Annotated in this window: 45 protein-coding genes; 15 read left to right on the top strand and 30 right to left on the bottom strand. The window is 73.5% G+C overall.

Going from position 1 to position 46,207, the window contains the following annotated elements; genetic code table 11:
• Window positions 1–47: 47 nt before the first annotated feature.
• The 6 genes from ACI78T_RS19625 to ACI78T_RS19600 all read right to left on the bottom strand — a co-directional run bounded on the left by ACI78T_RS19625 (window position 48) and on the right by ACI78T_RS19600 (window position 6,406).
• Window positions 48–1,709, bottom strand: a complete 1,662-nt coding sequence (locus ACI78T_RS19625) for a catalase (protein WP_456559810.1) — start codon at window positions 1,707–1,709, stop codon at window positions 48–50.
• On the bottom strand, window positions 1,706–2,146 hold the full coding sequence (locus ACI78T_RS19620) for a Fur family transcriptional regulator (RefSeq protein ID WP_456559809.1): 441 nt from the start codon (window positions 2,144–2,146) through the stop codon (window positions 1,706–1,708). Before ACI78T_RS19620 ends, ACI78T_RS19625 begins: the two co-directional genes overlap by 4 nt.
• A gap of 148 nt (window positions 2,147–2,294) precedes the next feature.
• Complete coding sequence (gene ligD / locus ACI78T_RS19615) at window positions 2,295–3,227, bottom strand: non-homologous end-joining DNA ligase (RefSeq protein WP_456559808.1); 933 nt, start codon at window positions 3,225–3,227, stop codon at window positions 2,295–2,297.
• Window positions 3,224–4,693 carry a non-homologous end-joining DNA ligase gene (gene ligD, locus ACI78T_RS19610; protein ID WP_456559807.1) on the bottom strand — a complete coding sequence of 490 codons (1,470 nt, stop codon included), beginning with the start codon at window positions 4,691–4,693 and terminating at the stop codon, window positions 3,224–3,226. Before ligD (ACI78T_RS19610) ends, ligD (ACI78T_RS19615) begins: the two co-directional genes overlap by 4 nt.
• Window position 4,694: 1 nt before the next feature.
• Window positions 4,695–5,663: a non-homologous end joining protein Ku gene (gene ku, locus ACI78T_RS19605; RefSeq protein ID WP_456559806.1), complete on the bottom strand. Its 969-nt coding sequence runs from the start codon at window positions 5,661–5,663 to the stop codon at window positions 4,695–4,697.
• 134 nt (window positions 5,664–5,797) lie between these two features.
• Window positions 5,798–6,406: a DUF1360 domain-containing protein gene (locus tag ACI78T_RS19600; protein WP_456559805.1), complete on the bottom strand. Its 609-nt coding sequence runs from the start codon at window positions 6,404–6,406 to the stop codon at window positions 5,798–5,800.
• A 168-nt stretch (window positions 6,407–6,574) separates the two neighbouring features.
• Between ACI78T_RS19600 and ACI78T_RS19595 the strand changes: the two genes are divergently transcribed.
• Window positions 6,575–6,988, top strand: coding sequence for a hypothetical protein (locus ACI78T_RS19595; protein ID WP_456559804.1), 414 nt, complete (start codon window positions 6,575–6,577; stop codon window positions 6,986–6,988).
• Window positions 6,989–7,239: 251 nt separating this feature from the next.
• Entirely contained in the window at window positions 7,240–7,638 is a 399-nt protein-coding gene (locus ACI78T_RS19590; protein ID WP_116450477.1) for an STAS domain-containing protein, read from the top strand.
• A gap of 52 nt (window positions 7,639–7,690) precedes the next feature.
• Here the strand turns inward: ACI78T_RS19590 and ACI78T_RS19585 are convergent, their stop codons facing one another.
• Both ACI78T_RS19585 and ACI78T_RS19580 read right to left on the bottom strand, forming a co-directional pair.
• The gene (locus tag ACI78T_RS19585) at window positions 7,691–8,680 is read right to left on the bottom strand and encodes a DNA topoisomerase IB (RefSeq protein ID WP_456559803.1); all 990 of its coding nucleotides are present in this window, start codon (window positions 8,678–8,680) and stop codon (window positions 7,691–7,693) included.
• Between the two features lie 85 nt (window positions 8,681–8,765).
• Window positions 8,766–10,625: a SpoIIE family protein phosphatase gene (locus tag ACI78T_RS19580; protein WP_456559802.1), complete on the bottom strand. Its 1,860-nt coding sequence runs from the start codon at window positions 10,623–10,625 to the stop codon at window positions 8,766–8,768.
• A 229-nt stretch (window positions 10,626–10,854) separates the two neighbouring features.
• Between ACI78T_RS19580 and ACI78T_RS19575 the strand changes: the two genes are divergently transcribed.
• Together ACI78T_RS19575 and ACI78T_RS19570 are read left to right on the top strand one after the other, a co-directional pair.
• Complete coding sequence (locus ACI78T_RS19575; RefSeq protein ID WP_456559801.1) at window positions 10,855–11,352, top strand: ATP-binding protein; 498 nt, start codon at window positions 10,855–10,857, stop codon at window positions 11,350–11,352.
• Window positions 11,349–12,326 (top strand): RNA polymerase sigma factor SigF, encoded by a 978-nt coding sequence (locus tag ACI78T_RS19570; protein WP_456559800.1) that lies wholly within the window; start codon window positions 11,349–11,351, stop codon window positions 12,324–12,326. Before ACI78T_RS19575 ends, ACI78T_RS19570 begins: the two co-directional genes overlap by 4 nt.
• A 38-nt stretch (window positions 12,327–12,364) precedes the next feature.
• Here ACI78T_RS19570 and ACI78T_RS19565 read toward each other — a convergent pair whose 3' ends face one another.
• Window positions 12,365–13,549, bottom strand: coding sequence for an SPFH domain-containing protein (locus ACI78T_RS19565; RefSeq protein ID WP_456559799.1), 1,185 nt, complete (start codon window positions 13,547–13,549; stop codon window positions 12,365–12,367).
• 77 nt (window positions 13,550–13,626) lie between these two features.
• The gene (locus ACI78T_RS19560; RefSeq protein ID WP_456559798.1) at window positions 13,627–14,064 is read right to left on the bottom strand and encodes an NfeD family protein; all 438 of its coding nucleotides are present in this window, start codon (window positions 14,062–14,064) and stop codon (window positions 13,627–13,629) included.
• A gap of 97 nt (window positions 14,065–14,161) precedes the next feature.
• On the opposite strand from ACI78T_RS19560, the gene ACI78T_RS19555 reads away from it, so the two are divergent.
• Both ACI78T_RS19555 and ACI78T_RS19550 read left to right on the top strand, forming a co-directional pair.
• A complete protein-coding gene (locus ACI78T_RS19555; protein ID WP_456559797.1) occupies window positions 14,162–14,899 on the top strand; it encodes a hypothetical protein in 738 nt (245 codons plus the stop codon).
• Between the two features lie 57 nt (window positions 14,900–14,956).
• The gene (locus tag ACI78T_RS19550) at window positions 14,957–15,607 is read left to right on the top strand and encodes a hemerythrin domain-containing protein (RefSeq protein WP_456559796.1); all 651 of its coding nucleotides are present in this window, start codon (window positions 14,957–14,959) and stop codon (window positions 15,605–15,607) included.
• A gap of 64 nt (window positions 15,608–15,671) precedes the next feature.
• Here the strand turns inward: ACI78T_RS19550 and ACI78T_RS19545 are convergent, their stop codons facing one another.
• From ACI78T_RS19545 to ACI78T_RS19530, 4 genes are all read right to left on the bottom strand, one after another.
• Complete coding sequence (locus ACI78T_RS19545; protein WP_456559795.1) at window positions 15,672–16,820, bottom strand: ferrochelatase; 1,149 nt, start codon at window positions 16,818–16,820, stop codon at window positions 15,672–15,674.
• 37 nt (window positions 16,821–16,857) lie between these two features.
• Window positions 16,858–17,631: an enoyl-ACP reductase FabI gene (gene fabI, locus ACI78T_RS19540; RefSeq protein ID WP_456559794.1), complete on the bottom strand. Its 774-nt coding sequence runs from the start codon at window positions 17,629–17,631 to the stop codon at window positions 16,858–16,860.
• A complete protein-coding gene (gene fabG / locus ACI78T_RS19535) occupies window positions 17,631–18,335 on the bottom strand; it encodes a 3-oxoacyl-[acyl-carrier-protein] reductase (RefSeq protein WP_456559793.1) in 705 nt (234 codons plus the stop codon). The genes fabI and fabG overlap by 1 nt, the downstream gene beginning before the upstream one ends.
• Window positions 18,336–18,440: 105 nt before the next feature.
• A complete protein-coding gene (locus ACI78T_RS19530) occupies window positions 18,441–19,478 on the bottom strand; it encodes a transglycosylase family protein (RefSeq protein WP_456559792.1) in 1,038 nt (345 codons plus the stop codon).
• 146 nt (window positions 19,479–19,624) lie between these two features.
• Between ACI78T_RS19530 and ACI78T_RS19525 the strand changes: the two genes are divergently transcribed.
• From ACI78T_RS19525 to ACI78T_RS19515, 3 genes are all read left to right on the top strand, one after another.
• On the top strand, window positions 19,625–20,437 hold the full coding sequence (locus ACI78T_RS19525; protein ID WP_456559791.1) for an ArsR/SmtB family transcription factor: 813 nt from the start codon (window positions 19,625–19,627) through the stop codon (window positions 20,435–20,437).
• 44 nt (window positions 20,438–20,481) lie between these two features.
• Entirely contained in the window at window positions 20,482–21,900 is a 1,419-nt protein-coding gene (locus ACI78T_RS19520) for an MFS transporter (RefSeq protein ID WP_456559790.1), read from the top strand.
• A gap of 203 nt (window positions 21,901–22,103) precedes the next feature.
• Window positions 22,104–22,490 (top strand): helix-turn-helix domain-containing protein, encoded by a 387-nt coding sequence (locus tag ACI78T_RS19515; RefSeq protein ID WP_456559789.1) that lies wholly within the window; start codon window positions 22,104–22,106, stop codon window positions 22,488–22,490.
• An 11-nt stretch (window positions 22,491–22,501) separates the two neighbouring features.
• On the opposite strand, the gene ACI78T_RS19510 is transcribed toward ACI78T_RS19515, so the two are convergent.
• On the bottom strand, window positions 22,502–24,571 hold the full coding sequence (locus ACI78T_RS19510; RefSeq protein WP_456559788.1) for an LLM class flavin-dependent oxidoreductase: 2,070 nt from the start codon (window positions 24,569–24,571) through the stop codon (window positions 22,502–22,504).
• Window positions 24,572–24,748 (bottom strand): hypothetical protein, encoded by a 177-nt coding sequence (locus ACI78T_RS19505; protein WP_456559787.1) that lies wholly within the window; start codon window positions 24,746–24,748, stop codon window positions 24,572–24,574.
• 65 nt (window positions 24,749–24,813) lie between these two features.
• Here ACI78T_RS19505 and ACI78T_RS19500 point away from each other — a divergent pair, with 65 nt between their 5' ends.
• Window positions 24,814–25,170, top strand: coding sequence for a winged helix-turn-helix transcriptional regulator (locus tag ACI78T_RS19500; protein WP_456559786.1), 357 nt, complete (start codon window positions 24,814–24,816; stop codon window positions 25,168–25,170).
• A gap of 59 nt (window positions 25,171–25,229) precedes the next feature.
• On the opposite strand, the gene ACI78T_RS19495 is transcribed toward ACI78T_RS19500, so the two are convergent.
• Entirely contained in the window at window positions 25,230–26,054 is an 825-nt protein-coding gene (locus ACI78T_RS19495; RefSeq protein ID WP_456559785.1) for an alpha/beta fold hydrolase, read from the bottom strand.
• Between the two features lie 207 nt (window positions 26,055–26,261).
• Between ACI78T_RS19495 and ACI78T_RS19490 the strand changes: the two genes are divergently transcribed.
• Both ACI78T_RS19490 and ACI78T_RS19485 read left to right on the top strand, forming a co-directional pair.
• On the top strand, window positions 26,262–27,275 hold the full coding sequence (locus tag ACI78T_RS19490; protein ID WP_456559784.1) for a helix-turn-helix domain-containing protein: 1,014 nt from the start codon (window positions 26,262–26,264) through the stop codon (window positions 27,273–27,275).
• Between the two features lie 105 nt (window positions 27,276–27,380).
• On the top strand, window positions 27,381–28,352 hold the full coding sequence (locus ACI78T_RS19485; RefSeq protein ID WP_456559783.1) for a quinone oxidoreductase family protein: 972 nt from the start codon (window positions 27,381–27,383) through the stop codon (window positions 28,350–28,352).
• 25 nt (window positions 28,353–28,377) lie between these two features.
• Here ACI78T_RS19485 and ACI78T_RS19480 read toward each other — a convergent pair whose 3' ends face one another.
• From ACI78T_RS19480 to ACI78T_RS19450, 7 genes are all read right to left on the bottom strand, one after another.
• Window positions 28,378–29,334 (bottom strand): VWA domain-containing protein, encoded by a 957-nt coding sequence (locus ACI78T_RS19480; protein WP_456559782.1) that lies wholly within the window; start codon window positions 29,332–29,334, stop codon window positions 28,378–28,380.
• Window positions 29,331–30,365 carry a DUF58 domain-containing protein gene (locus tag ACI78T_RS19475; protein ID WP_456559781.1) on the bottom strand — a complete coding sequence of 345 codons (1,035 nt, stop codon included), beginning with the start codon at window positions 30,363–30,365 and terminating at the stop codon, window positions 29,331–29,333. The genes ACI78T_RS19480 and ACI78T_RS19475 overlap by 4 nt, the downstream gene beginning before the upstream one ends.
• Window positions 30,362–31,525 (bottom strand): AAA family ATPase, encoded by a 1,164-nt coding sequence (locus tag ACI78T_RS19470; protein ID WP_456559780.1) that lies wholly within the window; start codon window positions 31,523–31,525, stop codon window positions 30,362–30,364. The genes ACI78T_RS19475 and ACI78T_RS19470 overlap by 4 nt, the downstream gene beginning before the upstream one ends.
• A gap of 253 nt (window positions 31,526–31,778) precedes the next feature.
• Window positions 31,779–33,050, bottom strand: a complete 1,272-nt coding sequence (locus ACI78T_RS19465) for an NlpC/P60 family protein (protein ID WP_456559779.1) — start codon at window positions 33,048–33,050, stop codon at window positions 31,779–31,781.
• A gap of 286 nt (window positions 33,051–33,336) precedes the next feature.
• Entirely contained in the window at window positions 33,337–34,872 is a 1,536-nt protein-coding gene (locus ACI78T_RS19460; protein WP_456559778.1) for an AMP-binding protein, read from the bottom strand.
• A 49-nt stretch (window positions 34,873–34,921) separates the two neighbouring features.
• Window positions 34,922–35,680: an SIR2 family NAD-dependent protein deacylase gene (locus ACI78T_RS19455; RefSeq protein WP_456559777.1), complete on the bottom strand. Its 759-nt coding sequence runs from the start codon at window positions 35,678–35,680 to the stop codon at window positions 34,922–34,924.
• The gene (locus ACI78T_RS19450; protein WP_456559776.1) at window positions 35,677–36,699 is read right to left on the bottom strand and encodes a phosphatase PAP2 family protein; all 1,023 of its coding nucleotides are present in this window, start codon (window positions 36,697–36,699) and stop codon (window positions 35,677–35,679) included. The genes ACI78T_RS19455 and ACI78T_RS19450 overlap by 4 nt, the downstream gene beginning before the upstream one ends.
• A 259-nt stretch (window positions 36,700–36,958) precedes the next feature.
• Between ACI78T_RS19450 and ACI78T_RS19445 the strand changes: the two genes are divergently transcribed.
• Genes ACI78T_RS19445 through ACI78T_RS19435 form a run of 3 tightly spaced genes read left to right on the top strand, consistent with a single transcriptional unit; the run spans window position 36,959 to window position 41,271 of the window.
• Complete coding sequence (locus ACI78T_RS19445) at window positions 36,959–39,796, top strand: aconitate hydratase (RefSeq protein WP_456559775.1); 2,838 nt, start codon at window positions 36,959–36,961, stop codon at window positions 39,794–39,796.
• A 24-nt stretch (window positions 39,797–39,820) separates the two neighbouring features.
• Window positions 39,821–40,582, top strand: coding sequence for an SDR family oxidoreductase (locus tag ACI78T_RS19440; RefSeq protein WP_456559774.1), 762 nt, complete (start codon window positions 39,821–39,823; stop codon window positions 40,580–40,582).
• Window positions 40,579–41,271: a sirohydrochlorin chelatase gene (locus tag ACI78T_RS19435; RefSeq protein ID WP_456559773.1), complete on the top strand. Its 693-nt coding sequence runs from the start codon at window positions 40,579–40,581 to the stop codon at window positions 41,269–41,271. The genes ACI78T_RS19440 and ACI78T_RS19435 overlap by 4 nt, the downstream gene beginning before the upstream one ends.
• A gap of 1 nt (window position 41,272) precedes the next feature.
• On the opposite strand, the gene ACI78T_RS19430 is transcribed toward ACI78T_RS19435, so the two are convergent.
• The 6 genes from ACI78T_RS19430 to ACI78T_RS19405 all read right to left on the bottom strand — a co-directional run bounded on the left by ACI78T_RS19430 (window position 41,273) and on the right by ACI78T_RS19405 (window position 45,972).
• Window positions 41,273–41,551 (bottom strand): hypothetical protein, encoded by a 279-nt coding sequence (locus ACI78T_RS19430; RefSeq protein ID WP_456559772.1) that lies wholly within the window; start codon window positions 41,549–41,551, stop codon window positions 41,273–41,275.
• A 29-nt stretch (window positions 41,552–41,580) separates the two neighbouring features.
• Window positions 41,581–42,393, bottom strand: a complete 813-nt coding sequence (locus ACI78T_RS19425) for a sulfurtransferase (RefSeq protein WP_456559771.1) — start codon at window positions 42,391–42,393, stop codon at window positions 41,581–41,583.
• A 74-nt stretch (window positions 42,394–42,467) separates the two neighbouring features.
• On the bottom strand, window positions 42,468–42,932 hold the full coding sequence (locus tag ACI78T_RS19420) for an SgcJ/EcaC family oxidoreductase (protein ID WP_456559770.1): 465 nt from the start codon (window positions 42,930–42,932) through the stop codon (window positions 42,468–42,470).
• Between the two features lie 49 nt (window positions 42,933–42,981).
• On the bottom strand, window positions 42,982–44,874 hold the full coding sequence (locus ACI78T_RS19415) for an ABC transporter ATP-binding protein (protein WP_456559769.1): 1,893 nt from the start codon (window positions 44,872–44,874) through the stop codon (window positions 42,982–42,984).
• A 91-nt stretch (window positions 44,875–44,965) separates the two neighbouring features.
• Entirely contained in the window at window positions 44,966–45,748 is a 783-nt protein-coding gene (locus ACI78T_RS19410; protein WP_456559768.1) for an enoyl-CoA hydratase/isomerase family protein, read from the bottom strand.
• On the bottom strand, window positions 45,745–45,972 hold the full coding sequence (locus tag ACI78T_RS19405; RefSeq protein ID WP_246985096.1) for a helix-turn-helix domain-containing protein: 228 nt from the start codon (window positions 45,970–45,972) through the stop codon (window positions 45,745–45,747). Before ACI78T_RS19405 ends, ACI78T_RS19410 begins: the two co-directional genes overlap by 4 nt.
• Window positions 45,973–46,207: the final 235 nt, after the last annotated feature.

Raw genomic sequence — 46,207 nt, 5'->3', positions numbered from 1 at the left:
GCCGCGACCGGAGCTCCGGTCGCGGCCCGCCGGCCGTGCGGGTGCCGCTACGCGACGGTGACGTGCTCGTTCGGCACGCAGTGCGTCATGTCCTTGCCGGTGACGTCCCGCGGGCCGTTCTTGCCGAGGTTGGCGGCGCGCTGCAGCTCCTCCTCGGAGAGGGTCTGGGTCTGCAGCGGCTCCAGGCCGCGGACGTCGTCCGCGGTGATGCCCAGGGCGTCGCCGACCCGCTGACCCCACTCGTCGTCGCACATGAAGAAGTGCCAGACCATCCGCTCCTGGATGTCGCGGCGGCACTGCTCGAGGGCACCGACGAGGTTGGCGACCAGCTCGTCCTTCTCCCACTGCTCGGAGAGCTGGTAGCGCTCGCCGGCCTGCTCGTAGTCGTTCGTCCGCGGGATGCGCTTGCGGGTGAGCCGGCCGGTGATGACCGGACCCTGCTCGTCGTGCGTCGGGTACGCCGCCTCGCGCAGACCGCCCAGCACCGACGGCTCGTAGTTCACGTGCGGGTTGGTGCCGTCGGCGCGGTCGACGCCGTAGGCCATCTGGCCGTCGCGCTGGTTGGTGGCCACCCGCGCCTTCGGCTGGTTCACCGGCAGCTGCAGGTAGTTCGGGCCCACCCGGTAGCGCTGGGTGTCGGAGTAGGAGAACGTCCGGCCGACCAGCATCTTGTCGTCGGAGAAGTCCAGGCCGTCGACCAGCACACCGGTGCCGAACGCGATCTGCTCGTTCTCGGTGAAGTTGTCGACCGGCATCCGGTTGAGGGTCATCGTGCCGACCTTGCGGACCGGGAAGATCTCCTGCGGCCAGGTCTTCGTGTCGTCCAGCGGGTCGAAGTCGAGCTCGGGGTGCTCGTCGTCGCTCATGATCTGGACGTAGAGGTCCCACTGCGGGAAGTTCCCGGCGGCGATCGAGTCGTGGAGGTCCTTGGTGTGCGTGCCCAGGCTCTTCGCCTGCGCTGCCGACGCGTCGGCAGCGCCCCAGGACTTGACGCCCTCACGCGGGTACCAGTGGTACTTGACCAGCACGGTGTCGCCCTGCGCGTTGACCCACTTGTAGGTGTTCACGCCGAAGCCCTGCATGTTCCGGTAGTTCGCCGGCGTGCCGCGGGGGCTGAAGACCAGCGAGATCATGTGCATGGCCTCGGGGGTCTGGCTGAAGAAGTCGAACGCGCGCTCGGCGACGTTGGCCTCGAAGGTGACCGGGTCCGGCTTCTGCGAGTGGATGAAGTCGGGGAACTTGATCGCGTCGCGGATGAAGAAGACGCCCAGGTTGTTGCCGACGAGGTCCCAGTTGCCGTCCTCGGTGTAGAACTTCACGGCGAAACCGCGGGGGTCGCGGGCCGACTCCGAGGAGTCCCGGCCGCCGGCGACGGTGGAGAACCGCACGGCGACGTCGGTGCGCTTGCCCTTCTCCTGGAACAGCTTGGCGCGGGTGTACTTCGCGATCGGCTCGTCGCCGACGGTGCCGTCGGCCTCGAAGTACCCGAACGCGGTGATGCCGCGGGCGTGCACGACGCGCTCCGGGATCCGCTCCCGGTCGAAGTGGCTGATCTTCTCGAGGAACTGGTAGTTCTCCAGGGTGGCGGGGCCACGGGCGCCCACCGTCCGCTGGTTCTGGTTGTCGTAGATCGGGTGACCCTGACGGTTGGTCAGGACCGGGCGATCGGCCTCGCTCGGGGCCGCGTCCTGCGATGCGACGTCGGTCATGCTGGGTGTTCCTCCTCGTGTTTCCTGCTCAGACAGGTCGAGCAGAGCCCCCAGAACACGACCTCGGCCTCGTCGACGACGAAGCCGGCCGTGTCCGAGGGGCTCAGGCAGGGAGCAGCCCCCACGGCGCAGTCGACATCGGCGACGGCGCCGCACGAGCGGCAGACCAGGTGGTGGTGGTTGTCGCCGACCCGCAGCTCGAACAGCGCGGGGGCGCCGGCGGGCTCGATCCGGCGGGCGAGCCCTCCGGAGACGAGGGCGTCGAGCACGCCGTAGACCGTCTGCGGCGACAGCGTGGGGTGGTGCGCCCGGGCACCGGTGACGATGGTGTCCGCGTCGGCGTGGGGGTGGTCGGCGAGGACGTCGAGCACCGAGAGCCGGGGGCGGGTGACCCGCAGTCCGGCGGCCCGGAGTCGGGGCGCCCATGTCGTCTCCATCGCGATCCACTCAACCCCGTTGTTTTGAATGAGTCAAATCAACGAGTCGGATGTCCCGCCCCCTGGGATGGCGTCGGACCACCGGGGGCGCGCGGACGGTGGCCATCGCACCCCGGTTGACCACCGTCCGCGCACGAACGGTGGCCGGTCAGGCGTCCGGGAGGGGGGCGCGGCGGGCGTTGGCGACGTCGAACAGGTCGCCGTACTCCTCCACCCGCGCCAGGACGTCGTCGGTCGTGAACCGCAGCTCCGCCGGGTCCAGCGATCCGTCCCGGACGGCGTCGACCTCGTCCCACCCGATCGGCGTGGAGACCGTCGCGCCCGCCCGCGCCCGGAGCGAGTAGGGCGCCACCGTCGTCTTGGCCGGGTTGTTCTGGCTCCAGTCGATGAGCACCTTGCCCGGCCGGAGCACCTTCTCCATCCGCCAGACGACGTCGTCGGGCGTCTCCGCCGAGAGCTCCTGCGCCAGCTGCTTGGCGTAGCGGCTGGGGTGCTCGCGGTCGGCCGGTGTGTCGATCGGCGCGTACACCTGCATGCCCTTGGAGCCCGACGTCTTCACGACCGGGTCCAGGCCGTCGGCCTCCAGCCGCTCCCCCAGCCGCTCGGCGACCAGGCAGCACTCGTGGATGCCGGTGTCCGGGCCAGGATCGAGGTCGAGCACGAGCAGGTCCGGCAGTGCCGGCTGCCCGTCGTCGTCCACCCGCCACTGCGGGACGTGCACCTCGAGCGCCGCGAGGTTGGCCGCCCAGGCCAGGTCCGCGACGGACTCGAGGATCACCATGTCGAGGGTCTCGCGGCCGCGGGAGCTGCCGGGGCTGGGGATCGTGACCCGCCGGACCCACTCCGGCGCGTGCCGGGCGCTGTTCTTCTCGAAGAACGTCTGCCCCTCGATGCCGTCGGGCCAGCGGGTGAACGTCACCGGCCGCCCGGCGACGTGCGGCAGCAGCACCGGCGCAATCCGGACGTAGTAGTCGATGACCTGCGCCTTGGTGAACCCAACCTCGGGGAAGAGCACCTTGTCCAGGTTGGAGATCTGCAGGGTCCGGCCGCCGACCTCGACCCGCTGCTTCGCGGGGCTCACGGCTCCACCACGACGTCATCGGGCTCCAGGTCGTCCCGCACGCCCCGCCACGCCGGGTGCCGCAGCCGGTTGTCCGCCGTCCACACCGCGTAGGCGACCTCCCCGACGAGGTCGGGCTCGACCCACTGGGCGTCGCGGGTGATGTCCCGGGGCAGCGTGCCGTCGAAGGGCGACGTCGCCCGCGCGGTCAGCACCCGCTGCAGGTCGCGCAGGTCCTGGTCGCTGAACCCGGTCCCGACGTGGCCGACGTAGACCAGCCTGCCCTCGTCGTCCGGGACGCCGACCAGCAGCGAGCCGATGGTGCCCGACCGCCGCCCCTGTCCCGGCCGCCAGCCGCCGACGACGACGGCCTGCGTGCGGAAGTTCTTGATCTTGCGCCAGTCCGGGCTGCGGGCACCCGACCGGTACGTCGACGCCAGCCGCTTGGCCACCACGCCCTCCAGCCCGTTCTCCAGGCTGGCGGCCAGCACGTCCTCACCGCCGCCCTCGAACCACGGCGTGGCCACCCAGCGGTTCCCGGCGATCGCGAGCTCGTCGAGGCGGCGCCGCCGCTCGGCGTAGGGCCGCTCCAGCAGCTCCTCGCCGTCCCAGGAGAGCAGGTCGAACACCAGGAAGGTGACCGGCTTCTCGGCGGCCATCCGGGGCACCTCCGGCCCGGTCCGGTGCATCCGGCTCTGCAGCGCCCCGAAGTCCGGGCGCCCGGCGCCGTCCATCATCACGATCTCGCCGTCGACGACGGCGTCGTGGCCGGCCAGCGCTGCCGGCAGCCGGGCCACCTCGGGGTACCGGACGGTGATGTCGGTGCCCTTGCGGGAGGTCAGCCCCAGGACGCCATCGCGCACGGAGGCGATCGCCCGGACGCCGTCCCACTTGAACTCGTAGCCCCAGCGGTCGTCCTCGTCCGCCGCGGGCAGCTCCCCGGCGGAGGCCAGCATCGGCAGGGGCACCGCGGTGCCGGCCGGCTGCGTCGCGTCCAGCTTGCGGATGTTCCAAGCGCCGTCGTCCACGGGGAAGAGCGCGTAGCGGCCGGCGAGCTTCCGCCCGTCGAAGGTCACGATGACGTGCCGGTCGTCCCACTTCTCCGTGGCGTACCGGCCCGCGTCCCAGATGGTGACGTGCCCGCCGCCGTACTCGCCGGCCGCGATCTCGCCGCTGAACGACGCGTACTCGAGCGGGTGGTCCTCGGTCGGCACGGCGAGCCGGTTCGGGCCCTGCTCCGTCGGCGGACCCTTGGGCACCGCCCAGCTCTTCAGGACGCCGTCCCGCTCCAGGCGCAGGTCCCAGTGGACCCGCTCCCCCGTGCGGCCGCGCGGGGTGTGGTGCTCCTGCACGACGAACGTGTCGTCGTTCCCCCGGGGCAGCGCGCTGCCCGCCGGCGGGACGGGTTCGGCCGTGCGCGCCGGGTCCCGCTTCGCGCGGTACTCGGCGAGCGGGTCCTGCTCCCGACCGCCGGGGCGGGCGGGCACGTCAGGCGCTGCGGCGGGCGCGCTTGGCCGGCGGCTTGTCCGCGGTCTTCTTGGCGGCGCCGGACTTGGCGGCCGCCGTCTTCTTCGCGGCCGGCTTCTCGGCAGACGCCTTCTTGGCCGGCGCCTTCTTCGCGGGGGCGGCCTTCTTGGCCGGCGCCTTCGCGGCCGGCGCCTCGTCCGCCTCGTCGTCCGCCGCACCGCCGCGGGCCCGCTCGACGCTGCGGCGCAGCGCGCTCATGAGGTCGACGACGGCGCCGCCGGTGTCCTCCACCTCGGGGACCTGCTGCACCTCGCCGCCGCTCTGCTTGGCCTCCAGCAGCGCGGTCATGGCCTCGCGGTAGTCGTCGGTGAACTCGCCGGGGTCGAACTCCCCCGTCATCGAGCTGATCAGCGCCTCGGCCATCTTCAGCTCCTGCGGGCGGACGCTGATGTCCTCGTCCAGGAAGCCGAAGTCGGGACGCCGGATCTCGTCGGGCCACCGCATCGTGTGCAGCACGAGCACGCCGTCGCGCACCCGCAGCGCCGCCAGCGACTCGCGCTGGCGGATGGCGATCTTGGTGATCGCGACCTGGCCGGCGTTCTCCAGCGCGTCGCGCAGCAGCACGTACGGGCGCGCCGCGGGGCCGTCGGGCTCGAGGTAGTAGGTCTTCTCGAACATGATCGGGTCGATCTCGTCCTGGGCGACGAACTCGAGGACCTCGATCTCCCGGCGGGTGCTCAGCGGCAGCTCGTCGAAGTCCTCGTCGGTCAGGATGACGACCTGGCCGTCGGGCAGCTCGTAGCCCTTGGCGATGTCGCTGTACTCGACCTCTTCACCGTCGATCGAGCAGACCCGCTTGTACTTGACCCGCCCGCCGTCGGCCGCGTGGACCTGGTGGAAGCGGATGTCCTTGTCCTCGGTCGCCGAGTACAGCTTCACGCCGATGCTGACGAGGCCGAAGGACACGGCCCCGCGCCAGATCGATCGCATGCGTGCCCCTCATCCGTCCGGGCCCGACCTGCCGCGGACCCCGTGAGGACCCGGAACCGGGTCAAGATCACAGGATATGTGCGGGGGGCTCGCTGCGGCAGCTCGGCGGACGCGCCTCCTCCCCCGCACGGGGGTCACCCGTCCGTGGGGCCGGCTCGGTCCGCGTCGTCGACGCCTTCGGTCTGCGGGGCGACACCACCGTTGAGGCCGCCGTTCTGGATGGCGTCGTACACGAACTGCAGGACGTCGGAGCCGGCGACCATCGTCATCGTCAGGGCCGCCAGGCGGGTCGCCCTGGGCGCGGTCACGTAGCCGAACACGAACCCGGTCCCGACCCACTGGGCGAGGCAGAACGGGCAGGTGACCAACTCCCCGACCGCGTGCTTGACGCCGCCGTGCTCGCGCACCTCCTCGGCCACCTCCGCGTGCCCGGAGGGCCCCTCGAAGCGCACGAACGGGGCGCGGACCGGGGCGGTCACCGGGTCCTTCGCGATGCGCCTGGCCAGCCGGAAGGTGGCCACCGTCAGCAGCGCCGCGTCGCCGAGCGGGATGCGTTCGGGGAGCTCCCGGCCCGAGGCGCGCACGGCGGCCGCCGCGGCGGACACGAGACCCAGGTACACGCCCATCGCGCCGAGGTCGCCGGCCAGCGGGCGCTCCTCGCCGTTGGTGTACTCCCGCTTCTGCGTGCGGGCCCACCGGCGGACCGGTGCCCCGATCCGCTGGATCTCGTCTGCGATCGCCATGCAGGCCGCGCTACCCCCGCCACCGCCGGCGCATGCCCCGGTGGGGCGGCGCACAGCCACGCATGCCGGGACAGGTGACGGGTAGGGCCGGGTCAGACGCCGGTCGCCGACCGGCTCCCCGTCCCGCCGGCCGGCCCGGCGCGGACCCCCGACAGAGGAGGCACAGGAATGACGCAGCCCGAGGGCCAGACCGCCCGCGACGTCTTCCCCGAGGACGACGGCATCCCCGAGGTCTCGCAGGACGACTCGCCCACCCAGGAGCGGGCCGAGGACCCCCAGTTCGAGCCCATGCCCGGCGAGCGGGCCAACGCCTCCGTCGACTTCGGCACCACCGCCTTCGAGCAGTCGCAGGGCGAGTCGCTCACCGGCCGGCTGGAGCGGGAGCTGCCCGACGACGCCGCCGACCTCCGCCCGGCCGAGGACCCCGACCGCTCCGTGGGCCAGCTGGAGCAGGACACCTCGACCTCGCCCGTGAGCGACTCGGGCACCAACCGCACGTCCGACGACGTCGAGGCGACGTCCGACCCGTCCGTCGGGGGTGAGGGGCCCGAGGAGGGCGCCGTGCACCTCACCGGGGACTGACCTCCCGCAGCTGATCCACGCCGGCCCCGCCCCCACGTCGGGGGGCGGGGTTGGCGCGTGCGCGCCGGTGTGTCTACGTTGTAATCGCGGTTCAGCAGGCAGCCGCACGTGCCGGCCGGGAAGACCACCGGCACACGACACGTTCACCACCCGCGGGAGCCGGGCGCGACGAGCGCCCGGACCGCAGAGCGGTAGATTGTCCGGGCGGTGATCGCCGCCCCGGGGAATGCCGCCGAGAGGAGCCACTGTCCGTGACCACTTCCGACCTGCCCGCCGAGGGGCAGCCCGACGTGTCGACCGAGGGCACCGAGGCACCCTTCGACGACGTGATCACGCTCTCCACCTCCACCAGCGAGGACGGCGTGGTGACGGTGACGGTCGTCGGTGAGGTGGACACGTTCACCGCACCGGTGCTCCGTTCCACCCTGGACAGCCAGCTCGAGCAGCAGCCACGCGAGCTCGTCATCGACCTGTCCGGCGTCCAGTTCCTCGGCTCGGCCGGCTTGGCCGTCCTCGTGGAGACGCAGAAGTCCTCCCGCGCCCGCGACGTGGCCCTGCGGCTGATCGCCACCACCCGCGCCGTCACCCGCCCGCTCGAGGTGACCGGCCTGATCGACCTCTTCACGATCGCCGACAGCACCGCGCGCTGACGACCTCGACGACGAGAGGGCCCCGCCGATCCGGCGGGGCCCTCTCGCGTTCTCAGGCGGACAGGAGCTGGCAGACGGCGGCCTCGAGGACCTTCTGGGTGTCCCGGTCGGCCTCGGCCTCGTCGGCCTCCCGCAGCGCGTGCGCGACCGTCTCGCCGTGCTCGAACCGGTCCACCACCCGCGGGTCGACGTAGCTGGCCTTGCACACCGCCGGGGTGTTGCCCAGCTGCTCGCTGACCTGCTTGTAGGCCGCGCTGACCACCTTCTTGCGCGCGGTCCTGCTGCTCGGCGGCGAGACCTCCGCGAGCGCCGCGGCCATGAGCACGGTGGCGGTCCACGTACGGAAGTCCTTGGCCGTGATCTCGGCGCCGCTGATCTCCTTGAGGTAGGAGTTGATCTCGGCGCTGGTCACGTCGCGCCACTCGCCGTCCTCGGTCTGGTAGGCCAGCAGGTCCTCGCCGGCATCGGCCGGCCGCTCGAGGAGCTGGCGGACGACGGTGGCCGTCGGCCGGTCGGTGATCTCCACCTCCCGCTCGATGCCGCCCTTCGCCGTGTAGCTGTAGAAGGTCCGCTCACCGCGCACCGAGACGTGGGCGCGCTTGAGCGTGGCCAGCCCGTAGGTGCCGTTCTCCTCCTCGTACTGCTCGCTGCCGATGCGGAACGCTCCGAGGTCCAGCATGCGGATGGCGCAGGCCAGGACGCGGTCGCGGTTGAGCCCGCGGGTGCGCAGGCCCGCCTTGACGGCGTCCCGGACGTCGGGCAGCTCGCGGGCGATCTCGAGCACGCGCTCGTGCTTCTCCGCGTCCCGCCGGGCCCGCCACTGGTCGTGGTAGCGGTACTGCCGCCGGCCCGCGGCGTCGACGCCGGTGGCCTGGATGTGCCCGTTGGGCCACGGGCAGATCCAGACGTCCTTCCACGCGGGCGGGATCGTCAGGCCGCGGATCCGGTCGAGCAGCTCGTCGTCCCGGATCAGCGCGCCGTCGAGGTCGTAGTAGGCGAAGCCCTTACCGGCCCGGCGACGCCGGTATCCGGGACCGTTCACGTCGCTGCGCCGAAGTCTCACGTCCCCGTGTTGCGCACCGGGGCCGTTCCCCAAACGGATCGGCCCGTTCGGTCCCCCGCCGGGGTCAGCGCAGGTCGACCAGTCCGCCCAGCCCGCTGATCTCGAGGACGTGCCGGGTGATCCCCCCGTCCGGGGCGTGGACGACCAGCCGCCACCCCTCGTCGCGCCCGATCCGGGCGATCGCCAGCACCACCCGCACCGCCGCACTGCTGAACAGCGACACCCCCGTGAGGTCGAGCTCGACCCGGCCGGTGCCGCCGTGGCTGGCCTCCAGCAGCCGGATCCGCATCTGCTCGGCGCCGAACTCGTCGACCGCGCCGCTGACCCGCACGACCGGGCGCGGGCCCTCCCGGTCGACGGTCACGGTGGCGGCGCTCGAGGCCGGCGGGCGGTCGTCGTCGACCTCGGGGCTGCGCCGCAGCCGCAGCGTCAGGACGACCGTGGTGCCCTTCTCCTCCTCCTCGAGGACCACGCCGTCGACGAGCTGGCGCATGATCAGCAGCCCCCGGCCGCGGTCGCCCGGATCCCGGTTGGGCGGGCGCCAGGTGCCCTCGTCGCGGACGGTCACGGTGAGCACGCCGTCGACGTCCACGCGGGCCGACACGGACATGGGCCCCGGTTCGGTCCCGCGGTAGGCGTGCTCGGCGGCGTTCGCGCAGGCCTCACCCACGGCGACCATGACGCCGACCCGGTCCTGCTCCCCCATCCCGAGGCCGGCCAGCCAGCTGCCGAGCCGACGGCGGACGCCCGGGAGCGCGGCGGGGTCGGCGACCAGGTCCAGCTGCAGGGGCTCCTGGGCGTCCTCGCGCCGGTGCGCGACCAGCACGGCGACGTCGTCCAGCCAGCCGTCGGGGCTGCGCACGCCCTCGGCGATCGCGGTGGCCAGCTCGTCGGACCGGTCGGTCTCCAGCGCGCCCGGGGCGGTGAGCACCGCCGTCGCGATCGCCGACAGCCGGTCGAGCGCGTCGGCCGCCTCCGGGGCAGGGCCGGCCACGGCCCCGTTCGAGAACAGCACGAGGGTCGCGCCCTGCTCGAGCACGTGCCGGGACACCGGCGTGGGGGTGTCCGGAAGGCTGCCCAGCGGCGCCCGCGGCGGCACCCGCAGGAAGCTCGTGGCGCCGTCCGAGCCGACCACCAGCGGCGGCGGGTGCCCCGCGGCGGCGTAGGTGAGGTCGCCGGTGCCCGCGTCCAGGACGCCGTAGAACACCGAGGCGCCCTCGACGTCCTCCATCTGGCTCGCGAACGCGTCCAGGGCGGCCAGGACGGCGGCCGGCGACGGGTCGCGCAGCGCGGACGAGCGCATGGCGCCGCGCAGCCGGCTCATCGCACCGGCCGCGGGCACCCCGTGCCCGACGGCGTCGCCGACGACCAGGGCCACCCGGCCGGCACCGAGCGCCACGGTGTCGTACCAGTCGCCGCCGGCGGCCTCCACGGCCGACGCGCGGTGGTAGCTCCCGGACAGGTGCAGGTCGGGCAGCAGCGGCAGGGACGGCGGCAGCAGCGACAGCTGCGCCTGCTCCACGCTGTCGGGCACCTTGGGCCACAGCGACGTGTCGGTCGCCGCGTCGTCGGACTCCAGGATCACCAGAGCCCCCGGACCGCCGTGGACCCGCATCGGCCGCACCATGAGCGTGGCCGCCGGCCCTCCGGCGTCGCCGAGCGGGCCGCAGACGGTCTCCGGGCGGCCGGTGCGCAACGCCGTGTCCAGCACCTCGACGGCGGGTCTCCCGTCGACCAGCGGCATGTCCTCGCGCGCCGTGCCGAGCTCCCGGGCCCGGGCGTTGGCCCAGACCGGCGAGGCGGACGCGGCGCTCACCACGTAGATCGCCGCAGGGGCGGTCTCCATGGCCGCGGCCAGCGCGTTCGCCCCCTCGGACCCGGCGAGGCCAGGGAGGGGGGGCGGGCTGCCAGGGTCGAGGCTCATCTCGGGCCAGCCAATACCAGGCTGAGGGGTCCGGCAACCGCGGTGCGACCAACCGTGGGGCGGTGGCCACCACCACGTTTCGGCCGCTCCGGGACGCGGGTAAACGGGTGCGGTTGGGCGGCGTCCGAAACCACCGGGACACCGCCCGTCGGGTCCCGGTGGGACCCTTGGATGATGGACGGCCGCGACCCGATGCACGGGGCGCCGGCGACGAAGGAGCGGACGACGGATGGTCGACTCGAGGGGTGCCCTCGCGCAGGACGGGCGACGTGCGGAGCGGCTGGAGCTGCGCGTGCCCACCACCGCGACCCAGCTGCCCGCGGTGCGGGCCATGGCCGGTGACCTCGCGATCCGGATGGACTACGACCTCGACGCGGTCGAGGACCTGCGCCTGGCGGTCGACGAGGCCTGCGCGACGCTGAGCCAGATCGCGGCCGGCGACTCCCCGCTCACGGTCATCTTCGAGACGACCCGGGCCGGGCTGCACATCGAGGCGTGGGTGCCCACCGCCGAGGGCGTCGAGGTACCCCGCGACGGCTTCGGCTGGGCGATCCTCGCCACCCTCGTCGACAACGTCGACGCGCGGCGCTCCACGCAGGACGCCGTCCCGGGTGGCGACGGCAGCCCGACGCCCGTCGGGCTGATCGCCATGGACAAGTACCTCCCCGGCCAGCACCCGAACGACCTCGGGAGCGGAGCCGACCGGAACCTCTCGGTCGCCCAGTGAGCCGGTCGCCGTCGACCGACGAGATCCCCGTCGTGGACGTACCGGTGCCCGACCAGAGGTCCGAGGGCCCGCGTCCCGCGGCCGACCCCGCTCCCGCGGAGGACGACATCGCTGCTACCGATCCGGTCGACCCGGAGCCGGTGCCCGACCCGCGGGCCGAGGACGGCGACGTCCCCGCCGCGGAGAGCACGCCGGACGCCGCTCCCGTGTCGGACAACCGGCGCCGCGCCGAGCGGACCGCTCCGCTGTTCGCGGAGCTGGCGACGCTGGACAAGGACGACCCGCGGCGCGAGCGGCTGCGCGAGATCCTGGTGGAGGAGCACCTCCCCCTGGTCCGGCACTTCGCGCGGCGCTTCAGCAACCGCGGCGAGCCGTTCGACGACCTGCTGCAGGTCGGCACCCTCGGGCTGATCGCGGCGATCGACCGGTTCGACCCGACCCGCGGCGTCGAGTTCCTGTCGTTCGCGGTGCCGACGATCACCGGCGAGATCAAGCGGCACTTCCGCGACCAGGGCTGGTCGGTGCGCGTCCCGCGCCGGCTCCAGGAGCTGCACCTGTCGCTCAACGCCGCTGTCGGCGAGCTGGCGCAGAAGAACGGCCGGGCGCCGACGCCGTCGGAGCTGGCCGAGCACCTGGGCATCCCGCGCGCCGAGGTCCTCGAGGGGCTCGCCGTCGCCAACGCCTACCGCAGCAGCTCGCTCGACGAGCGGCTCTCGGGTGAGGACGACTCCCCCACCCTCGCGGCGACGCTCGGCGAGGAGGACGCCGCGCTCGAGGGCGTGGAGTACCGCGAGTCGCTGCAGCCCCTGCTGGCCACGATCCCGGCCCGCGAGCGCCGCATCCTGATCCTGCGGTTCTTCGGCAACATGACGCAGTCGCAGATCGCCGCCGACATCGGCATCTCGCAGATGCACGTGTCGCGGCTGCTGAGCCAGACCCTCGCCAAGCTCCGCGAGGGCCTGCTCAAGGACTGACGGGAGGGACTTCCCGTGCAGGAAGTCCCTCCCCCGTCCTAGGGCTGCGCTCCGTTGCCGTCGGCCGGGCCGATCTCGCGGATCTCCTCGGTGACCTGGCTCAGCGGCGGCGGGGTCGGGACCGCGGGCGTGGTGTCGGCGATGCTCGACAGCTCGATCTTGGCCTCGGGCTGGTCGGCGGCGCGGGGCAGGTGCGACTCGAACCAGCTCGTCGTGTCCAGCCCGCCGTCCTTGGCGCCCGCGCCGCCGCCGTTGCCGGCCGGGGCGACGTCCATCCAGGACTTCCCGCCCTCGGCGCCGCCGAGGTTGGCCAGGCCCTCCAGCGCCTTGCTGAACTCGCTCGGGACGATCCACATCTTGTTGGCGTCGCCCTGCGCGATCTGCGGGAGCGTCTGCAGGTACTGGTAGGCCAGCAGGCCCTGGTCCGGCTTGCCGTCGTGGATGGCCTGGAAGACCGTCTCGATGGACTTGGCCTGGCCCTGCGCCTGCAGGAACAGGGCCGCCCGCTCACCCTCGGCGCGCAGGATCCGGCTCTGCCGCTCGGCCTCCGCCTCGAGGATCGCGGCCTGCTTCTTGCCCTCCGCCGACAGGATCGCCGCCGCCTTCTGGCCCTCGGCGGTGGTGATGGCCGACTGCCGGGCGCCCTCGGCCTGCAGGATGATCGCCCGCTTGTCGCGGTCGGCGCGCATCTGCTTCTCCATGGAGTCGCGGATCGACGGCGGCGGGTCGATCGCCTTGATCTCCACGCGCGCGACGCGCAGGCCCCACGGCCCGGTCGTCCCGTCGAGCACCGAGCGCAGCTGGCTGTTGATGCCGTCGCGGCCGGTCAGCGCGCCTTCGAGGTTGAGCCCGCCGACGACGTTGCGCAGCGTCGTCGTCGTCAGCTGCTCCATGCCGGTGATGTAGTTGGCGATGCCGTAGACGGCCAGCCGCGGGTCGGTCACCTGGAAGTAGACGACGGTGTCGATGCCGACCTGCAGGTTGTCGGAGGTGATGACCGGCTGCGGCGGGAAGGAGATGACCTGCTCGCGCAGGTCGATCGTCGCCCGCACGCGGTCGATGAACGGCACGAGGATCGACAGGCCGGGCGAGAGGGTCCGGCTGTAGCGGCCCAGCCGCTCGACGACCTTGGCCTGCGCCTGCGGGACGATCGTGACGCTCTTCGCGATCACGACGATCACCAGCAGCGCGACGACGATCAGTGCGATGAGTGCCGGTTCCACGGCGGGCTCCCTTCGTCGGGGGTCGCCGGCGATCCTCCCGCGCGGAGCGCCCCGCGATCACTACATCTTCGTTGCGTTCACTCCAGCGCGTCCCCCACGACCGCCGTGGCCCCCTCGACCTGCAGGATCCGGACGGTGTGGCCGACGGCGAAGGTCTCGCCGCTGTGCTGGCTGCGGGCGGTCCACTCGTCGGCGCCCATGCGGATCCGGCCGCCGGAGGAGTCGATCTCCTGGGTCACCTTCGCGGTGCGGCCGATCAGCGTGTCGACGCCGTCGAGCTGCAGCGGCGTCCGCTCCGTCAGGTGCTTCTGCGCGATCGGCCGGACCAGCGCCAGGAGCACACCGGAGACGGCGATGAACGCCACGAGCTGCAGGACGGTCGCGCCACCGAGCAGGGCGACCGTCATGCCGCCCAGCGCACCGCCGGCGAACATCAGCAGCACCAGGTCGAGGCTGACCACCTCGCCCGCTGCGAACAGGCCGGCGGCGATGAGCCAGAGCAACCACGCAGCCATGAGCGGAGTTTGGCAGACGACGGGGTGCGGGGTGGGCCTCGTCTCACCCCCTGCTGCCGAACTGATACCGACCGGTCCGGCGTCGTAGCCTCGCTGGGTGCACGACTTCCCCGCCGGACGCTTCGCCGTCTGGGCGACGGCCTGGCTCGGCGGCCGCGCCGCCTACGACGAGGCCCTCGACGCGATCACCGGTTCCACCGCGCACAGGGTGTCCGGCCTGCCCGGCAGCGCCGAGGCGGTGCCGCTCGGCTGGGCCCTGACCGCGCTCCGCGGTCTCGGCGAGCGCCGTTTCCGGCTGGTGCTGCCCGTGGCCGGCGACGTCCGCGGCCTGCCGCGGGCCCCCGGGCTGGCGCCGCTGGCGCTGGAGTCGGGTCAGGCCGCCGTCGGCGAGCACCTCGCGCTGGTGCCGGAGCCCCTCGGCCCGGAGGTCGTGCAGTGGACGGCGTTCCCGCTGGCCGGCCTCCCCCCGGTGCCACCGCCGGCCGAGGGCAACCTGCGCGCCGTGTCCGGGGCGCTGGACCTCGCCGTGGGCGACACCGCCCGCGCGCTCGCCGGGCTGGACCTCGCCCGGTGGAACCCCGAGGTTCCGGCGCTGCTGGCCGGCCTGGCGAGGGCGTCGGGGGCTCCCGGGCTGCCGCACGACCACGACCCGGTCGCGGTGTCGGTCCTCGGCCGGGCCCAGCGGCTGGCGAAGGTGCTCGACCTCGCGATGGCCGACGCCCCCGGCGGCGCGGTCAACCACTCGCAGGCCGCTGCCCGTGACGAGGCGCTGCGCCCGCTGGCGCAGTCGGTGCGCGAGGCCATCGCGGCGGCGTTCAACGCGGTCCCCCGGTGAGCCGGGCGCGACGAACCGTCTAGGAGCGCACGCCGCGTCTGGCTAGCGTCGTCGGGCATGACAGCAGCGCCCCAGACGACGATGAACCGGGTGATCCACGGTGCCGTCCGCCGCGACCTGGATCGCCTGTCGACCGCCCTGGGGAAGCTGAGGGACGGCGACACCGCGCGCGCCCAGGCCCTGGAGCGCGCCTACGCGAACCTGCGCACCGAGCTCACGCACCACCACGAGGGCGAGGACACCTACATCTTCCCGATGCTCGCGCGGATCGGCGTCGACCAGGGGCTGCTGGACGCCATGGAGTCCGAGCACCACGCGATGGCCGAGGCACTGGCGGAGACGGCGGGCGCGATGACCACGGTCGCCCGCACCGGGTCCTCGGCCGATGCCGCCGTGGCGCAGGCGAGCGTCGTCCGGACCCGGGAGGTGGTGGAGCGCCACCTGCGGCACGAGGAGGACGAGCTCGAGCCGCAGCTGAACCCGCACCTCGAGTCGCCCGAGTGGAAGGCGGTCGAGAAGAAGCTGCGCAGCCAGCCGCTCGGCGTCGCCGGCCGCTTCTTCGCGTGGGTGACCGACGGCATGAGCGACGAGCACCGGGCCTTCCTGAAGAAGACCGTGCCCACTCCGGTGGTCACCGTGCTGGCGAAGACCTTCGGCCGCCGCTACTACAAGGACGTCGCCCCGACGTGGAAGGAAGCTCGGAACTGAGCGCTGGAGATCGCGGCGAGTGGGGCCCGGAGGGTCCCGCGCAGCCGCGACGCAGCGGCTCCGCTCAGCTGGGGGACGGCTCCTGGCCGCGGTGGAGGCCGGCAGGCCGACCGGACACATAGCAACAGCTAGCGGGGCAGTTGGTGCCCAGCCGCGGGAGGCCACCGGCGCGGCGCTCCTCGAGGAGCACCCGCAGCGACTCGACGAACGCCGGGTGGGTGCCGGCCGTCGCCGCGCGGGCGAAGGCCAGCCCGAGCTCCTCCGCCGTCTCCTTGGCCTCGTTGTCGAGGTCCCAGATGACCTCGAGGTGGTCGCTGACGAAGCCGATCGGGAAGAGGACGACGGCGGTCTCGCCGGACGCCGCGAGCGTCCGCAGGTGGTCGTTCACGTCGGGCTCCAGCCACGGCACCGACGGCGGGCCGCTGCGGCTCTGCCAGACCAGGTCGAACTCCCGGCCCGGCGCTGCCTCGGCGACGACCCGCTCGGCAGCGGCCAGCAGTTCCGCCTCGTAGGCGTGCCCGTCCGGCCCGGCCACGGCGGCCATGGAGTCCGGGATGCTGTGCGCCGTCGCGACCAGGCGGGCGGTGCCGCGCAGCTCCGCGGGCAGGGTGGCGATCGCGGCGGCCAGGGCGTCGGCGTTGGCCCGCACGAAGCCCGGGGTGTCGTAGTAGTGCGGGAGCTTCTCCGCCGTCGGGCCGCCGCCGGACGAGACCCGGGCCCGCGCGATGTCCTCGTGGTACTGCCGGCAGCCGGAGAACGAGGCGTAGGCGGAGGTGGCCAGCACGTAGACGTGCTCGATGCCGTCGGCGGCCATCTGCGCCCACGTGTCCTCGACGTAGGGCGCCCAGTTGCGGTTGCCCCAGTAGACGGGCAGGTCGACGCCGGCGTCGGCGAGGTCCTTCTCGAGGGCCGCGATCAGCGCCTTGTTCTGGTCGTTGATCGGGCTGACGCCGCCGAAGTGGTGGTAGTGCTCGGCGACCTCCTCGAGCCGCTCGCGCGGGATGCCGCGGCCGCGGGTGACGTTCTCCAGGAACGGCATGACGTCGTCGTGGCCCTCGGGCCCGCCGAAGGAGAGCAGCAGCAGCGCCTCGCGGCGCCCGGCCGGGGCCGGCTCGGTGGACGGTTCGGCACCGCCGTTGTTGCGGACGGCGAGCGACGGGTCCTCGTCGGGACGCTGACCGGCAGGGGTGATGTCGACGGTTGCGCGTGGCACAGCGGTTCTTCTCTCTGAGGGGGTCGTGCGGATGCGCTCACACGCCGACGGCGTGGAAGCCTCCGTCGACGTGCACGATCTCGCCGGTGGTGGCGGGGAACCAGTCCGACAGCAGGGCGACGACGGCCTTGCCCGCGGGCTCGGTGTCGGTGACCGACCAGCCGAGCGGTGCGCGACCCTCCCACGCCTCCTCGAACTGGGCGCTGCCGGGGATGGACTTCATGGCCATGCTGCGCAGCGGGCCGGCGGCGACGATGTTGGACCGCACGCCGTCCGGACCGAGCTCGCGGGCGACGTAGCGGCTGACCGACTCCAGCGCCGCCTTGGCCGCGCCCATCCAGCCGTAGACCGGCCAGGCGACGGACGCGTCGAAGGTCAGGCCGACGACGGACGACGGGTTGGCCAGCAGCGGCCGGCAGGCCTGGGTGAGCGAGGCGTAGGACCAGGACGAGACCTGGAAGGCCGTCGCGGCGTGCTCCCAGGCGACCTCGGGGAAGCCCTCGCCCATGGCCTCCTGCGGGGCGAAGCCGATCGAGTGGACGACGCCGTCGAGCGAGTCGAAGCCCTGCTCGCGCAGCCGGTCGGCCAGCGAGCCGAGGTGCTCGGTGTTGGTCACGTCGAGCTCGACGACCGCCGCCTCCTGCGGCAACCGCTTGGCGATCCGCTGGCACAGCGAGAGGGCACGCCCGAAGTTGGAGAGGACGACGGTGGCGCCCTGCTCCTGGGCCAGCCGGGCCGTGGCGAACGCGATCGACGCCTCGGTCAGCACGCCGGTGACGAGGACCTTCTTGCCGTCGAGGATGCCGCTCATCAGTGCCCCATTCCGAGTCCGCCGTCGACCGGGACGACCGCCCCGGTGATGTAGCCCGCCGCATCGCTGGCCAGGAAGCGCACGACGCCGGCGATCTCGTCCGAGGAGGCGTACCGGCCCAGCGGCACCTGCCCCAGGATCTCCTGCTGCCGCTTCTCGGGCAGCTGCGCGGTCATGTCCGTCTCGACGAAGCCGGGGGCCACGACGTTGGCGGTGATGTTCCGGCTGCCCAGCTCGCGGGCGATCGAGCGGGCCAGGCCGACCAGGCCCGCCTTGGACGCCGCGTAGTTGGTCTGGCCGGCGGAGCCGAGCAGGCCCACGACCGACGACACGAAGATCATCCGGCCCGAGCGGGCGCGCACCATCTTCGCGCTGGCCCGCTTCGCCACCCGGTAGGCGGCGGTGAGGTTGGCGTCGAGGACGTCGGTGAAGTCGTCCTCCTTCATGCGCATGAGCAGGCCGTCGCGGGTGATGCCGGCGTTGCTCACCAGCACCTCGACCGGTCCCTGGTGCTCCTCGACCTCGCTGAAGGCGCGGTCGACGTCCTCGGCGCTGGTGACGTCGCACCGGACGCCGAACAGTCCGTCCGGCGCCCCGCTGCCGCGGTGCGTCACCGCGACGGAGTCACCCGCCTCGGCGAAGGAGCGGGCGATGGCCAGCCCGATCCCCCGGTTGCCGCCGGTCACCAGCACCGATCTGCCCACGTGCCACTCCCCTGCCGGCTGCCTTGTCGACTCCCGAACCTAGTCGGTGGCCGCAGGTCGCACCGCCTACCGGCGAGTACGTGATCACCGCCTCACGCGAGCGGGCTAGAGGTTGCGGCCGCAGGTGGGCCAGGCGCCCTTGCCCTGGACGGCGAGGACCTTCTCCGCGATCGCGATCTGCTGCTCGCGCGTGGCCAGGTCGGCCCGGGGCGCGTACTCGCCCCCGCCGAACGAGGTCCACGTCGACGCGCTGAACTGCAGCCCGCCGTAGTAGCCGTTGCCGGTGTTGATGCTCCAGTTGCCGCCGGACTCGCACTGCGCGACGGCGTCCCAGTTGCGGCCCGACGGAGCGGGAGCGGGCGCGGGCGCCGGGCTGCCACCGCCCGTCGAGGAGGGCGCGGACGACCGGGAGGCCCGCTCGGCGTCGCGCTGCTCCTGCAGGTCGACGAGCGTGGCCTGCACCTGGCGGAGCTCGCCCTGGGCGGCGTCCTGCCGCGCCTGCACGTCGGCCAGGACCCGGTCGGCGGCCGTCCGGGCCGCCTCCGCCGACTCGAGCGCGGACCGCGCCGCCGACTCCAGCCGGTCGGCCTCGGCGACCGCGTCCTGCGCGGTGGTCCAGGTCTCGTCGGCCCGGTCGCCCGCCGCCTCCGCGACCGACACGGCGGTGGACCGGTGGTCGCCGGCGGCCGCGAGGAGGGCCGCGCGCTCCATCATCTGCGCCGGGCCGTCCGCGGTGAGCAGGCCCTCGAGGAGCGGGGACGACGACCCGCCCATGTAGCTGGAGCGTGCGAACCGGGCGACGTCGTCGCGCGCGCCGGCCAGCTCCTCCTGCGCGCGACGGGCCTCGGCCGCGGCGGCCTCGGCGTCGCTCCGGGCGTCGGCGGACGCCTGCTGGGTCGATGCGACCTCGGCCTGGGCGCGCGCGGCCCGTGCGCTCGCCTCCTCGGCGGCGGTCCGGGCCGCGCCCATCTCGACCAGCAGGCGGTTCACCTCGGCGGCGGCGTCCTCGGCGGCCTGGGTGACCGCTCCGAGGTCGTCGCCGGGCGCGGCGGAGGCCGTTCCGGGCGAGGCGAGGAGCCCGAGTCCGACGGCGAGGCAGGCGGCGGCGAACCGCCGGCCCGTGGGCGTGCGCGTTCCGTCCATGGCCCCCCACGCTCCCCTCGCTCGATCGATCCGGCCACCCGGGAGGGACGTCGACCGGCCGCCCGGACGACTTGAGAGGGCCGCTGTGCTGCCTCCCGCGGGCGGGTGACTTGCGACGTGCAGGCAAATTCCTGCATGATTGCGCCGTGTCGGAAAACCTCACCCCGGTGTTCAAGGCACTGGCCGATCCCACGCGCCGGCAGCTGCTCGACCGGCTGCACGCGCGCAACGGCCAGACGCTGGGCGAGCTGTGCGGGTCGCTCGACATGGCGCGCCAGTCGGCCTCCCAGCACCTCTCCGTCCTGGAGGCGGCGAACCTCGTCACCACCGTCTGGCACGGCCGGGAGAAATTGCACTACCTCAACCCCGTTCCGCTGCACGAGGTGCAGGAGCGGTGGATCTCCACGTTCGAGACGCCCCGGCTGCGCGCGCTGCGCGCGATCGGGCAGGCAGCAGAGGAGCAGGCGATGAGCACCCCGCCCACGTACGTCTACGTCACCTACGTCAAGGCCAGCCCCGAGCAGGTCTGGCACGCGCTCACCGACGCGGACCTGACCGCCCGCTACTGGGGCCACCGCAACGAGTCCGACTGGCAGGAGGGCTCGACCTGGGAGCACGTCCGCACCGACGGGTCGGGCATGGCCGACGTCGTCGGCACGGTGCTGGAGGTCCGGCCGCCGGAGCGGCTGGTGGTCACGTTCCCCGGGTCGGACGAGCAGCGGAACGGGACGCCGTCACGGGTGACCTTCACGATCGAGCCGCACCAGGACATCGTGCGGCTGACGGTGCGCCACGAGGACATCCCGACCCAGGCCGACCTCGAGGCGCTGTCCGCCGGCTGGCCCGCCGTCCTGGCCAACCTGAAGTCCCTGCTCGAGACGGGCGACGTCCTCCCCCAGGCGCCGTGGGAGATGCACGCCGAGCTGCGCGAGGCCCAGATGGCACGCACCGACACCTGAGACCTCACCGCTTGGCCTGACCAACCGCCTGGGACCGTGGAGGCGTGCACTCCTCCCCCCAGCCCCGCGGCCTGGTGCCCGTGCTGCTCTTCGTCGGCACCGTCGTCGCCGTCATCAGCAGCCTGGGTGCACCGCTCATCCCGGCGATCGCCGCGGCGATGGAGACGTCGCTGCCCGACGCGCAGTGGGCCCTCACCGTCACGCTCCTCGTCGGGGCGGTCGCCACGCCGGTGATCGGCCGCCTGGGTGACGGCCCGCACCGCCGCGCCGTCGTCCTCGCCGTCCTGGCCGTGGTCACGGCCGGGGGCGTGCTGGCCGCGCTCCCGCTGGGCCTGGGCTGGCTGATCGCCGGCCGGGCGCTGCAGGGCTTCGGGCTCGGCCTGACCCCGCTCGCGATCGCCACGGCCCGGGAGGCGCTGGCCGGCGAGCGCTCGCGCCGCACGGCCGCCGCGCTGTCGATCACCGTCGTGTCCGGGATGGGGCTCGGGTACCCGCTCGCCGGCCTCGTCGCCGAACTCGGGGGCGTGCACGCGGCCTTCTGGGCCGGAGCGGGCGTGAGCGCCGCTGCCCTGGTGGCGGCCGCGGCGGTCCTGCCGGCCTCCCGCATCACGACGTCCCGGTCCGTCGACGTCGTGGGTGCGGTGCTCCTGGGCGCCGGGCTGGGCGGCCTGCTCCTGGCGCTCGCCGAGAGCGAGGTGTGGGGCTGGGCGTCGCCAGGCACCTGGCTGCTCGTCGCCGGCTCGACGCTGGTGCTGGCCGCCTGGGCGGTGTGGGAGCTCCGGACGCCGTCGCCGCTGGTCGACCTGCGGCTGGCGCGGGGCAGCACCGCGGCCACCGCCCACGCGACGGCTCTCATGGTCGGCCTGTCCAACTACCTGCTGCTCCTGGCGGTGCCCGTCCTCGCGCAGGCGCCGCGAGGCGACGAGCCGGGGTTCGGCACGTCGATCGTGGTCGCGGCACTGACCCTGCTGCCCTTCTCGGCCGCCAGCGTGCTCGGCGGGCGGCTCACCCGGCTCCTGGCCGACCGTGCCGGCCCGCACGTCGTGCTGCCCGCCGCGGCGCTCGTGCAGAGCGGCGCCTTCATCCTGTTCGCCTTCGGGCGGGCCGAGCTGTGGCTGCTGTTCGTCGTCATGGGCATCGCCGGGCTCGGGGTCGGGGCCGCCTTCGCCGCCTTCCCCGGCCTCGTGATCTCGGCCGTGCCGCCGTCCGAGACCGGCAGCGCCATGAGCCTCAACCAGGTCCTGCGCTACGCAGGCTTCTCGATCGGCAGCGCGCTGGCGGCCGCCGTCCTGGCCTCCGCCACCCCGGACGGCAGCCCCGCCCCTCTGGACCGGGGCTACACCACGATCGCCGCGATCGGCTTCGCGCTCTGCCTGCTGACCGCGGTGCTCGCCTGGCTGGTGCCGACCCGCGGGAACCGGCGGCCGTCGGACGCGACGGCCGGGCAGCCGGCGGCGGCCTGACCGCCGGCACCGCGACACCCGGGCGTCACATGGGCCGCGCGCGCCACCCGGTCAACATCTGACGAACGGGAACGGTCCGTCTCGTTCTTCTCGCCGTGCCGCAACACGCTTCCCGCTGCTTACTGTCAGTACCAACGGGGGCGCAGCACGTAGCCGAACGGCGAACGGTCCGGGCGTCCTCCACCGTCAGCGAGAGGAACGACATGACCTTCCCCCAGCGCTCCGCCGCCGCGACCCTCCCCCGCCAGGCCGCCTACGGCCAGCGCCCCGCCCTCCGGCCGACCGTGCCCGGCGCCCGTCCCGGGGCCCCCGTCATCCCGGCCGGCATGCGTCCGCAGCAGCCGGGCCTCGCCCCGATGGCGCAGCGCCCGATGGGCCAGCGCCCGCAGGGTCAGGTGCCGGCCCAGCGGCCCGTCGTCACCTTCCTCACCGTCGCCGAGGTCGCCGCGATCATGCGCGTCTCGAAGATGACCGTGTACCGCCTGGTCCACGGTGGGGAGCTGTCCGCCGTGCGCGTCGGCCGCTCCTTCCGGGTCCCCGAGCCGGCCGTCCGCGAGTACCTCTCCGAGGCGCGCACCGACGTCGCCTGACGGCGTCCCGGTCAGGCGACCGGGTCGCCGGCGATCGCCGGGTCGATGAAGAAGTTGTCGCGGAACAGCCCCGTCGGGTCGTAGCGCCGCTTCAGCTCCCGGAGACGGGCGAGGTGGGCCGGCGGGAACGCCCGCGCGACAACCTCGGCGCCCGTGGCGGACTCGAAGCTGAGGTACATCCCCTCGAAGTGCGGCAGGAGCTTCTCCCACCACCGGTCGAGCCCTGACGCCTCCGAGCCGAAGGCGGCGACGGAGAAGTTCGCGGCCCGCCAGCCGTACGCAGTGGCATCCGCGGGCACGTCCGACACCGCTCCCCCGACGGCGCGCACCTGGAAGAAGTACGAGGCGCCGGCCTCGAGCATCGCCGCCGCGTCCCGGGCGAACCCGGGGGTCAGGTGCTCGATCAGACCGGAGTGGGACAGGGGCTCCCCCCGCCCCTGCTGCGGGGCCTCGCTGAACGTCGCCCCCATCACCTGGTCGTACGACCCGAGCCCGACCGACTGGTCGACCAGGGGTGCGACGCCGGCGATGGGCTGCAGCCGGGCGATGATCGTCTCGGGGTCGTCGGAGTCCACGACGAGCATCGCCTGGGCGTACTGCCGGCCACCGGCACCGCCGCCGAGGATGACCTCGCCGCTCACGCTGCGGTCGGCGGCCTCGATCGCCGCGCCCCACCGCTCGAGGAACCCGGCCGGGTCGGCGACGTCGAAGACCAGTCGGGCGAAGGCGACCTGCCCCACCTGCGGCGCCTCGAACTCGAAGGCGACCACCACCCCGAAGTTCGCGCCCGCACCACGCACGGCCCAGAACAGGTCGGCGTTCTCCGTGGCGCTCGCGGTGACCAGCGAGCCGTCGGCGAGGACGACGTCGACGCTGCGGAGGAGGTCGATGGTCAGGCCGTGCTGGCGGGCGAACCAGCCCACGCCGCCCGCGGTCGCCAACCCGCCCACGCCGACGCCGCCGTAGTCGCCGCTGGTGATCGCGAGACCGTGCGGCGCGAGCACCCGGGCGACGTCGATCCACCGCGCGCCCGGTCCGACGCGCACCCGACCGGATCCGGCGTCGAGGACCTCGACCGCGTCCAGGGCGCCGACGTCGATCACCAGCCCGCCGTCGTTGAGCGACCGCCCCGAGAGGCCGTGACCGGCGCTGAAGACGCCGAGGGGGACGTCGCGGTGCCGGGCGGCGACGCCCACCGCCTGCTGCACCTCCTCGACCGTGCGGGGGCGCAGCACCAGACCGGGCGAGCCACCCCGCAGGTAGCTGGAGGTGTAGCGGGCGTAGCCGGGATCGCCGGGCTCGACCGCCCGCGCGGCCAGGGCGGGAGGCAGGCCGTCGTAGTCGATGTGCGGACGGCGCTGCGAGAGTGCGATCGAGGGGCGCACCCGGTCGGGCACTGTCACGCCGGTGCGGCCGCGCTCGCGGTCCACCTGCTCCCGCACCGCCGGGGCGACCTCGCCGGCGAACCGCCGCAGCACCCGCGGGTCGTCGCCCATGACGATGAACGTGCTGACGCCGTCCTCCAGGGCCATGCGGGCGAGGTCGTCGGCCGTCTCGTCCGGCGACACGTTGAGCAGCCGGACGACCTCGCTGGGATCGCGGCCGGCGTCCCGGGCAGCCTGGTCGATGGTCCCGTTGCCGCGCGCGAGGTCACCGGGCTGCAGGTAGGGCAGCGACGGCAGCCAGCCGTCCCCCGTGGCGCCGACCAGGCGCAGCATCCTGGGCTTGTAGGCGCCGATCCACACGGGGATGTCGTGCGCGGGCGCCGGCCCCCGCTTCGCGCCGTCCACCGCGTAGTAGTCGCCGGTGGACCGCAGCGGCCGCCGCTCCCCCGGGGTCCAGATGCCGCGGATCACCTCGATCGCCTCGGCCAGCGCCTCGACGCTCTCCCCCGGCGTGAGCCGACGTCCGCCCATGGCCTCGATCGCGTCCCAGAAGCCGCCGGCGCCGATGCCGAGGCTGACCCGCCCCTCCGAGAGCAGGTCGAGGCTGGCCGCCGAGCGCGCCAGGACGGCCGGCTGCCGCAGCGGCAGGTTAAGCACGTTGCCCGACAGGTGCACGCGCTCGGTGCGCGCGGCCACTTAGGCCAGCAGCGTCCAGGTGTCGTGGAAGGAGGGCTGGTAGGGGTGGTCCTGGAACGTGACCAGGTCCAGCCCGAGCTGCTCGGACAGCAGCGCCAGCTCGACCGGCCGGCCCGCGGGTGCATTGACGGGTGAGATGAAGGAGCCGAAGCGCAGCGGGTGTCCGTAGTCAGGCATGCGACCAGCGTCGGCCCTGCGCTCCCGGCCTGGCAAGCAGGCGGTAACCGACTTACGATGGGTAAGTGACTCGAACGCGAGCCCAGCACACGGGCTGGGAAGTCATCGACGACGCGGAATGCCGCCGCACCGCCGACGTCGTGGAGTTCGTGGGTCGCCGGTGGAACAGCGGGATCCTGCTGGCCCTCGCCCGTGGAGCGAGCAGGTTCACCGAGATCACGGCACAGGTGCGGGGGCTGTCCTCGCGGATGCTCGCCGTCCGGCTCCGCGAGCTGGAGGACGTCGGTCTCGTGGACCGGATCGTGGAGCCCACCACCCCGGTCTCGGTCCGGTACTCCCTGACCCCGCGCGGGCGCGACCTGCTCGCGGCACTGCAGCCCCTGGTGACCTACGGGCAGCGCTGGGAGTCCAGCGGCGGGTAGCCGGATGGCGGCGCCGGCTCCAGCAGAGCACCCGCCCCGCCGGAGCCGGCCGCTCGACGTCAGGACCGGAGGAAGGCCAGGAGGTCCGCGTTGATCGTCTCGGCCTGCGTGGTGGGCATGCCGTGGGGGAAGCCGGCGTAGGTCTTCAGCGTGCCGTTCGGCAGCAGCTCGGCCGAGAGCGGCCCGGAGTCGGCGTAGGGCACGACCTGGTCGTCGTCGCCGTGCATGACGAGCACGGGCACGGTGATCTTCTTCAGGTCGTCGGTGAAGTCGGTCTGGGAGAACGCGACGACACCGTCGTAGTGCGCCTTGGCGCCGCCCATCATCCCCTGCCGCCACCAGTTCTGGATGACCGCCTCGATCGGTTCCACGCCGGGCCGGTTGAACCCGTAGAACGCGGTGGATGCGAGGTCGCGGTAGAACGCCGACCGGTTGGTGGCCACCTGCTGCTGGATGCCGTCGAAGACGCTCTTGGGCAGCCCGCCCGGGTTGGCGTCGGTCTGCACCATCAGCGGCGGCACGGCGCTGATCAGGACCGCCTTGGCGACCCGGTCCTGGCCGTGCCGGCCGATGTAGTGGGCCACCTCGCCACCACCGGTGGAGTGCCCGACGTGGACGGCGTCGCGCAGGTCGAGGTGCTCGGTCAGCGCGGCCAGGTCGTCGGCGTAGTGGTCCATGTCGTGCCCGTCGCTGACCTGCGCCGAGCGCCCGTGGCCCCGGCGGTCGTGCGCTATGACGCGGTAGCCCTGCTGCAGGAAGAACATCATCTGGGCGTCCCAGTCGTCGGCCGACAGCGGCCAACCGTGGCTGAAGACGATCGGCTGGCCGCTGCCCCAGTCCTTGTAGAAGATCTCGGTTCCGTCGGCGGTGGTGATGACGGGCATGGGTGAGCCTCCTGCTCTGGCTGGACGGGTCGTGTTCCGGTCCCGACGCTAGGGCCGGCGGATGTCCGGGAGGTGTGCCTTGAGTGACGGGCTGCGGACCCTGCCTGCCGCCCCGGCGACGCTCGCGGACGCCTTTACACCGAAACCACCGGGAGCCACCATCGCTCCGGTCAGAAGCCTCGCCTGGTCGTCCCGCAGGGAGCGCCGGTGGTCACCCTCCTCGACACCGACGGGCTGGATCCCGCCGCACGCCGGCCGGCCCGGGTCGCCGAGCGGCTCGAGGCGGTCCTGGTCTCCCGCATCCGCTTCGCCGACCCGCGCCAGCCCGCGCGGGCCCGGCTCGACGCCTGGGAGCTCGGTGGCGTCTCGGTGGTGCGCCTGGAGCTGTCCGGCGAGCTGACGCTGAGCCGCTCACGTCGTCAGATCGGCTCCGATGCGGCGCCGGTGGTCTCCTTCGCCGTCCAGGAACAGGGCGTCGCCCTGCACGAGCACCTCGGCCGCCGGCGCGTGGTGCCGCGCGGCAGCCTGGCCGCGACCGAGGTCACGTCCCCCTTCCGGTACCACTGCTCCGGGCCGGGCGTCTGCCGGGCGGTGCAGTTGCCCGTCGACCGTCTCGGGCTGCCCGTCGATGTGGTCCGCCGAGCCCTCCCCCGTGTCCACCGCAGCCCCCTCTACGGGTTGGTGCGCGTCCACCTGGCGCAGCTGAGCCGGGATGCGGAGCTGCTGTCCTCCGATGCGACCGCGCCGTCGGTCGCCGCCGCGACCTTCGACCTGACACGTGCGCTCCTCGCCTCGGCCGGCGCCGCCGGCCGGTCCGTGGACGACGTCGTCGAGGAGACCCTGCTGACCCAGGTCCGCAGCTACGTCAGGCAGCACCTCACCGAGCCGGGCCTCGGCGTCGAGCAGATCGCGGCGGCGCACGCCATCTCGGTCCGCCAGCTGTACCGGCTCTGCGCGGCGGCCGACTTCAGCCTCGAGCAGTGGACGATCCGCCAGCGGCTGGAGGGAGCACGCAGGGACCTCTCCGACCGGGCCCACCGCGATCGACCGATCGCCGTGGTCGCGCGGCGCTGGGGTTTCACGGACCCCTCGTACTTCAGCCGCCGCTTCCGCCAGGCCTTCGGGACGACACCTCGCGACTGGCGGCGCAGCGCCTCGATCACCTCGGCTCCCCCGGCGTGGTGGTCCGGGCGCACGACCCCGGCGACCGCGGGGGCCTAGCCGCGAGGTCGTCGCCCTGGCGCTCGTGGATGCGAGGACGGCTGGCCACGCCGCTGCGCTCCTCCCCGGCCGTTCGCCCGTTCGTCGAGGCCCTAGCCTCGGGGCATGCGTGCCGTGCAGATCACCCGCTTCGGCGGTCCCGAGGTCCTCGAGCTCGTCGACGTCGCCGAGCCGGAGGCCGGTCCCGGCCAGCAGCTGTACGACGTCTCGACGGCGGGCGTGAACTACGCCGACACCCACCAGATCGAGAACTCCTACCTCGCCCAGCAGCAGCTGCCGCTGATCCCGGGTGCCGAGTTCGTCGGCACGCCGGTCGGCGGCGGGCAGCGGGTCGTCGGGCTGCTCGACGGCGGCGGCTATGCGGAGCGGGTCGTCGCGCACGACCCCCTCACCTGGGCGGTGCCGGACGGCGTGAGCGACGAGCAGGCGCTGGCCGTCGTCCTGCAGGGGGCGACCGCGTGGCACCTGCTGCGCACCAGCACGCACCTCGCCGCGGGCGAGTCCGTCGTCGTCATCGCCGGTGCCGGCGGCGTCGGCAGCCTGGCGATCCAGCTCGCGAAGCACTGGGGCGCGGGCCGGGTCATCGCCACCGCCTCCAGCGCGGAGAAGCGCGCCCTGTGCCAGGAGCTCGGCGCCGACGCCACCGTCGACCCCGCGCTCGCCGAGGACGACCCCAAGGCCTTCACCGCCGCCCTCCGCGAGGCCAACGGCGGCAAGAAGGTCGACATCGTCCTGGAGATGACCGGCGGAAGGGTCTTCGACGGCGCGATGTCGGCGCTGGCCCCGTTCGGCCGGCTCGCCGCCTACGGCATGGCCGGCCGCGTGCCGCCGAAGCCGGTGCAGGCACCCTCGCTCATGGGCACCAGCCGCGCGGTCATCGGATTCTGGCTGGCCCACTGCATGGCGCGCCCGCAGATGATGGACGCCGCGATGCACGACCTGCTGCCGATGGTGGCTGACGGCGTGCTGAGGCCGGTCGTCGGCGGGCGCTACCCGCTGTCGCAGGTGCGCCAGGCGCACGAGGACCTGCTGGCCCGCCGGTCCACCGGCAAGCTCGTCGTCGACCCGAAGGCCTGATCCACGAGCTTTCTGTACAGAAAGCTCACACGAGGCGGTTGGTCCAGAAGAGGCTGAGGACGGCGCCCAGCAGGGCGAGGACGACACCCACGCGGACGAACCAGTAGCTGACGTCCTGCGGCTCGGTCGTGTAGCCGATCTGGCTGCCCAGGTCGGCGTACACCTCCTCCAGCTCCGCGGCGCTGGCCGCCTCGCTGTAGCTGCCGCCGGTGGCGTCGGCGATCTCCTCCAGCGTCGCCCGGTCGACCGGGACGGGCACCGTCTCGCCGTCGAGGTCGAGGGTCCCGTAGTCGGTGCCGAACGCGATCGTCGAGACCGGGACGCCGGCCGCGCGGGCGGCGTCGATCGCCTGGGTGTCCTCGCGGCCGACGGTGTTGTAGCCGTCGGACAGCAGGACGATCCGGGCCGGAGCGGCCTCCTCCTCGGCCGCCTCGAGCGTCGACTGGAAGTTCTCGATCGCGCTCAGCGAGGTGAACACCGCCTCGCCGATCGCCGTCGCCTCGGCGAGGTCGAGGTTGTCGATGGCGCCCGACACCTGCACCCGGTCGGTGGTCGGCGGCACGACGGTGGTCGCCGTCCCGGCGAAGGAGACCAGCCCGAGGTTGATCCGCTCGGGCAGGACGTCGACGAACTCCTTCGCCGCCGTCTGCATCGCCCGGAAGCGGTCGGGCTCGATGTCGGTGGCCTGCATCGACAGCGACACGTCGACCGCCATGATCACCGTCGCCCGCTCGCGCGGCACCCGAACCTCGGTGCTCGGGACGGCCAGGGACACCACGAGCGTCGCGATCCCCAGGGCGACGACGGCGAACGCCAGGTGGCGCTTCCAGCCGGGGCGCTTGGGCACGAGCGAGCCCAGCAGCGCCACGTTGGTGAACCGGGCCGCGTAGGCCTTCCGCCGCAGCTGGATCACGACGTAGAAGGCGACCAGCGCGGCGACGGCCAGCAGCGCCAGCAGCCACAGGGGTGACTGGAAGGTCATCGGGACGCTCCTCCGCTGCCTGCGCGCCGGCGCTCGGCGACGAACCTGACGACGTCCATGAGCCAGTCGCGGTCGGTCCGCAGCCGCAGGTGGCCGGCTCCCGCGCGGCGCAGGGTGGCCGCGACCTCCTCGCGCTGGGCGGCGGCGCCGGCGGCGAACCGGGCGCGGAACTCGGCGTTGCCGGTCGGCACCTCGAGCGTCTGGCCGCTCTCCGGGTCGACGACGGTCAGCAGGCCCACGTCCGGGAGCTCGAGCTCGCGCGGGTCGACGACCTCGATGGCCAGCAGGTCGTGACGGGTGCCGAGCCCGCGCAGCGGCCGCTCCCAGTCGCTGTCGCCGAGGAAGTCGGAGATGACGACGACGAGGCCGCGGCGCCGGTGCGGCCGGCGCAGGGTCTCCAGGGCGGCCGCCAGGTCACCGCGCCGCCCGCTCGCCGCCCGGGGGGTGGCGACGACCGAGCGCAGCAGCCGCTCCGCCGCCAGCCGCCCGGGCATGGCCGGGTAGCGGTCGACCCGCTCCCCCGTCGTGACGACCGCGCCCAGGCGATTGCCGCCGTGCACGGTCAGGTGGCCCACCGCGGCGAGGCCGGCGATCGCGAGGTCGCGCTTCTGGCAGTTCGCCGTCCCGAAGTCGAGGCTGGCGGACAGGTCGACGACGGCCCAGGTCTCCAGCTCGCGGTCGGCGATCGTCTCGCGGACGTGCGGCACCTGGGTGCGCGCGGTGACCGGCCAGTCCATCCGCCGGACGTCGTCCCCGGGGTGGTAGGTGCGGGAGTCGCCGGCCTCCGAGCCGGACCCGGGCACGAGGCCGAGGTGGTCGCCCTGCAGCAGGCCGTCGAGCCGCCGCCGCACGGTGAGCTCCAACCGGCGCAGCAGCACGTCGGCGGGACCGTCGGTGAACCGCGGCGGCGCGCCGTCGCGGTCGTCGCCACCCGGCTCGACCGCGGAACCCGGGGTCGCCGGGTGCAGGAGCAGCCCCGGGTGCTCGGGTCCGGGCTGGGGCTGCTGGCTCGCCCGACGACGCAGGATCACGCCGGGTGGGGCCCTTGTGCGTACCCGTTGGACGACGGCGCGGCCGGGTGCTCCGGCGCCTGCTGCGGCGGGCCCTGCGGGGGGCCGAAGTGCGGGACGTGCGGGCCGCCCGGGGACCCGGGCCCGAAGCCCGTCGCGTTCTGCCGCGGGGCGACCTGCGGCAGCGGGACCGTCTGCACGATGCGCTTGACGATGTGGTCGGCCGGCACGCCGTCGGCCAGCGCGTCGTAGGACAGCACCAGGCGGTGGCGCAGCACGTCCGCGGTCACGTCCAGGACGTCCTGCGGGAGCACGTAGTCGCGGCCGCGGACCAGCGCGAGGGCCCGGCTGGCCGCGATCAGGCCGAGGGAGGCACGCGGGCTGGCGCCGTAGGACACCCACGTCGCGACGTCCTCCATGCCGTGCTCGCGCGGCGTCCGGGTGGCGACGACGAGGCGGACGACGTAGTCGACGAGCGCGTGGTGGACGAAGACCTGCGACGCGGCCTTCTGCAGCCGCGGCAGCTCGCCGGGGCTCAGGACCGTCTCGGGCACGGGCGGCTCGGAGCCCATGCGGTAGACGATCTCCCGCTCCTCCTCGGGGCTCGGGTAGTCGACGAGCACCTTCATCAGGAACCGGTCGCGCTGGGCCTCGGGGAGCGGGTAGACGCCCTCGGACTCGATCGGGTTCTGCGTGGCCAGCACGAGGAACGGGTCGGGCAGCGGGTGCGTGACGCCGCCGATGGAGACCTGCCGCTCGGCCATGACCTCGAGCAGCGCCGACTGCACCTTGGCGGGCGCGCGGTTGATCTCGTCGGTCAGCACGAAGTTGGCGAAGACCGGCCCGAGCTCGGTCTCGAAGGCGTCCTGCCCGGCCTTGTAGATCCGGGTGCCGATGATGTCGGCCGGGACGAGGTCCGGGGTGAACTGCAGGCGAGCGAACCTGCCGCCGACCGCGGTGGCCAGCGTCTCGACGGCGAGGGTCTTCGCCACGCCGGGCACGCCCTCGAGGAGGACGTGGCCGCGCGCCAGGAGAGCGACGAGCATCCGCTCGACGAGGCGGTCCTGCCCGACGATGACGCGCTTGATCTCGAAGAGGACCCGCTCGAGCCGCTGCGCGTCGACCGACGGGGGCACCGGTGCGGGGGTGGTCTCGATCGGCGTGCTGGCAGCGCTGCTCACGGGGCTCCCTGGTCGTCGACGGGGCGGTGCGTCCCACCCCTGCGACCCAGTGTCCTACACCTTCCGCAGCCGGGTACTCGCGCGGCGGGCACGCCGGGCCGACGCTCCGCGGCGCCGCCGTTCCGTCGTCCACACCCCTGCCCGGACGGGCCTCGGACTGCTAGCCTTGCCGGTGCGTCGGGCAGCTCCCCCCGTGGCTGCCCGACGCCCTCATCTCGCGCCCGGGTGACGACTCCCCGGGTTGCCGCACCGATCAGGCCGACGGGCGCACCGCGCCGAAGTACGTCGAGCTCGAGGTGCGCGCGCGGGCCACCTGGACCACCTGGCCCCGGTCGGGGGCCTCGATCATCTCGCCGCCGCCGATGTAGATGGCCACGTGCGTGATCGACATGTAGTCGTTGCGGTTGCCGCCCCAGAAGAGCAGGTCACCGGGCTGCAGGTCGCCCAGGGCGACCTGCTTGTTGCGGTTGAGCCACCACTGGTCGCGGCTGGTTCCACCGATGGCGATGCCGGCCCGCGCGTAGGCGTACTGGGTCAGGCCCGAGCAGTCGAAGCCGAACACCTGCGTGTCGGGCGAGATGCCGTAGGACGGTCCACTGCTCCCGCCGCCACCCCAGGAGTAGGCGACTCCCAGCTGGGTCCGGGCTGCGGCGATCGCGGTCTGCGCGGCCGAGGTCGACGGCGGACCGGCCGGACTGCCGGTGACCGGACGCGGTGCCGGGGCGGGCGCCGGGGTCGAGGGGCGGGCCGCGGCCTCGGCGGCGGCCGCGGCCTGCCGGGCAGCCTCCTGCTGCGCGGCGGTCCGGGCGCCCTCCAGGCGGAACAGGACCTGCTCCGCCTGCTGGAGCTCCGCCTGCAGCGCGTCCTCCTGCGCGTCGATCGCGTCGGCCTGCGCCCGCGCGGAGATCTCCTGCGACTGGGCGCTCACCAGCAGCGTCTCGGCCTCGCTCTTGAGGAAGGCGGCCTCGTCGACCGCCTGCCGGGCGGACTGGTCGGCGGCGGTCGCCTGGCCCTCGAGGACGGTGAGCTGGGCGACGACGTCGGTCTTGTGCGTGCCGGCGGCGTCGAGCAGTGCGGCGCGCTGGATCAGCTCCGCAGGGCCACCAGCGCTCAGCAGCGCGACCATGCCGGGGTCGCTGTTCCCCCGCATGAAGCTGGCCCGCGCGAAGGCGACGACGTCGTCGCGGCCCGCCGCCAGGTCGGCCGCCGCCTGCGCGGCCGCGGCTGCCGCGGCGTCCGCGGCGACCTGCGCCGTCTCGTAGGCGGCCTGCTTGTCCTCGTAGTCCTGCAGCGCGATCAGCGCGGCCTGGTGCGCCGCGTCCGCACCGGCCCGCGCCTGGGCGAGCTGGGCGGTGATCTCACCGACGCGGGCGGCCGCGTCGGCCTTGGCCTGCTGCGCCTCGCTGAGCTGGGCGTCGCTGGGGTTGCGTGGCGCCGCCGATGCGGTCCCGGGGACGGCGAGGAGGCAGCTGGCGACGACGGCGAGACCGCCGACCCTGGCCACCACGCGACGGGCGCTCCGCACGGTCGTGCTCCGCGTACCGCTGTCCACCGATGCAACCTCTTCCGGCGCATTCGGCCCGGGGGCCGGCGCCTCTCGACACACGCGGCGCCCGGCAGGGCGCCATCGCGGTCAAGATCGGTCGTACGGGGACAGCCCCTGAACGCGTCTCACCCCTAGGGGGGAGACGCCCCGCGCGGGTGACGACGCTCGACGAGCGCCCACCCCTGCTTCGGGGAACCAGGGCTCTGCACGCCGTCCCGGGCCCCGTCTTACCCGGAGAAGGGGCCCGGATCGAGCCCGGAGCGCGTCAGTTCACCTGGCGCTCGGAGTCCTTCCAGAACGACTCGCGCAGCTTGAACTTCTGCACCTTGCCGGTGGCGGTGCGCGCCAGCTCGTCCCGGAACTCGATCCGCTTGGGGATCTTGTAGCCGGCGATCTTCCCGCGGCAGTGGGCGACGATCTCCTCCTCGGTGACCTGCTCCCCCTCGCCCACGACGACGATCGCGGTGACCATCTCGCCCCACTTGTCGTCCGGGACGCCGATGACGGCCACCTCCGCGACCGCCGGGTGGCTGAAGACGACGTCCTCCACCTCGATCGACGACACGTTCTCGCCGCCGGTGATGATCACGTCCTTCTTCCGGTCGGAGATCGTCACGTAGCCGCCCTCGTCGATCGATCCGCCGTCCCCGGTGTGGAACCAGCCGCCCTCGAGTGCTTCGGCGGAGGCGTCCGGGTTCTCCCAGTAGCCCTGCAGGACGACGTTGCCCTGTGCGAGCACCTCACCCGACTCGCTGGTCCGCAGTCGGATGCCCAGGGCCGGCACGCCCGCCCGCGACAGCTTCTTCGCCCGCTCCTCCGGCTCCAGCTCGTCGTACTCCGCGCGCGGGCGGTTGATCGTGAGCAGCGGCGCGGTCTCGGTGAGGCCGTAGATCTGGTTGAACTCCCAGCCGAGCTCCTGCTCGACCCGCGCGATGGTCTTCGAGGGCGGGGGCGCGCCGGCCACGACGATCCGCACCCGGTCGCGGCCGGGGATCTCGCCGTCCCAGTCGGCGGCGGCCTCCAGGACGGCGTTCCAGACCGCCGGCGCCCCGGCCATGATCGTCACGCCGTGCTGGTCGACGCGGCGGAGGATCTCCGCGCCGTCCACCTTGCGCAGCACGACCTGCCGGGCCCCGAGGCCGGCCATCGTGTAGGGCAGCCCCCAGCCGTTGCAGTGGAACATCGGCAGCGTGTGCAGGTACACGTCGCGGTCGCTGACCTGCATGTGCATGCCGAACGTGACCGCGTTGACCCACAGGTTGCGGTGGGTCATCTGCACGCCCTTGGGGCGCGCGGTCGTCCCGCTCGTGTAGTTGATGGTCGCGGTCGCGTCCTCGTCCGGCTCCGCCCACGGCCGGGGCTCGGCGTCGAAGTCGAGCAGCTGCTCGTACTCCTCCCCCGTGCCGAACCGGTACTCGGTCTCGATCCCCTTGAGCGTGGACTCCAGCTCCGGGTCGACCAGCAGCACCCGCGCGCCGCTGTGCCCGACGATGTAGCTGACCTCCTCCGGCGAGAGCCGGAAGTTGATCGGCACCGCGACCCGGCCGGACGACGGCACCGAGAGCAGCAGCTCCAGCAGCCGGCCGGCGTTGTGGCTGACGATCGCGACCCGCTCGCCCTCGCCGACCCCGAGCGCGTCGAGCCCCGCCTGCAGCGCACGGCCGCGGCGCGCCACCTCCCGGTAGGTCACGTCCCCGAGGGACGGCGCGGGCTGGGTCGGCTCGTCCACGATCCCGACGCGGTCGCCGTAGACCAGCTCGGCCCGGTCGAGGAAGTCACGGGTGGTCAAGGGCACGCGCATGGCCGGCTCCCGGGTGCTCAGGCTGTGGTGCCCGCCACGCTAACGGGCATCAGGCGGGGGCGACCAGCCGTGGGAGGGCGGCGCCGATCGGCTCCCGGACGACGAGGTCCGCGGTCCAGTCGTAGGGCGTCTCCTGGGCGTTGACGACGACCAGCCGGGCACCCGAGCCGACCGCGACTTCGGCCAGGCCCGCCGCCGGCCACACCTGCAGCGAAGTGCCGACGGCGAGGAAGACGTCGCAGTCGGCCGCCGCGGCCGTGCACGCCTCGACCACGCGCTCGTCGAGCAGCTGGCCGAAATAGACGGTCGCCGTCTTCAGGATGCCGCCGCACCGCTCGCAGGCCGGATCGGGTTCACCGGCCGCGACGCGGTCTAGCGCCTCGCGGATCGACGTCCGGTCGCCGCAGTCGGTGCAGACGACCTCGTGCACGGTGCCGTGGATCTCGTGCACCAGGTCGGGGTCGGAGCCCGCCGCCTGGTGCAGGCCGTCGATGTTCTGCGTGACGAGCGCGCGCAGCCGCCCCTGCCGCTCCAGCTCGACCAGCGCCCGGTGCCCCGCGTTCGGCTGCGGGTCGGCGTCCTGCATCGCCTGCCGCAGCAGCCACGAGCGGCGCCGGATCCCTGGATCGGCCATGTAGTACGAGAGCGTCACGAGCTTCTCGGCGTCCGGGTCCTTGGTCCAGACGCCGTTCGGCCCGCGGTAGTCCGGGATGCCGCTCTCGGTCGAGATGCCGGCACCGGTGAGGACGACGACCCGGCGCGCCCCGGTCAGCCAGGCGGGCAGCGGCTCGGGGACGGCTCCGGTCACGCCTCCACGGTAGGAGCTGCGGTCCGTCCGCGGAGCCTGCGCAGCGCCGGCCGCGCCCGGCCGGCGACCGCCACCACCGCGACCGCGTACAGGGCACCCAGCAGGGTGTCGACGACGTAGTGCTCCCCCGCCCACACGAGGACCAGCGCCATCGCCGGCCCGTAGGCCAGCAGCAGGACCCGCTGCCACGTCCGACGGGCGACCGGCAGCAGGGCCAGGCAGGTGAGGACGGCGAAGGCGGTGTGCAGCGAGGGCACCGCGGCCACCTGGTTGACCTGGCCCTGGCTGTCGGCGAGCAGGGCGCCGGCGCGCGGCAGCCCGAGCACCTCCCAGCCCGTGCCGCTGAGCCGCCGCACCGGCTCGATGACGCCGTCCTTCGCCGCGAGCCAGGGCGGCGCGGCCGGGTAGAGCACGTACGTGGCCAGCCCCGCGGCCGAGAGCCCGACGACGAGGCGGGCGTAGCGCACCCACCGCTGCCGGTTGCGCACCCACAGGACGCCCAGGACCAGCGGCGTGACGACGAAGTGGCTGGCGTAGACCAGCGTCGCCACCGCGTGCCACCAGTCGGCGTCCCAGTGCTCCTGCAGGACGACGGTGGGCAGCGCGCCGAAGCCGAGCCACCGATCGACGGCGGCCGGCTCGGTCACGTGGACCGGGGCGCCGAACCCGTCGGCGAACCCGCGGCTCGCGTCGTACGCCAGGAGCAGGGCGACGAGCGGCAACCAGTCGACGACCAGCCGGCCGAGGCGGCGGACCCCGTCCGCGACCGCGTAGACGCCCAGGCCGCCGACGACCCAGCCCAGCAGGACGACGCGGTCGGTGGGGAGCCCGTGCAGGAGGCACGTCCCCGCGAAGGCGAGCACCAGCCCGAGGAACAGCAGCCGCCGCAGGAGCACCCGGCGGGTACGGCTCTGGGGCGTCGCGGGCACCTCGGGGCGGACCTGCGCCGGCAGCTCGTGCACGGAGGTCCGCGGGCTCGGGATCGCCCCGGCGAGCGGCGTCGTCTCGACCGCGGTCATGGCGCGGGACGCTAGGCGCCGCACCGCCCGGCCACCAGGAAATCAGCGCGAGTTCACCCCGCGGCGGCAGCTGGCGGGGTCGCAGTGACCACTGGGGCGCCGGGGTTCGCGCTCGTGACCGACGTCACCGGGTGAAGGAAGGGTTGCCTGACCCGGTGCTCCTGGCGCTGAACTGGGATGATCGGGGGTGGACACGAGCGCGTGAACCAGCCGTGAGGAACCAGCACGCGACGAACCAGCGAGGGGTAGGCGCAAAGAAGTGGCAGCCAGCAAGGACAGCTTCGGAGCCCGGTCGACGCTCTCCGTCGACGGGACCGACTACGACATCTACCGGCTCGACGCGGTGGAGGGCTCCGAGAAGCTGCCCTTCAGCCTGAAGGTCCTCCTCGAGAACCTGCTGCGCACCGAGGACGGCGCGGACATCACCGCCGACCACATCCGCGCGCTGGCGAACTGGGACCCGTCGGCCGAGCCCGACCAGGAGATCCAGTTCACGCCGGCCCGCGTGGTCATGCAGGACTTCACCGGCGTCCCCTGCATCGTCGACCTCGCCACCATGCGCGAGGCCATGGCCGACCTCGGCGGGGACCCGCAGAAGATCAACCCGCTCGCCCCGGCCGAGCTGGTCATCGACCACTCCGTCATCGCCGACATCTTCGGCACCGAGGACTCGTTCCAGCGCAACGTCGAGATCGAGTACGAGCGCAACGGCGAGCGCTACCAGTTCCTCCGCTGGGGCCAGGGCGCGTTCAGCGACTTCAAGGTCGTCCCCCCGGGCACCGGCATCGTCCACCAGGTCAACATCGAGCACCTGGCCCGCGTGGTCTTCCCGCGCCAGGAGGGCGACCGCGTCGTCGCCTACCCCGACACCTGCGTGGGCACGGACTCGCACACCACGATGGTCAACGGCCTGGGCGTCCTGGGCTGGGGCGTCGGCGGCATCGAGGCCGAGGCCGCGATGCTCGGCCAGCCCGTCTCGATGCTCATCCCCCGCGTCGTGGGCTTCAAGCTCTTCGGCCAGCTGCCGGACGGCGCCACGGCGACCGACCTGGTCCTCACGATCACCGAGATGCTGCGCCAGCACGGCGTGGTCGGGAAGTTCGTCGAGTTCTACGGCGAGGGCGTGTCGGCGGTGCCGCTGGCCAACCGCGCCACGATCGGCAACATGAGCCCGGAGTTCGGCTCCACCGCGGCGATGTTCCCCATCGACGAGGAGACCATCACCTACCTGAAGCTCACGGGTCGCTCCGCCGAGCAGGTGGCGCTGGTCGAGACCTACGCCAAGGAGCAGGGCCTCTGGCACGACCCGTCGCGCGAGCCGGCGTTCTCCGAGTACCTCGAGCTCGACCTCGGCACCGTCGTCCCCTCGATCGCCGGCCCGAAGCGCCCGCAGGACCGGGTCGCGATCACCGACGCCAAGGCCTCCTTCCGCGAGGCGCTGCCCACCTACGCGCCGATCGACGAGATGCAGAAGGACGACGACGACGCCCCGCGCGACACCGGCTCCAGCGTCGACGAGTCGGTCGAGGAGACCTTCCCGGCCTCCGACCCGGCCAGCCCCTTCGCCCACGGCAACGGCGAGGCCGGCAAGCCGCACACCGCCGTCACCGGCAACGGGAACGGCCAGCGGGCCTCCAAGCCCACGCGGGTGGTCATGGAGGACGGCACCGAGACCGAGATCGACCACGGCCACGTGGTGATCGCCGCGATCACCTCCTGCACCAACACCTCGAACCCGCAGGTGATGATCGGCGCGGCGCTGCTGGCCAAGAACGCCGTCGAGCGGGGCCTGGCCACCAAGCCGTGGGTCAAGACGACGCTGGCCCCCGGGTCCAAGGTCGTCATGGACTACTACGAGAAGGCCGAGCTCACCCCGTACCTGGAGAAGCTGGGCTTCTACCTGGTCGGTTACGGCTGCACGACCTGCATCGGCAACTCCGGCCCGCTCCCCGAGCCGGTGTCCAACGCTGTGAACGAGGCCGACCTCGCCGTCGTCTCGGTGCTCTCGGGCAACCGCAACTTCGAGGGCCGGATCAACCCCGACGTCAAGATGAACTACCTGGCGTCCCCGCCGCTGGTCATCGCCTACGCCCTGGCCGGGTCGATGGACTTCGACCTGAACAACGACCCGCTGGGTCAGGACCAGGACGGCAACGACGTCTTCCTCCGCGACATCTGGCCCTCCCCGCAGGAGGTCCAGCGGGTCATCGACCACGCGGTGTCGGCGGAGCAGTTCGGCCGCAGCTACGAGGACGTCTTCGCCGGCACCGAGCAGTGGCAGAACCTGCCCACGCCGACCGGTGACACCTTCGACTGGGACGCGGAGAGCACCTACGTCCGTCGTCCTCCGTACTTCGAGGGCATGCCGGCCGAGCCGGCCCCGGTCGAGGACATCAGCGGCGCCCGCACCCTCGCGGTGCTCGGTGACTCGGTGACCACCGACCACATCTCGCCGGCCGGTTCGATCAAGGCCGACAGCCCCGCGGGCAAGTACCTGCGCGAGCACGGCGTCGACCGTCGCGACTTCAACTCCTACGGGTCCCGGCGCGGGAACCACGAGGTGATGATCCGCGGCACCTTCGCCAACATCCGGCTGCGCAACCTGCTGGTGCCCGGCACCGAGGGTGGCGTCACCAAGAACCACCTGACCGGCGAGACGACGACGATCTACGACGCCTCCGTCGCCTACCAGGAGGCCGGCATCCCGCTGGTCGTGCTGGCCGGCAAGGAGTACGGCTCGGGCTCGTCGCGCGACTGGGCGGCCAAGGGCACCGCGCTGCTGGGCGTCAAGGCGGTCATCGCCGAGAGCTACGAGCGGATCCACCGCTCCAACCTCATCGGCATGGGCGTCCTGCCCCTGCAGTTCCCGGAGGGCCAGAACCGCGAGTCGCTGGGCCTGACCGGTGAGGAGGAGTTCACGATCACCGGGATCACCGCGCTGAACGACGGCTCGGTGCCCCGCACGGTCAAGGTGAAGGCCGGGGACGTCGAGTTCGACGCCCGCGTCCGCATCGACACCCCCGGTGAGGCGAACTACTACCGCAACGGCGGGATCATGCAGTACGTCCTGCGGTCGCTGCGCGGCAGCGCCGCCTGACGGCCGCCTGACCGGCACACCACCGTGGACCTGGGCCTGGGTGGTCGCGGATACCTGCTCACCGGCGCGAGCCGGGGGCTGGGGTTCGCGACCGCCCAGGCCCTCGTCGCTGACGGGGCCCGGGTGATGGTCAGCTCCCGGTCCGCCGACGGCGTCGCCTCGGCCGCGCAGGCGCTCGGCGGCGAGCCGTCCGCCTTCGGCCTGGCGGCGGACCTCGCCGACACGGCCGCGGCCGGCCGGCTGGTCGCCGAGGCGCGAGACCGGCTCGGCCGGCTCGACGGTGCCCTCCTCTCGGTCGGTGGGCCCGCACCCGGCGGTGTCCTGCAGGTGGCCGAGGACGACTGGCGGTCGGCCGTCGACAGCGTCCTGCTCGGACCGATCCGGCTGATCAAGGCGCTGGCGCCGCACCTGGGCGAGGGCGCCGCGATCGGGCTGGTCCTGTCCAGCTCGGTGCGCGAGCCGATCGGCGGCCTGGCCATCTCCAACGGCCTGCGACCGGGCCTGGCGATGACGGCGAAGGCGCTGGCCGACGAGCTCGGCCCGCGCGGCATCCGGGTCTTCGGCGTGCTGCCCGGGACGATCGCCACCGACCGGATCGCCGAGATCGAGGCGGCGTCCGGTGATCCGGCGGCCGCCCGGGCGCGCACCGAGGCGGCCATCCCGCTGGGTCGCGTGGGGCAGCCCGAGGAGTTCGGACGGGTTGCCGCGTTCCTGCTCTCCCCCGCGGCGTCCTACGTCACCGGCACGATGGTCGCCGTCGACGGCGGCCGCCTCCGCAGTCCATGACGGCGCCCGTCCTCGTCGCCTGCGCGCACGGCACCCGCAACCCCACCGGTCGGCGGTTGATCGCCGAGCTGGCGCTGGCCGCCCGTCGTCAGCGTCCGGACCTGGTGACGACGGCGGCGTTCGTCGACGTGCAGCCACCCACCGTGGTGGACGTCGTCGCCGGCCTGTCTGCCGAGGGGCGCCCCGCGGTGGTCGTGCCGCTGCTGCTCTCGGGCGGCTACCACGTGCACGTCGACATCGCGGGGGCCGTGGCCGATGCGGAGTCGGCGGTCGCGGCCCGGCCGCTCGGGCCCGACCCGCGGCTGGCGGAGGTGCTGCACGACCGGCTGGTGCAGGCCGGGGCCGACCCGCAGGACCCGCTCACGGCGGTGGTCCTGGCGGCCGCGGGCTCCAGCGATCCGCGGTCGGTCGCGGACGTCGAGAACACCGCCGACCTCCTCCAGCGGTCGTGGGCGGGTCCGGTGACCACCGGCTACGGCTCGGCCGCGCGACCGCCGGTGCCCGACGCGGTGGCGGCCGCGCGGAGGGCCGGCGCGGAGCGCGTCGTCGTCGCGTCCTACCTGCTCGCGCCGGGGCACTTCCACGACAAGCTGGCGGGAGCGGGCGCCGACGTCGTCACCGCTCCCCTGCTGCCCGACGAGCGGATCGCCGCCGTCCTGCTCGACCGCTACGACGCCGCGCTGAGCTGACTCACGCCTGCCAGCCCAGCAGGGTCCCGCCCACGACGAGCGACAGCGCGAGGACGGCGGCGGCGGTCAGCGGGACGACCGGCGTCCACCACGACCTGATCAGCGCCAGCCGGACCAGCACCGCGGCGAGGACTAGCCAGAACAGCCACAGGACGATCAGGACCGGGCCGGGGATCACGAGGCCGCCCGCCAGGTAGAAGTAGCCCACCACCAGGTGGGCGATCCCGGCCAGAACCGCGAGGACGATCGGCCCGGCCGGGCGGGCGGTGTCGGTCTGCACGGCGGGAGCATGGCAGGAACCCGGCGGGCTCAGGCTCCGGTCGCCGCCGGGCGCGCCGGGTCGGCCGACCACTGCGACCAGGAGCCCGGCCACAGGGCGGCGTCGATGCCCGCCTCCGCCAGCGCGGCGACCTCGTGGGCGGCCGTCACGCCGGAGCCGCAGTAGACGCCGACCGTCGTCCCCGGCTCGGCGCCCAGGGCGGCGAACCGCTCGCGCAGCTCGTCGGCCGGGCGGAAGGTCCCGTCGTCGGTGAGGTTCTCGGTCGTCGGCGCGCTGACCGCTCCGAACACGTGGCCGGCCCGCGGGTCGACGGGCTCCACCTCCCCCCGGTAGCGCTCGCCGGCGCGGGCGTCGAGCAGCACCCCGGACGACGGGAGAGCGGCCGCCTCCTCCATGGAGAGCACCGGCATGCCCTCACCGGTCAACGTGACGTCTCCGGGCTCCGGTTCGACGTCACCGCTCTCCAGCGCGCCACCGGAGCGGACCCAGGCGTCGAGCCCGCCGTCCAGCAGCCGGACCCCGGCCAGTCCGCCCCAGCGGAGCAGCCACCAGGCACGGGCCGCGGCGAGGCCACCGGTCGCGTCGTAGGCGACCACCCGGTCGCCGGTGCTGATCCCCCACCGTCTGGCGACTGCTTGCAGTCGCTGTAACGACGGCAGCGGATGGCGGCCCGCCGCGGGCGACGGCGGGCCGGCGAGCTCGGTCTCGAGGTCGACGAAGACGGCGCCGGGCAGGTGGCCGTCGCGGTAGTGCTCGCGGCCGTGCGGGTCGCCGAGCGCCCACCGCACGTCGAGCAGCACGGCACGGCCGGACCGCCGCAGCTCGGCGGCGGAGATCAGCACGCTCGCTGGACCCGTCGGCCCGCTGCCGCGGGACGCTCGGCTCCTCGCTCCTTCCCCGCTGCGAGGCTCACGCCTCACTGCGGGGCGAGCAGGCCGCGCAGTTCCTGGGTGAGTGCCTCGCGCTCCTCGGGGAAGCCGTGGAACTGCGCGGGGGTCGACTGGAACAGCGAGATCCGCCAGCGGCCGCCGCCCTCGTCGACCGCGACCAGGGTGTGCACGGTGTGCAGCGCCGGGTCGAGGTCGGTCTCCCCCGGCGGGATCATCCCGGCGTGGGCGAGCAGGACGGCCACGCCCGGTGCGATGGGCCGCACGGAGCGGACGACGCCGACGTAGGAGGCGGTCTGGTGGCTGCCGAAGATCGCCCGCAGGTCGGCGGCGATCGACAGGCGGCCGCGGTGGTGGGTGCCGTCGAAGCCGATGATGTCCCCGTCGTCGGCGAAGCCGGCTGCCACGGACGCCCCGCTGCGGCGGTTCCACCCGTCGAGGAACGCGTGGTAGAGCGCGCGGATCTGGGCGTCCTGCGGGTGAGCTGCGGTCACGCTTCTTCGTACTCCTCTTCGCGTACTGGGACAGGAGTGACGGTAGTGCTCAGGCGACCTCGACCGTTCGACGCTCGCCGTCGGCGAACTGGGTCCGGTAGAGATCGGCGTACCGTCCCCCGAGCGCCAGCAACTGATCGTGCGTGCCCGACTCCGCAACGCGACCGTTCTCGATGACGAGGATCTGGTCGGCGCTGCGGATCGTCGAGAGCCGGTGCGCGATCACCAGCGACGTGCGGCCGCTGAGCGCCGCGTCCAGCGCGTGCTGGACGGCCACCTCGGACTCGCTGTCGAGGTGTGCGGTCGCCTCGTCGAGGATCACGATGCCGGGCGCCTTGAGCAGCACGCGGGCGATGGCCAGCCGCTGCTTCTCCCCGCCCGACATGCGGTAGCCGCGGTCGCCCACGACGGTGTCCATGCCCTCGGGCAGCGAGCGCACGAGCGCGGCGATCCGGGCCCCCTCGAGCGCCGACCACAGCTCGGCCTCGGTCGCCTCCGGCTTGGCGTAGAGCAGGTTGGCGCGGATCGAGTCGTGGAACAGGTGCGCGTCCTGGCTCACCACGCCGATCGAGTCCCGCAGCGACTGGAGGGTCGCCGTCCGGACGTCGATGCCGCCAACCCGCACCACCCCGCCGGTGACGTCGTACAGCCGCGGCACCAGGTTGGCGATCGTCGACTTCCCGGCACCCGAGTGACCGACGAGCGCCACCAGCTGACCGGGCTCCACCCGGAACGAGACGTCGTGCAGCACGTCGACCGGGCCGCCGTGCTCGGGCAGCGACACTTCCTCCAGCGACGGCAGCGACACGTCCTGCGCCGACGGGTAGCTGAAGGAGACGTGGTCGAACTCGATCGACCGGTCGCCGGCCGGGACCGGGACGGCGTCGGGCGCCTCGGCGATCATCGGCGCGAGGTCCAGCACCTCGAAGACCCGGTCGAAGCTGACCATCGCGCTCATGACGTCGACGCGGACGTTGGCCAGCGCGGTGAGCGGCCCGTAGAGCCGTGACAGCAGCAGCGCAAGCGCGACGACGTCGCCGGGGCTGAGCGAGCCGTTGAACGCGAACCAACCGCCGAGGCCGTAGACCAGCGCCGTCGCCAGGGCCGCGACCAGCGTCAGGGCGGTGAAGAAGAACCGGCCGTACATGGCCGAGAGGACGCCGATGTCGCGCACCCGCGCGGCCCGCCCGCGGAACGACTCGGACTCGACCGAGGGGCGGCCGAACAGCTTCACCAGCAGTGCGCCGGCGACGTTGAACCGCTCGGTCATGGTGGCGTTCATGGAGGCGTTGAGCCCGTAGGACTCCCGCGTGATCTCCTGCAGCCGTCGCCCGATCCGCCGGGCCGGCAGGACGAACAGCGGCACCATCACCAGCGAGAGCAGGGTGATCTGCCAGGACAGCGTCAGCATGACGGCCCCGGTCAGGACCAGGCCGATCACGTTGGAGACGACGCCGGACAGCGTCGAGGTGAACGCCTGCTGAGCGCCGATGACGTCGTTGTTCAGCCGGCTGACCAGGGCCCCGGTCTGGGTGCGGGTGAAGAAGGCGACCGGCATGCGCTGCACGTGCTCGAAGACGCGGCTGCGCAGGTCGTAGATGACGCCCTCGCCGATCCGCGCGGAGTACCAGCGGGTGGCCAGCGAGATGGCCGCGTCGAGCACCGCCAGGCCGGCGATGAACAGCGCGATGCGGACGATGTCGCCCGCCGTCCCGTCGAGACCCGCGATCCGGTTCACGATGTCGCCGGCCAGCAGCGGGGTGACGACGCCGATCAGGGAGGAGCCCACCACCAGGGCCAGGAAAAAGGTCAGCTCGCGCCGGTAGGGGCGCGCGACGCCGAGGATCCGCCGCACCGTCCCCTTCGGCAGCTCGCGCGCGGTCACCGACGGATCGCGCCGGAACGACCGCATCGCGGCCATCGACGTCATCGGACTGCTCACGTCCACACCGCCACCTCTCGTCAGCCCGGCCAACACCGGTGTCGGCGGGACTGTTCCGGTCGATCCTCCTCGCCGGGTACGACAGGATCGGTCAGCGGCGCCCGGCCAGCTCGTGCAGGCGCTCCACCTGGGCGGCCCGCTCGGCGGCGTCCTGCGCCTCGGGGTCGTTGCGCACGGCGGAGCGCACGAGCGCGGCCGTCGCCCGGCTGGCGGCGACCGGCGTGGCCGTGATCGCGGCGACCAGGTCGGCCACCGCGGCGTCGAGGTCGCCGGTCGGGACGACGGCGTTCGCCAGCCCGATGGCCTGCGCCTCGGCGGCCTTGACGGCGCGGCCGGTCAGGCAGATCTCCATGGCGCGCGAGTAGCCGACCAGCTCCATGAGCGTGCTGGTGCCGGTCAGGTCCGGCACCAGCCCGAGCGTGGCCTCCGGCAGCCGCAGCTGCGCGTCGTCGGCGAAGACCCGCAGGTCGCAGGCGAGCGCCAGCTGGGCGCCGGCGCCGATCGCGTGCCCCTGCACCGCGGCGACGGAGACGATGGACGGCGACCGGAGCCACCGGAACCCGCCCTGGTAGCCGCGGATGCGTTCCTGGGCCTCCTCGGCGGACATGTGCCCGAGCTCGCCGAGGCCGCCGTTGGTCGAGGGCTCGGGGCTGAACATGCTGCGGTCGAGGCCGGCGGAGAAGGAGCGCCCCTCACCACGCACCACGACGACGCGGACGTCGTCGTCCAGCGAGGCACCGACGGCGGCGAGGGCCTCCCAGGTGGCCGGCGTCTGGGCGTTGAGCTGGTCGGCTCGGTCGAGGGTGACGGTGAGGACGGCGCCGTCCCGGCTCGTGCGCACCCAGCCGTTCGAAGCAGAGGGAGAGGAGGTCACGCCTTCTTACTATTCCGGTTGGCTCCACCGCGGCTGCGCAGTGTCGCCCCGGACTCCGACAGGAGGCGGTGGACGAAGCCGTAGGACCGGTTCGTGGACGTGGCCAGGGACCGGATGCTCTCGCCGCCGTCGTAGCGCTTGCGGAGATCATCGGCCAGCGACGACCGGTCCCCTCCGGTGATGCGCTTGCCCTTGCCGAGGTCCGCAGTGCTCGAGTCGGCCATGACTCCCCTCCGTGTCAGCCGCCGGCCCATGTCAGCACCGGGCGCGACCGGCCGTACCGGTCACCGGTGTTGGCAGTCCGTCCACTGAGTGCCGCCGTCCCGCTGACCACGGCATCCCGAGACCCATGATCACCCAGCTCCAGATGCACGGCCACGCGAAAGGGAACTACGCCGGACAAACGCGCGAACCGTGCGAACTCGTGGCGATCAGGCCGTGATGGCCACGAGTTCGCAC

Source organism: Blastococcus sp. SYSU D00922, from assembly GCF_054050495.1.
The sequence above is the reverse complement of the archived record's forward strand: the minus strand, read 5'-3'. Positions and strand labels throughout refer to the sequence as shown.

Bases quoted from the DNA above. Each gene is read 5' to 3' on its own strand.
- ACI78T_RS19625 (WP_456559810.1), bottom strand. From the start codon at position 1,709: ATGACCGACGTCGCATCGCAGGACGCGGCCCCGAGCGAGGCCGATCGC.
- ACI78T_RS19620 (WP_456559809.1), bottom strand. From the start codon at position 2,146: ATGGAGACGACATGGGCGCCCCGACTCCGGGCCGCCGGACTGCGGGTC.
- ku (WP_456559806.1), bottom strand. From the start codon at position 5,663: ATGCGATCGATCTGGCGCGGGGCCGTGTCCTTCGGCCTCGTCAGCATC.
- ACI78T_RS19600 (WP_456559805.1), bottom strand. From the start codon at position 6,406: ATGGCGATCGCAGACGAGATCCAGCGGATCGGGGCACCGGTCCGCCGG.
- ACI78T_RS19595 (WP_456559804.1), top strand. From the start codon at position 6,575: ATGACGCAGCCCGAGGGCCAGACCGCCCGCGACGTCTTCCCCGAGGAC.
- ACI78T_RS19580 (WP_456559802.1), bottom strand. From the start codon at position 10,625: ATGAGCCTCGACCCTGGCAGCCCGCCCCCCCTCCCTGGCCTCGCCGGG.
- ACI78T_RS19575 (WP_456559801.1), top strand. From the start codon at position 10,855: ATGGTCGACTCGAGGGGTGCCCTCGCGCAGGACGGGCGACGTGCGGAG.
- ACI78T_RS19560 (WP_456559798.1), bottom strand. From the start codon at position 14,064: ATGGCTGCGTGGTTGCTCTGGCTCATCGCCGCCGGCCTGTTCGCAGCG.
- ACI78T_RS19550 (WP_456559796.1), top strand. From the start codon at position 14,957: ATGACAGCAGCGCCCCAGACGACGATGAACCGGGTGATCCACGGTGCC.
- fabI (WP_456559794.1), bottom strand. From the start codon at position 17,631: ATGAGCGGCATCCTCGACGGCAAGAAGGTCCTCGTCACCGGCGTGCTG.
- ACI78T_RS19530 (WP_456559792.1), bottom strand. From the start codon at position 19,478: ATGGACGGAACGCGCACGCCCACGGGCCGGCGGTTCGCCGCCGCCTGC.
- ACI78T_RS19515 (WP_456559789.1), top strand. From the start codon at position 22,104: ATGACCTTCCCCCAGCGCTCCGCCGCCGCGACCCTCCCCCGCCAGGCC.
- ACI78T_RS19505 (WP_456559787.1), bottom strand. From the start codon at position 24,748: ATGCCTGACTACGGACACCCGCTGCGCTTCGGCTCCTTCATCTCACCC.
- ACI78T_RS19495 (WP_456559785.1), bottom strand. From the start codon at position 26,054: ATGCCCGTCATCACCACCGCCGACGGAACCGAGATCTTCTACAAGGAC.
- ACI78T_RS19485 (WP_456559783.1), top strand. From the start codon at position 27,381: ATGCGTGCCGTGCAGATCACCCGCTTCGGCGGTCCCGAGGTCCTCGAG.
- ACI78T_RS19480 (WP_456559782.1), bottom strand. From the start codon at position 29,334: ATGACCTTCCAGTCACCCCTGTGGCTGCTGGCGCTGCTGGCCGTCGCC.
- ACI78T_RS19460 (WP_456559778.1), bottom strand. From the start codon at position 34,872: ATGCGCGTGCCCTTGACCACCCGTGACTTCCTCGACCGGGCCGAGCTG.
- ACI78T_RS19450 (WP_456559776.1), bottom strand. From the start codon at position 36,699: ATGACCGCGGTCGAGACGACGCCGCTCGCCGGGGCGATCCCGAGCCCG.
- ACI78T_RS19435 (WP_456559773.1), top strand. From the start codon at position 40,579: ATGACGGCGCCCGTCCTCGTCGCCTGCGCGCACGGCACCCGCAACCCC.
- ACI78T_RS19405 (WP_246985096.1), bottom strand. From the start codon at position 45,972: ATGGCCGACTCGAGCACTGCGGACCTCGGCAAGGGCAAGCGCATCACC.